48 protein-coding genes (1 of these 48 only partly in view) are annotated in these 57,468 nt (G+C 71.1%); 27 read left to right on the top strand and 21 right to left on the bottom strand.

Annotated elements, in window-relative coordinates; translation table 11 throughout:
• The 6 genes from gltB to FCN18_RS20175 all read left to right on the top strand — a co-directional run.
• Positions 1–4,530, top strand: the 3' portion of a protein-coding gene (gltB, locus tag FCN18_RS20200; RefSeq protein WP_137095851.1) for a glutamate synthase large subunit. Its footprint begins 42 nt before the window's first position; the window shows 4,530 of its 4,572 coding nt (coding positions 43–4,572); its start codon lies off the left edge, out of view; the stop codon is at positions 4,528–4,530.
• Positions 4,523–6,031 carry a glutamate synthase subunit beta gene (locus FCN18_RS20195; RefSeq protein WP_112272685.1) on the top strand — a complete coding sequence of 503 codons (1,509 nt, stop codon included), beginning with the start codon at positions 4,523–4,525 and terminating at the stop codon, positions 6,029–6,031. The genes gltB and FCN18_RS20195 overlap by 8 nt, the downstream gene beginning before the upstream one ends.
• Positions 6,032–6,256: 225 nt before the next feature.
• A complete protein-coding gene (locus FCN18_RS20190; RefSeq protein ID WP_112273210.1) occupies positions 6,257–7,195 on the top strand; it encodes a trypsin-like serine peptidase in 939 nt (312 codons plus the stop codon).
• 60 nt (positions 7,196–7,255) lie between these two features.
• Entirely contained in the window at positions 7,256–8,878 is a 1,623-nt protein-coding gene (locus tag FCN18_RS20185; protein ID WP_113641046.1) for a LuxR family transcriptional regulator, read from the top strand.
• 115 nt (positions 8,879–8,993) lie between these two features.
• Positions 8,994–10,130: a flavin-containing monooxygenase gene (locus tag FCN18_RS20180; protein ID WP_137095850.1), complete on the top strand. Its 1,137-nt coding sequence runs from the start codon at positions 8,994–8,996 to the stop codon at positions 10,128–10,130.
• The gene (locus tag FCN18_RS20175; protein ID WP_112272680.1) at positions 10,102–11,505 is read left to right on the top strand and encodes a class II 3-deoxy-7-phosphoheptulonate synthase; all 1,404 of its coding nucleotides are present in this window, start codon (positions 10,102–10,104) and stop codon (positions 11,503–11,505) included. Before FCN18_RS20180 ends, FCN18_RS20175 begins: the two co-directional genes overlap by 29 nt.
• A 6-nt stretch (positions 11,506–11,511) precedes the next feature.
• Here the strand turns inward: FCN18_RS20175 and FCN18_RS20170 are convergent, their stop codons facing one another.
• Entirely contained in the window at positions 11,512–12,831 is a 1,320-nt protein-coding gene (locus tag FCN18_RS20170; RefSeq protein ID WP_112272678.1) for a wax ester/triacylglycerol synthase family O-acyltransferase, read from the bottom strand.
• Positions 12,832–13,160: 329 nt separating this feature from the next.
• On the bottom strand, positions 13,161–15,131 hold the full coding sequence (locus FCN18_RS20165) for a Stk1 family PASTA domain-containing Ser/Thr kinase (RefSeq protein WP_137095849.1): 1,971 nt from the start codon (positions 15,129–15,131) through the stop codon (positions 13,161–13,163).
• 117 nt (positions 15,132–15,248) lie between these two features.
• Here FCN18_RS20165 and FCN18_RS39805 point away from each other — a divergent pair, with 117 nt between their 5' ends.
• On the top strand, positions 15,249–15,617 hold the full coding sequence (locus FCN18_RS39805; protein WP_112272674.1) for an Rv2175c family DNA-binding protein: 369 nt from the start codon (positions 15,249–15,251) through the stop codon (positions 15,615–15,617).
• Here FCN18_RS39805 and FCN18_RS20155 read toward each other — a convergent pair.
• Positions 15,586–16,770 carry an MFS transporter gene (locus FCN18_RS20155; protein WP_137095848.1) on the bottom strand — a complete coding sequence of 395 codons (1,185 nt, stop codon included), beginning with the start codon at positions 16,768–16,770 and terminating at the stop codon, positions 15,586–15,588. The two genes, FCN18_RS39805 and FCN18_RS20155, sit on opposite strands and share 32 nt — an antisense overlap.
• A gap of 23 nt (positions 16,771–16,793) precedes the next feature.
• Here FCN18_RS20155 and FCN18_RS20150 point away from each other — a divergent pair, with 23 nt between their 5' ends.
• Positions 16,794–17,309, top strand: coding sequence for a CGNR zinc finger domain-containing protein (locus FCN18_RS20150; protein WP_137095847.1), 516 nt, complete (start codon positions 16,794–16,796; stop codon positions 17,307–17,309).
• A 138-nt stretch (positions 17,310–17,447) separates the two neighbouring features.
• Here the strand turns inward: FCN18_RS20150 and FCN18_RS20145 are convergent, their stop codons facing one another.
• The 4 genes from FCN18_RS20145 to FCN18_RS20130 are packed head-to-tail and all read right to left on the bottom strand — an operon-like array spanning position 17,448 to position 21,741.
• A complete protein-coding gene (locus FCN18_RS20145; RefSeq protein WP_112272668.1) occupies positions 17,448–18,233 on the bottom strand; it encodes an LLM class F420-dependent oxidoreductase in 786 nt (261 codons plus the stop codon).
• The gene (locus FCN18_RS20140) at positions 18,230–19,108 is read right to left on the bottom strand and encodes a phytoene/squalene synthase family protein (protein ID WP_112272666.1); all 879 of its coding nucleotides are present in this window, start codon (positions 19,106–19,108) and stop codon (positions 18,230–18,232) included. The genes FCN18_RS20145 and FCN18_RS20140 overlap by 4 nt, the downstream gene beginning before the upstream one ends.
• Entirely contained in the window at positions 19,105–20,592 is a 1,488-nt protein-coding gene (gene crtI, locus FCN18_RS20135) for a phytoene desaturase family protein (RefSeq protein ID WP_137095846.1), read from the bottom strand. The genes FCN18_RS20140 and crtI overlap by 4 nt, the downstream gene beginning before the upstream one ends.
• A 57-nt stretch (positions 20,593–20,649) precedes the next feature.
• On the bottom strand, positions 20,650–21,741 hold the full coding sequence (locus FCN18_RS20130; protein WP_113641041.1) for a polyprenyl synthetase family protein: 1,092 nt from the start codon (positions 21,739–21,741) through the stop codon (positions 20,650–20,652).
• Positions 21,742–21,786: 45 nt separating this feature from the next.
• On the opposite strand from FCN18_RS20130, the gene FCN18_RS20125 reads away from it, so the two are divergent.
• The 3 genes from FCN18_RS20125 to FCN18_RS20115 all read left to right on the top strand — a co-directional run bounded on the left by FCN18_RS20125 (position 21,787) and on the right by FCN18_RS20115 (position 25,587).
• Complete coding sequence (locus tag FCN18_RS20125; protein ID WP_112272659.1) at positions 21,787–22,671, top strand: methylenetetrahydrofolate reductase; 885 nt, start codon at positions 21,787–21,789, stop codon at positions 22,669–22,671.
• Positions 22,672–22,689: 18 nt separating this feature from the next.
• Positions 22,690–24,357, top strand: a complete 1,668-nt coding sequence (locus FCN18_RS20120; RefSeq protein WP_113641040.1) for a DUF885 domain-containing protein — start codon at positions 22,690–22,692, stop codon at positions 24,355–24,357.
• A 327-nt stretch (positions 24,358–24,684) separates the two neighbouring features.
• The gene (locus FCN18_RS20115; RefSeq protein ID WP_112272655.1) at positions 24,685–25,587 is read left to right on the top strand and encodes a DMT family transporter; all 903 of its coding nucleotides are present in this window, start codon (positions 24,685–24,687) and stop codon (positions 25,585–25,587) included.
• Here the strand turns inward: FCN18_RS20115 and FCN18_RS20110 are convergent.
• The 3 genes from FCN18_RS20110 to FCN18_RS20100 form a co-directional block, all read right to left on the bottom strand.
• Positions 25,566–26,156, bottom strand: a complete 591-nt coding sequence (locus tag FCN18_RS20110) for an AAA family ATPase (RefSeq protein ID WP_228714054.1) — start codon at positions 26,154–26,156, stop codon at positions 25,566–25,568. The genes FCN18_RS20115 and FCN18_RS20110 overlap by 22 nt on opposite strands.
• A gap of 108 nt (positions 26,157–26,264) precedes the next feature.
• Complete coding sequence (locus tag FCN18_RS20105; RefSeq protein ID WP_112272652.1) at positions 26,265–26,831, bottom strand: GNAT family N-acetyltransferase; 567 nt, start codon at positions 26,829–26,831, stop codon at positions 26,265–26,267.
• Positions 26,828–27,355 (bottom strand): YbaK/EbsC family protein, encoded by a 528-nt coding sequence (locus tag FCN18_RS20100; protein WP_112272650.1) that lies wholly within the window; start codon positions 27,353–27,355, stop codon positions 26,828–26,830. The genes FCN18_RS20105 and FCN18_RS20100 overlap by 4 nt, the downstream gene beginning before the upstream one ends.
• A gap of 239 nt (positions 27,356–27,594) precedes the next feature.
• Here FCN18_RS20100 and FCN18_RS20095 point away from each other — a divergent pair, with 239 nt between their 5' ends.
• From FCN18_RS20095 to FCN18_RS20080, 4 genes are all read left to right on the top strand, one after another.
• A complete protein-coding gene (locus FCN18_RS20095) occupies positions 27,595–28,110 on the top strand; it encodes an SAV_6107 family HEPN domain-containing protein (protein WP_112272648.1) in 516 nt (171 codons plus the stop codon).
• Positions 28,110–28,874, top strand: coding sequence for a maleylpyruvate isomerase N-terminal domain-containing protein (locus tag FCN18_RS20090; protein WP_137095844.1), 765 nt, complete (start codon positions 28,110–28,112; stop codon positions 28,872–28,874). Before FCN18_RS20095 ends, FCN18_RS20090 begins: the two co-directional genes overlap by 1 nt.
• A gap of 54 nt (positions 28,875–28,928) precedes the next feature.
• Positions 28,929–29,612, top strand: coding sequence for a VOC family protein (locus tag FCN18_RS20085; protein WP_112272644.1), 684 nt, complete (start codon positions 28,929–28,931; stop codon positions 29,610–29,612).
• Between the two features lie 116 nt (positions 29,613–29,728).
• Positions 29,729–30,826, top strand: coding sequence for a GNAT family N-acetyltransferase (locus FCN18_RS20080; protein ID WP_112272642.1), 1,098 nt, complete (start codon positions 29,729–29,731; stop codon positions 30,824–30,826).
• 7 nt (positions 30,827–30,833) lie between these two features.
• On the opposite strand, the gene FCN18_RS20075 is transcribed toward FCN18_RS20080, so the two are convergent.
• The 3 genes from FCN18_RS20075 to FCN18_RS20065 all read right to left on the bottom strand — a co-directional run bounded on the left by FCN18_RS20075 (position 30,834) and on the right by FCN18_RS20065 (position 36,932).
• On the bottom strand, positions 30,834–31,460 hold the full coding sequence (locus tag FCN18_RS20075; protein WP_456107165.1) for a hypothetical protein: 627 nt from the start codon (positions 31,458–31,460) through the stop codon (positions 30,834–30,836).
• Between the two features lie 303 nt (positions 31,461–31,763).
• Positions 31,764–32,264: a peptide deformylase gene (gene def / locus FCN18_RS20070; RefSeq protein WP_112272638.1), complete on the bottom strand. Its 501-nt coding sequence runs from the start codon at positions 32,262–32,264 to the stop codon at positions 31,764–31,766.
• A 48-nt stretch (positions 32,265–32,312) separates the two neighbouring features.
• Positions 32,313–36,932: an ATP-dependent helicase gene (locus tag FCN18_RS20065; RefSeq protein ID WP_170200579.1), complete on the bottom strand. Its 4,620-nt coding sequence runs from the start codon at positions 36,930–36,932 to the stop codon at positions 32,313–32,315.
• 130 nt (positions 36,933–37,062) lie between these two features.
• On the opposite strand from FCN18_RS20065, the gene FCN18_RS20060 reads away from it, so the two are divergent.
• Positions 37,063–38,973 carry an Hsp70 family protein gene (locus tag FCN18_RS20060; protein ID WP_112272636.1) on the top strand — a complete coding sequence of 637 codons (1,911 nt, stop codon included), beginning with the start codon at positions 37,063–37,065 and terminating at the stop codon, positions 38,971–38,973.
• Between the two features lie 3 nt (positions 38,974–38,976).
• Here FCN18_RS20060 and FCN18_RS40580 read toward each other — a convergent pair whose 3' ends face one another.
• Complete coding sequence (locus tag FCN18_RS40580; protein ID WP_255565646.1) at positions 38,977–39,099, bottom strand: hypothetical protein; 123 nt, start codon at positions 39,097–39,099, stop codon at positions 38,977–38,979.
• Between the two features lie 59 nt (positions 39,100–39,158).
• On the opposite strand from FCN18_RS40580, the gene FCN18_RS20055 reads away from it, so the two are divergent.
• The 4 genes from FCN18_RS20055 (at position 39,159) to FCN18_RS20040 (ending at position 42,052) form a co-directional block, all read left to right on the top strand.
• Positions 39,159–39,353, top strand: coding sequence for a DUF3046 domain-containing protein (locus FCN18_RS20055; RefSeq protein ID WP_137095843.1), 195 nt, complete (start codon positions 39,159–39,161; stop codon positions 39,351–39,353).
• Between the two features lie 190 nt (positions 39,354–39,543).
• On the top strand, positions 39,544–40,584 hold the full coding sequence (recA, locus tag FCN18_RS20050; RefSeq protein ID WP_112272633.1) for a recombinase RecA: 1,041 nt from the start codon (positions 39,544–39,546) through the stop codon (positions 40,582–40,584).
• A 260-nt stretch (positions 40,585–40,844) separates the two neighbouring features.
• On the top strand, positions 40,845–41,414 hold the full coding sequence (locus FCN18_RS20045; RefSeq protein WP_137095842.1) for a regulatory protein RecX: 570 nt from the start codon (positions 40,845–40,847) through the stop codon (positions 41,412–41,414).
• A gap of 38 nt (positions 41,415–41,452) precedes the next feature.
• On the top strand, positions 41,453–42,052 hold the full coding sequence (locus FCN18_RS20040; RefSeq protein ID WP_137095841.1) for a Uma2 family endonuclease: 600 nt from the start codon (positions 41,453–41,455) through the stop codon (positions 42,050–42,052).
• On the opposite strand, the gene FCN18_RS20035 is transcribed toward FCN18_RS20040, so the two are convergent.
• The 3 genes from FCN18_RS20035 to edd are packed head-to-tail and all read right to left on the bottom strand — an operon-like array spanning position 42,049 to position 46,035.
• On the bottom strand, positions 42,049–43,500 hold the full coding sequence (locus tag FCN18_RS20035; RefSeq protein WP_137095840.1) for a lipase maturation factor family protein: 1,452 nt from the start codon (positions 43,498–43,500) through the stop codon (positions 42,049–42,051). The genes FCN18_RS20040 and FCN18_RS20035 overlap by 4 nt on opposite strands.
• A gap of 25 nt (positions 43,501–43,525) precedes the next feature.
• Complete coding sequence (gene eda / locus FCN18_RS20030) at positions 43,526–44,152, bottom strand: bifunctional 4-hydroxy-2-oxoglutarate aldolase/2-dehydro-3-deoxy-phosphogluconate aldolase (protein WP_112272625.1); 627 nt, start codon at positions 44,150–44,152, stop codon at positions 43,526–43,528.
• Positions 44,149–46,035: a phosphogluconate dehydratase gene (gene edd / locus FCN18_RS20025; protein WP_137095839.1), complete on the bottom strand. Its 1,887-nt coding sequence runs from the start codon at positions 46,033–46,035 to the stop codon at positions 44,149–44,151. Before edd ends, eda begins: the two co-directional genes overlap by 4 nt.
• A 234-nt stretch (positions 46,036–46,269) precedes the next feature.
• Between edd and FCN18_RS20020 the strand changes: the two genes are divergently transcribed.
• The 4 genes from FCN18_RS20020 to FCN18_RS20005 are packed head-to-tail and all read left to right on the top strand — an operon-like array spanning position 46,270 to position 50,065.
• Positions 46,270–46,554 (top strand): hypothetical protein, encoded by a 285-nt coding sequence (locus tag FCN18_RS20020; protein WP_112272621.1) that lies wholly within the window; start codon positions 46,270–46,272, stop codon positions 46,552–46,554.
• A 17-nt stretch (positions 46,555–46,571) separates the two neighbouring features.
• Positions 46,572–47,369 carry a hypothetical protein gene (locus FCN18_RS20015; protein WP_137095838.1) on the top strand — a complete coding sequence of 266 codons (798 nt, stop codon included), beginning with the start codon at positions 46,572–46,574 and terminating at the stop codon, positions 47,367–47,369.
• A 24-nt stretch (positions 47,370–47,393) separates the two neighbouring features.
• Positions 47,394–49,310: a fumarate reductase/succinate dehydrogenase flavoprotein subunit gene (locus FCN18_RS20010; protein ID WP_137095837.1), complete on the top strand. Its 1,917-nt coding sequence runs from the start codon at positions 47,394–47,396 to the stop codon at positions 49,308–49,310.
• On the top strand, positions 49,310–50,065 hold the full coding sequence (locus tag FCN18_RS20005) for a succinate dehydrogenase/fumarate reductase iron-sulfur subunit (RefSeq protein WP_112272615.1): 756 nt from the start codon (positions 49,310–49,312) through the stop codon (positions 50,063–50,065). The genes FCN18_RS20010 and FCN18_RS20005 overlap by 1 nt, the downstream gene beginning before the upstream one ends.
• Positions 50,066–50,133: 68 nt before the next feature.
• On the opposite strand, the gene FCN18_RS20000 is transcribed toward FCN18_RS20005, so the two are convergent.
• From FCN18_RS20000 to FCN18_RS19985, 4 genes are all read right to left on the bottom strand, one after another.
• A complete protein-coding gene (locus FCN18_RS20000; protein WP_112272613.1) occupies positions 50,134–51,021 on the bottom strand; it encodes an amino acid ABC transporter permease in 888 nt (295 codons plus the stop codon).
• Complete coding sequence (locus tag FCN18_RS19995; protein ID WP_112272611.1) at positions 51,018–51,686, bottom strand: amino acid ABC transporter permease; 669 nt, start codon at positions 51,684–51,686, stop codon at positions 51,018–51,020. The genes FCN18_RS20000 and FCN18_RS19995 overlap by 4 nt, the downstream gene beginning before the upstream one ends.
• 85 nt (positions 51,687–51,771) lie before the next feature.
• Positions 51,772–52,629 carry a glutamate ABC transporter substrate-binding protein gene (locus FCN18_RS19990; RefSeq protein ID WP_112272609.1) on the bottom strand — a complete coding sequence of 286 codons (858 nt, stop codon included), beginning with the start codon at positions 52,627–52,629 and terminating at the stop codon, positions 51,772–51,774.
• A gap of 70 nt (positions 52,630–52,699) precedes the next feature.
• On the bottom strand, positions 52,700–53,428 hold the full coding sequence (locus tag FCN18_RS19985; RefSeq protein WP_199542440.1) for an amino acid ABC transporter ATP-binding protein: 729 nt from the start codon (positions 53,426–53,428) through the stop codon (positions 52,700–52,702).
• A 270-nt stretch (positions 53,429–53,698) separates the two neighbouring features.
• Between FCN18_RS19985 and miaB the strand changes: the two genes are divergently transcribed.
• From miaB to FCN18_RS19970, 3 genes are all read left to right on the top strand, one after another.
• Entirely contained in the window at positions 53,699–55,180 is a 1,482-nt protein-coding gene (gene miaB, locus FCN18_RS19980) for a tRNA (N6-isopentenyl adenosine(37)-C2)-methylthiotransferase MiaB (protein WP_137095836.1), read from the top strand.
• Complete coding sequence (locus FCN18_RS19975; protein WP_112272603.1) at positions 55,177–55,671, top strand: Rv2732c family membrane protein; 495 nt, start codon at positions 55,177–55,179, stop codon at positions 55,669–55,671. The genes miaB and FCN18_RS19975 overlap by 4 nt, the downstream gene beginning before the upstream one ends.
• 195 nt (positions 55,672–55,866) lie before the next feature.
• The gene (locus FCN18_RS19970) at positions 55,867–57,228 is read left to right on the top strand and encodes an MFS transporter (RefSeq protein WP_228714053.1); all 1,362 of its coding nucleotides are present in this window, start codon (positions 55,867–55,869) and stop codon (positions 57,226–57,228) included.
• Positions 57,229–57,468: the final 240 nt, after the last annotated feature.

Raw genomic sequence — 57,468 nt, 5'->3', positions numbered from 1 at the left:
CCTGCGACGGAACAGGATTCCTGCGGTGTAGCCATGGTCGCGCACGTCCGTGGTGTCCGCTCCCACAGCATCGTCACCGACGGTCTCAACGCACTCACGAACCTGGACCACCGTGGCGCCGCCGGCGCCGAGCCCACCAGTGGCGACGGCGCGGGCATCCTGGTGCAGCTGCCCGACGACCTGCTGCGGGCGGAGGCGGAGTTCGAGCTGCCGAGGCCCGACGCCTTCGGTCAGCACCACTACGCCGCCGGCATCGCCTTCCTGCCCGCCGACGCCGAGCAGCGCCGCAAGGCCGTCGAGCTCGTCGAGCGGATCGCCGACGAGGAGAACCTCACCGTGCTCGGCTGGCGGGACGTGCCGGCCGACGCCGATGCCGCCGGCATCGGCCCCACGGCGCGCTCCGTGATGCCGCACTTCGCGATGCTGTGCGTCACGGGCAAGGCCGACGCCGACGGTGAGCTGCCCAGCGGCATCGAGCTCGACCGGCTCGCGTTCTGCCTGCGCAAGCGGGCCGAGCACGAGAGCGAGGCGTCCGGCTGCGGCGTGTACTTCCCTTCGCTGTCTTCGCGGACGATGGTCTACAAGGGCATGCTCACCCCCGCGCAGCTGCCGGCGTTCTTCGCCGACCTCCGGGACGAGCGGCTGGTCAGCGCCATCGCGCTGGTGCACAGCCGGTTCTCCACCAACACGTTCCCTTCCTGGCCACTGGCTCACCCTTTCCGGTTCGTGGCACACAACGGCGAGATCAACACCATCCGCGGCAACCGCAACCGCATGCGCGCCCGCGAGGCGCTGCTGGAGTCGGACCTGCTGCCCGGTGACCTGACGCGGCTGTATCCGGTGTGCTCGCCGGAGGCGTCGGACTCGGCGTCCTTCGACGAGGTGCTCGAGCTGCTGCACCTCGGCGGGCGCAGCCTGCCGCACGCCGTGCTGATGATGATCCCGGAGGCGTGGGAGAACCACGCCACCATGGACGAGCAGCGCCGCGCGTTCTACCAGTTCCACGCGAGCCTGATGGAGCCGTGGGACGGCCCGGCGTGTGTGACGTTCACCGACGGCACGCTCGTCGGCGCGGTGCTCGACCGCAACGGCCTGCGGCCCGCGCGTTGGTGGCAGACCGCCGACGACCGCGTGGTGCTGGCCAGTGAGGCCGGTGTGCTCGACGTCCCGCCGAAGGACGTCATCGCCAAGGGCAGGCTCAAGCCGGGCCGCATGTTCCTCGTGGACACCGAGGCGGGCCGCATCGTCAACGACGACGAGATCAAGGCAGGGCTCGCCGCCGAGGCGCCCTACGAGGAGTGGTTGCACGCGGGCCTGCTGACGTTGTCCGAGCTGCCCGACCGCGACCACATCACGCAGACGCACGCCTCGGTGCTGCGCCGCCAGCTGGCGTTCGGCTACACCGAGGAGGAGCTGAAGATCCTGCTCGGCCCGATGGCCGAAAAGGGCGCCGAGCCGTTGGGCTCGATGGGCACGGACACCCCGCCCGCGGTGCTGTCCAAGCGGTCCCGCTCGCTGTACGACTACTTCAAGCAGGGCTTCGCGCAGGTGACCAACCCGCCGCTGGACGCGATCCGCGAGGAACTGGTCACCTCGATGAGCCGGATCATGGGGCCCGAGCAGAACCTGCTGGAGCCGGGACCCGCCTCGTGCAGGCACATCCAGCTGGCTTCCCCGGTGATCGACAACGACGAGCTCGCCAAGCTGATCCACGTCAACGACGACGGGGACCTGCCAGGCTTCGCCTGTACCGTCCTCTCCGGACTGTACGAAGTGGACGGCGGAGGCCCGGCGCTCGCCGAGGCGATCGAGCGAGTGCGCCGCGAGGCGTCAGAGGCGATCGCCGCCGGCGCGCGCACCCTCGTGCTCTCCGACCGCGACGCCGACCACCGCATGGCGCCCATCCCGTCGCTGCTGCTGGTCTCCGCGGTGCACCACCACCTGGTGCGCACCAAGGAGCGGCTGCGCGTCGCGCTCGTCGTCGAGACGGGCGACGCCCGCGAGGTGCACCACGTCGCGCTGCTGCTCGGCTACGGCGCCGCGGCGGTCAACCCCTATCTCGCCTTCGAGACGATCGAGGACATGATCGGGCAGGGCGCGATCACCGGCATCGAGCCGGCGAAGGCGGTCCGCAACTACGTGCAGGCCCTCGTCAAGGGCGTCCTCAAGATCATGTCGAAGATGGGCATCTCGACGGTCGGCGCCTACACGGCCGCGCAGGTGTTCGAGTCGCTGGGCCTGTCGCAGGAGGTGCTCGACGAGTACTTCACCGGCACGATCTCCAAACTCGGCGGCGTGGGGCTCGACGTGCTCGCCGAGGAGGTCGCCGTGCGGCACCGGCGCGCCTACCCGGACAACCCGACCGAGCGCGTGCACCGCGGCCTGGAGACCGGCGGCGAGTACGCCTACCGCCGCGAGGGCGAGCTGCACCTGTTCACGCCCGAGACCGTGTTCCTGCTCCAGCACGCGAGCAAGACGCGCAGGGACGAGGCGTACCGCGCCTACGCCGACGAGGTGAACCGGCTCAACCGCGAGGGCGGCGTGCTGCGCGGGATGTTCGCCTTCCGCAACGAGAACCGGCAGCCGGTGCCGATCGACGAGGTCGAGTCGGTGGAGTCGATCTGCAAGCGGTTCAACACCGGCGCCATGTCGTACGGTTCCATTTCGGCAGAGGCGCACCAGACGCTCGCGATCGCGATGAACCGCATCGGCGGCCGGTCCAACACCGGTGAGGGCGGCGAGGACCCGGAGCGGCTCTACGATCCCGAGCGCCGGAGCGCGATCAAGCAGGTCGCGAGTGGACGGTTCGGGGTGACGAGCGAGTACCTCGTCAACGCCGACGACATCCAGATCAAGATGGCCCAGGGCGCGAAGCCCGGCGAGGGCGGCCAGCTTCCGCCGAACAAGGTGTACCCGTGGATCGCGCGGACCCGGCACTCGACGCCGGGCGTTGGGCTGATCTCCCCGCCGCCGCACCACGACATCTATTCGATCGAGGACCTTGCGCAGCTGATCCACGATCTGAAGAACGCCAACGAGCGGGCCCGCATCCACGTGAAGCTCGTCAGCTCGCTCGGCGTCGGCACGGTCGCGGCCGGTGTCTCGAAGGCCCACGCCGACGTGGTGCTCATCTCCGGGCACGACGGCGGCACCGGGGCCTCGCCGTTGAACTCGCTCAAGCACGCGGGAACGCCGTGGGAGATCGGGCTCGCCGAGACGCAGCAGACGCTGCTGCTCAACGGGCTACGCGACCGGATCACCGTGCAGGTGGACGGCGCCATGAAGACGGGCCGCGACGTGGTGGTCGCGGCGCTGCTGGGCGCCGAGGAGTACGGCTTCGCCACCGCTCCGCTCGTGGTCGCGGGCTGCATCATGATGCGCGTGTGTCACCTCGACACGTGCCCGGTGGGCGTCGCCACGCAGAATCCGGATCTACGCAAGCGCTACACCGGTCAGGCCGAGCACGTGGTGAACTACTTCCGCTTCGTGGCGCAGGAGGTCCGGGAACTGCTGGCGGAGCTGGGTTTCCGCACGCTCGACGAGGCGATCGGCCGCGCGGACGTGCTCGACGTCGACGAGGCCGTCGACCACTGGAAGGCGCGAGGACTCGACCTCACGCCGGTGTTCGCGGTGCCCACCGACACGCCGTACGGCGGGGCGCGGCGCAAGGTGCGCGAGCAGGACCACGGCCTCGAGCACGCGCTCGACCGCACGCTGATCCAGCTCGCGGAGGCGTCGCTGGAGGACGCGCACCCCGTGCGGCTGGAGCTGCCGGTCCGCAACGTCAACCGCACGGTCGGCACGCTGCTCGGCTCGGAGATCACGCGCCGCTACGGCAGCGCGGGCCTTCCGGACGACACGATCCACGTGCTGCTTACGGGTTCGGCGGGGCAGTCACTGGGCGCGTTCCTGCCGCCGGGCGTCACGCTGGACATGGTCGGTGACGCCAACGACTACGTCGGCAAGGGCCTGTCCGGCGGGCGGGTGATCGTCCGCCCCCATCCGGAGTCGCCGTTCGCGGCGGAGGGTCAGGTCATCGCGGGCAACACCATCGCGTACGGCGCGACGAGCGGTGAGCTGTTCATCCGCGGCCAGGTGGGCGAGCGGTTCTGCGTGCGCAACTCGGGCGCGCTGGCCGTCGCCGAGGGCGTTGGCGACCACGCGTTCGAGTACATGACCGGCGGCCGTGCCGTGGTCCTCGGCCGCACGGGCCGCAACCTCGCGGCGGGCATGTCCGGCGGCCTCGCCTACGTGCTCGACCTCGACGAGCGGCAGGTCAACCTCGGCATGGTGGAGCTGCTCACGCCCGAGGCCGATGAGCTGGCGTGGCTCAAGAAGATCGTCACGAGGCACCACGAGCTGACGCGCTCGGCGGTGGCGGCGTCGCTGCTGGGCGACTGGCCGGGCCGCTCGGCGTCGTTCACCAAGGTGATGCCGCGTGACTACAAACGAGTTCTGGAGGCCACCAAGGCCGCGCGTGCGGCGGGCCGTGACGTGGACGAGGCGATCATGGAGGCGGCTCGTGGCTGACCCGACGGGCTTTCTGAAGTACGAGCGCGCCGAGCCGCCGAAGCGGCCGAAGGACGAGCGAGTCCACGACTGGCAGGAGGTCTACGCCGACCTCGGCCAGGAGGAACGCAACCGCGCCGTGCGCACGCAGGCCAGCCGCTGCATGGACTGCGGCATCCCGTTCTGCCACTCCGGCAGCGCGGGCTGCCCGCTCGGCAACCTCATCCCCGAGTGGAACGACCTTGTGCGCCGGGGCGACTGGGCGGAGGCCAGCGAGCGGCTGCACGCCACCAACAACTTCCCGGAGTTCACCGGGAAGCTGTGCCCCGCGCCGTGCGAGGCGGGCTGCGTGCTGTCGATCTCGCCCGCGTCCGGTGGCCCGGTGGCGATCAAGCGCGTCGAGGAGACGATTTCGGCGCAGGCGTGGGAATCCGGCTACGTGCAGCCGCAGCAGGCGACGGTCTCGACCGGGCAGCGGGTGGCGGTCGTCGGGTCCGGCCCGGCCGGGCTGGCGGCGGCGCAGCAGCTCACCCGCGCCGGGCACGAGGTGACCGTGTTCGAGCGCGACGACCGGCTCGGCGGCCTGCTCCGCTACGGCATCCCCGAGTTCAAGATGGAGAAGAAGGTCCTCGACCGCAGGCTCGCGCAGCTGCGGAAGGAGGGCACCACGTTCGTCACCGGCTGCGAGGTCGGGGTCGACCTCACCGTCGAGGAGCTGCGGGAGCGCTACGACGCGGTGGTGCTCGCGGTCGGCGCGCTCCGGGGCCGGGACGACACGACCACGCCGGGGAGGGATCTCAAGGGCATCCACCTGGCGATGGAGCACCTGGTGCCCGCCAACCGGCAGTGTGAGGGCGACGGCCCGCCCGCCATCGAGGCGGCCGGCAAGCACGTCGTGATCATCGGCGGTGGCGACACGGGCGCCGACAGCTACGGCACCGCGATCCGCCAGGGCGCGCTCTCGGTGACACAGCTCGACCAGTACCCGCAGCCACCGTCCACACGCGACGACGACCGCTCGCCGTGGCCGACTTGGCCGTACATCCTGCGCACCTACCCGGTGCACGAGGAGACGGGCGAACGGCGCTTCGCCGTGGCGGTGAAGCGGTTCGTCGGCGACGAGGACGGCAACGTGCGGGCCATCGAGCTGCACAAGGTGCGCGTGGAGAAGGACCCGGAGACCGGGCGCCGCGAGGTGGTGCCCACGTCCGAGGAGGTCGAGGAGCTGCCTGCCGATCTCGTGCTCTTCGCGATCGGGTTCGAGGGCGTCGAGCACATGCGGCTGATTGACGACCTCGGCCTGAAGCTGACCAGGCGCGGCACGCTCTCGTGCGGCTCCGACTGGCAGACCGAGGCGCCGGGCGTGTTCGTGTGCGGTGACGCCCACCGCGGCGCCTCGCTCGTGGTGTGGGCGATCGCGGAGGGCCGGTCCGTGGCCAACGCGGTGGACACCTACCTCACGGGCGCCTCGGACCTCCCGAGCCCCGTCCACCCGACAGCACTGCCACTCGCGGTGGTCTGACCCGGCCGACTGCAGTGAAGGCCACCTTGCCTGCGTTCAACGCAGGCAAGGTGGCCTTCACTGCAGCTGGGCACCGCGCAGCACGCCGTTGCGTCACCCTTCACCAGACCTCTCCGGATTGGGCCAAGCGGCGGTACACACCTAGGCCCGCTCGGGCGAACCTGGCCTACGCAGCTGTGGTTGCCAATTCACGATCCGTGATGACGGAGGATGTGGGAGGGCGTCATGAGGCGAGGGCTGGCGCGGTCGGCGATGGTGGTGGCCGCGAGCGCGGTGGCGGTGGCGGCCTTCGCCACCCCGGCCGCAGCGCAGCAGACGGATGTGGCGGTACACGCGCTCGACGGCACCGCGAGCGAGGCCACCGAACACTGGACCGCCGACCGCATGCGGGCGGCGATTCCCATGGACGACCTGCTCGACAAGACGGTCTCGGCGGTCGCCGACGTCGCGCGCGGCGCGCCGACGGTGATCCGCCCGCAGGCCGCGAACAGCACCGGCGAGCCGTGGACCGGTGGCGGCGAGGTCACCGAGACCGCGGGCCGGGTCTTCTTCGACTTCAACGGCTCACCCGCGTCGTGCAGCGGGAACGCCGTCACGAGCGCCAACCGCAGCGTCGTGCTGACGGCGGGCCACTGCGTGAAGTACGAGGGCACCTGGCACACCAACTGGATCTTCGTGCCGGGCTACGACAACGGCAACGCGCCCTTCGGTGAGTGGGCCGCGAGCCAGACGCTGACCACGCCGCAGTGGGAGGCCGGCGAGGACATCAACTACGACGTGGGCGCCGCTGTCGTCGAACCCCTCGACGGCAACCACCTCACCGACGTGGTGGGGGCGCAGGGCGTCGCGTTCAACACCGAGCGCGGCCAGGACATGTACTCCTTCGGCTACCCGGCGGCCGAGCCCTACGACGGCGAGTCGCTGACCTACTGCAGCGGCGCGACGTTCACCGATCCGTTCTTCAGCGAGGACTACGGAATGCGCTGCGACATGACGGGCGGCTCCAGCGGCGGTCCGTGGTTCCTCGGCTTCGACGAGGCGACCGGGCTCGGCGTGCAGGCCTCCGTGAACAGCTTCGGCTACACGTTCCTGCCCGGCTACATGTTCGGCCCGTACTTCGGCAGCGACGCACAGTCGCTCTACGAAACAGCGCAGGTCGCGTAGCAGGGCCGGTGCCTTCCCAAGCCTCCCGCCGTGAGGTCCAATAGACGGCGGGAGGCCCCAATGGCGACGGCCACGGAACTCGGACGCGCCCGGCAGTGCTTCGAGCGGCACGACTGGCGGGACGCCTTCACGCGGCTGTCGACCGCCGATGCGGAGGAGCCCCTCGAACCCGAGGACCTGGCGCGCCTTGCGGCCGCCGCGTTCCTGCTCGGCCACGACGCCGAGAGCTACCGGGCGGGCGAGCGGGCGTTCCACGAGTACCTGCGCCTCGGCGACGCGGAGCGGGCGGCGTGGAGCGCGTTCTGGCTCGCGCTGCGACTGCTGCTGCGCGGTGAGCTGGCCCGCAGCGGCGGGTGGTTCGCGCGGGCGCAGCGGATCGTCGACGACGGCGACCTCGACTGCGTCACGCGGGGTTACCTGCTCACCGCGACCGGGATCAGGTCCGCACAGGGCGAGGACTTTCTCACGGCGTACGACCTGTTCACCGCCGCCGTCGAGATCGGAGCCCGGTTCGGCGACGCCGACCTGGTGGCGATGGCCCGGCACGGCCAGGGCCGCGCCATGATCGGCATGGGGGACGCCGTCGCCGGGCTCTCGCTGCTCGACGAGGTGATGGCGGAGGTCACCGCGGGCGAGCTGTCCGCGATACCGGCCGGGATGATCTATTGCAGTGTCATCGAGGTCTGCCAGGAGGTCGCCGACCTGCGCAGGGCGCAGGAGTGGACGGCGGCGCTCAGCGCGTGGTGCGCCGCGCAGCCCGGCCTGGTGCCGTTCCGCGGGCAGTGTCTCGTGCACCGCACCGAGGTTCTGCGCCTGCGGGGCGCGTGGGCCGAGGCGCTCGCCGAGATCGAGCGCGCGTGCCTGCGTCTCGCCGACCCGCCTGGCCAGCCCGCGCTCGGCCTCGCCCTCTACCAGCAGGCCGAGCTGCACCGGCTGCGTGGCGAGCTGCAGCTGGCCGAGCAGCGCTACGGCGAGGCGAGCGAGCGGGGCTACCCGCCGCAGCCGGGGCTCGCGCTGCTGCGGCTCGCGCAGGGCCGCACCGCCGCGGCGGTGGCCGCGATCCGGCACGCCGCCGACGGGACGCTGCCGCCTCGGCAGCGGGCCCTCACGCTCGCGGCGCGGGTCGAGATCATGCTCGCGGCGGGCGACACGGCCTCGGCGGGCACGGCCGGGAACGCGCTGGCCGGTCTGGCCGCCGTTCACGACGCGTCGTTGCTGCGCGCGCTGTCGGCACACGCCGAGGGAGCCCTCCGGCTCGCGGACGGCGATCCGGTGGCAGCGGTCGGGTCGCTGCGCGCGGCGTGCCGGCTCTGGGCCGAGGTCGACGCGCCCTACGAGGGCGCCCGTTCGCACATCCTGCTCGGCCTGGCCTTCCGCGGGCTCGGCGACGACGACACCGCGCGGTTCGAACTGGACGCCGCGCGGCGCACACTGCTCCAGCTCGGGGCCGCCCCCGGCGTCGCGGGGCTGAGGGAACCCGCTCCGGCGGCCTGCGAGCTGACCGGCCGTGAGCTGCAGGTGCTCGCACTGGTCGCGGCTGGCCGCTCCAACCGCGAGATCGCGGGGGAGCTGGTGATCAGCGAGCACACGGTGCGGCGGCACCTGCAGAACGCCTTCGCGAAGCTGGGCGTGTCGTCCCGCGCCGCCGCGACGACCTACGTGGTGCAGCACCACCTGGTGTGAGCGGGTGGCACGAACGGACCATGCCCGCACAGCCCGTTTTGGTACACGCGTGCGATGCCGTGCCGTGCTCGCCGTCCGTAGCGTCGAGCGATCCACAACGGGTGAGGAGGACATCATGACCGAGGCGAACGGCACCCGGCGCATCGAGACGGTGATCATCGGCGCGGGCCAGTCCGGGCTCTCCACCGGGTACCACCTCGCGAAGCGCGAGCGTGACTTCGTGATCCTGGACGCCAACGCGCGGGTCGGGGACAACTGGCGCTGTCACTGGGACACGCTGCGGCTCTACAGCCCGGCGCGCATGGAGGGCCTGCCCGGCATGCGGTTCCCGGCGCCGAGAATGGCCTACCCGACCAAGGACGAGATGGCCGACTACCTCGAGTCCTACGCGACGACGTTCGACCTTCCGGTGCGCACGGGCGTCACGGTGACGGGGCTGTCGCGTGTGGACGGCGAGTACGTGGTGCGGACGAACGGGCCGTCGTACGTGTGCGACAACGTCGTCGTGGCCTCGGGCACCTTCGGCAGGACGCCGTACGTGCCGGACTTCGCGGCCGGACTCGACCCGGCGATCCGGCAGCTGCACTCCAGCGAGTACAAGAACCCCTCCGGGCTGCTGCCTGGCGGAGTGCTCGTGGTCGGGGCCTCCCACTCTGGCGGCGACATCGCGTACGAGGTCGCGAAGGCGGGACATCCCACGGTGCTCAGCGGCCACATCAACGGCGAGCTGCCGTTCGACATCAACCGCAGGCCCGCGTACGCGATCGCGCCCGTGTTGTTCTTCCTCGCCCAGCACGTGCTCACCCTGCGCACGCCGATCGGGCGCAAGCTGCGCGAGGAGATCAGGCACCACGGCGGGCCGCTGATCAGGGTGAAGCGGGCCGACCTCGTGGCGGCAGGGGCGGAACTCGCCGAGGACCGCACGGTCGGCGTGCGGGACGGCAGGCCGATGCTCGCCGACGGGCGTGTGCTCGACGTCACCAACGTCGTGTGGTGCACGGGCTTCCGGCAGGACTTCTCGTGGATCGATCTGCCCGTGATCGGCGACAACGGGTGGCCGCTCGAGCAGCGGGGCGTCGTGTCCTCGGCTCCGGGGCTGTACTTCACGGGGCTGGCGTTCCAGTACGCGTTCTCGTCCATGCTGGTCGGCGGCGCGGGCCGCGACGCCAAGTACGTGGTCAGGCACATGCTGTCCCGGAAGAGGGCGCCGCTGGCCGCTTCGTATGCTGGAGGCCGTGAACTGGACAGTTGACGTCCCCATCGACACCCTGCCCTCGCTGCCGCCGCTGCCCGCGGACCTGCGCGCCCGCCTCGACGACGCGCTCGCCCGCCCGGCGGCGCAGCAGCCCGAATGGCCCGACCGCGACATCCTCGGCCGGGTCAGGGCCGTGCTCGAGAGTGTGCCGCCCATCACCGTGCCCGCCGAGATCGACCGGCTGCGCAGCCGGCTCGCGATGGTCGCGCACGGCGAGGCGTTCCTGCTCCAGGGCGGGGACTGCGCGGAGACGTTCGAGTCCAACACCGAGCCCCACATCAGGGCCAACCTGCGCACGCTGCTGCAGATGGCCGTGGTGCTGACCTACGGCGCGAGCCTGCCGGTGGTGAAGGTCGGCCGCATCGCCGGCCAGTACGCCAAGCCGAGGTCCAACTCCACCGACGCGCTTGGCCTGCCGGTGTACCGGGGGGACATCGTCAACTCGCTGGTCGCGGAGCCGGAGCTGCGGGTGCCGGACCCCGGCCGCATGATCAGGGCCTACGCCAACTCGGGCGCCGCGATGAACCTGATGCGCGCGCTGACCGGGGCGGGCATGGCCGACCTTGCGCAGGTGCACGACTGGAACAAGGACTTCGTGCGTACCTCGCCCGCCGGTGAGCGGTACGAGGCGCTGGCCTCCGAGATCGACCGCGGCCTTCGCTTCATGTCGGCGTGTGGCGTGAGCGACAGCTCGCTGCACTCCACCGAGATCTTCGCCAGCCACGAGGCCCTGCTGCTCGACTACGAGCGGGCGATGCTGCGGCTCGACAACCCCGGCTCGCCGGACGCGAAACTCTACAACCTCTCGTCCCACTTCCTCTGGATCGGGGAGCGCACGCGGCAGCTCGACGGCGCGCACATCGCCTTCGCCGAGCTGCTGGCCAACCCGATCGGGCTCAAGATCGGCCCGACCACCACGCCCGAGCAGGCCGTCGAGTACGTCGAGCGGCTCGACCCGCGCAACGAGCCCGGCAGGCTCACGCTCATCTCGCGCATGGGCAACGGCAAGGTCCGCGAGGTGCTCCCGGCGATCGTGGAGAAGGTCGAGAGCTCCGGGCACAAGGTCATCTGGCAGTGCGACCCGATGCACGGCAACACCCACGAGTCGTCCAACGGCTACAAGACCAGGCACTTCGACCGCATCGTCGACGAGGTCCAGGGCTTCTTCGAGGTGCACCACCGCCTGGGCACCTACCCCGGCGGCATCCACGTCGAGCTGACCGGCGAGGACGTCACCGAGTGTCTCGGCGGCGCGCAGGAGATCTCCGACCTCGACCTCTCCGGCCGGTACGAGACCGCGTGCGACCCCAGGCTCAACACCCAGCAGTCGCTGGAGCTGGCGTTCCTGGTCGCGGAGATGCTGCGCGCCTGAGCGGGCTCAGAGACTGCGCTGGTACAGGCCGGCCAGTGACTTGGTGACGGCGTCGGCGAGCGAGCCGACGTCGGGCACCGCCTGCCCGTTGGCCTGGAGTCCGATGTGGAGCGAGTTGCGGTAGGTGCTCAATGCGATGCCCACCGACTGGTGCGGGGCGAGCGGGACGAAGGGGTAGACCTCCCGCAGCCGGGCTCCGTTCAGTGACATGGGGATTCCGGGCAGCGGCACGTTGGTGACGACGGTGTCGAACAGCAGGGGCGCGGCCCGGCCCGCCATCTTCGTCGCGATGCGGTGCACCCCGGAGGGCACCTGGCTCGCGAGGATCGGGATCGCACCGGCCCCGCGCGCGGGCCCGGCCTGCTTGTTGCGCTCCATCGCCGCCCGGACCGCCCGCAGCCGGTCGACCGGGTCGTCCAGCTCGACCGGCAGGTCGCACAGGTAACCGGAGAGGACGTTGCCGCCCGCGTGCTCGGCCTCCCGCCCGCGCAGGCTCACCGGGATCAGCGCACGCAGGGAGCGGGCGTCGGCGCGCTGCCCACGGTTGATCATCCAGTCGCGCAGCGCGCCGGCCAGCACCGCCAGCACGACGTCGTTGTTGGTGCCCCCGTGCGCCTTGCGGATCACCCGGATGTCGGCGAGGTCGATGCGCACCAGCCCGATGCGGCGGGTCGCGGCGTTCATGGTCGCCGTGGGCGAGATCGGGTACGGGCGGGCCGCGCGCAGCACCGCGCTCGCGATGCCCGCCGACGCCTTCGCCTGGCTGATCGCCGCGGTGGCCCCGTCACGCAGCTCCCGCAGCGGCGACCTCGGCTCGGGAGCGCGCCGCCGGTGGTCGCGCTGCGCGGGCACGGACACCTCGTCGAGCAGCCCGAAGGCGAGTTCGACAGCGCCCGCGCCGTCCGTCAGCGCGTGGTGGAACTTCACGAGCAACGCGAACTCGCCGTCCGGCAGCCCGGTCACCAGTTGAAGATTCCACAATGGAGCGTCGAGGTCGAGCGGTTCGGCCATCCAGTGCGAGGCGAACTCGGCGAGCGGGTCCGGCTCGTAGAGGTCGCAGAGCTTGCTGACACCGATGTGGTTCACCGCGTCGAAACGTGGGTCGTCCTCCCACTGGGCGCCGCCGAGCAGGGGCAGGCCGGAGCGGACCCGCCTGCGCAGCCTGGGTATCCCAGCCGCCCGTTCGGCCAGCAGGGCGACGATCTTCTCCGGGTCGAGCTCCCGTCGTGGTCGGAAAGTCGCTACCGCGCCCATGTGCATGGGCGTGTTCTCACCTTCCAGGCAGAGGAAGGCGACATCGAGTGCGCTGAGCCGGTCCACTGGCATCGGCGGTCTCTCCCCGCGAGTAGATCGCTTGTCGGTTGCCGTTGAGTAGTTCACCAGTCGTACATGTCGTGGGCGTGGTCGAAGTGTTACCGACCCGCTAACCCTTCGGTGACGTCGCCTGGCGTCGCGCGCACCCCGCAACGGTCACAGAATCTACGGCGAATTTCCCCCCGATGTCGAGGGGCCGACGTGATTTCCAGCCATTACGGCAACGAATACAAACCTTCGGGGGGGCACGATCATTCAAGCGGGACAACAGGTTCCAGTATCCGGGTGCGCACGTGCGTTGCGCCCGAACGCGAATTTTCACACATATTTCAGATCGGGTATCACGGCACGATGGTGAGGTTGATCGTGGTGCCCTTCGGCACGAGGGTTCCCGGAGCGGGATCCTGCCCGATGACGAAGCTGAAGCCTCCCCGGCCCCCGTCGCTCGCCGAGAGCCCGGACTGGGACAGGATCTGCACGGCCTCCTCGCCGGAGCGGCCGAGCACCGACGGCACCTCGACGGCGTTGGAGACGTACACGCCCACGCGGTTGCCCGCCTCGATCGTCGCGCCGCCCGCCGGCTCGGTGCGGATCACGTGGCCCGCGGGCACGTCGCCGGAGAACTCCTCGCCCGCGTCGTAGGGCTGGAACCCGGCCGCGGTGAGCGTCTGGAACGCCTGGTCCCTGCTCATGCCAGCCACCGACGGCACCGGGGTCGGCGGCGGTCCCTTCGACACCACGATCGTCACGGCGTCGCCGATGTTGGCCTGGCTGCCGGGCTGTGGCGACACCGCCACCACCGCGCCCTCCGGCACCTCGGCGCTGTACTGGTCGGCGGCCTGGTCGCGTTTCGGCTCCAGCTGGACCGCCTTGATCGCCTGCTCGGCCTGCTGCACCGACGAGCCTGGCGGGATGTCCGGCACCACGGGCCTGCCGAGCGAGAGCACCACGGTCACCTCGTCGCCGAGCAGCGCCCGCGAGCCCTGCTCCGGGTCGCTGCGGATCACGGTGCCACTCGGCACGGTGTTGTGCCGTTCCTCGGTGAACCGCGGCGTGAGCTCGGCCTGGCGGAGCACCTGTTCGGCACTGGCCCTGTCCATGCCCGCGACCTTGGGCACGTCCACGTAGCGGCCACCGGTGAACCACCAGACGCCCGCGCCGATGCCGCCCGCGACGAGCAGGCCCACCAGCACCCACAGCGTCACCCACAGGCCGCGGCGCCTCGGCGGGCCGTCCTCCCGCGCGCCCGGTGACGGTGGCAGCGGCTGCTGCGTGTCGGCCTGATGAGCCATGCGGGGCAGCGCCTGTGTGCCGCGCGGGCCGCCGCCCGCCGGTGTCTGGACGGTCACGGCCTGGAACGCCGGCAGCGTCTTCTCCGCGTCCGGCACCTGCTCCTGCTCGCGTGGGGAGGACGGCACCACGACGGGCACGACGGGGATTCCCAGCTGGTTGCGGACCTCGGTCAGCTCGGCGAGGAACACACCCGCGTCCTGCGGACGGGCCTCGGGGTCACGGCGCGTGGCCCGCAGGACGAGGTCGTCGAGCGCGGGTGGCAGGTCTGCCCTTGCCAGGCTCGGCGCGGGCACGTCGTCGTTGACGTGCCGGTAGGCGACGGACAGCGCTGTGTCCGCGGTGTAGGGCACGCGGCCGGTGAGCATCTCGTACAGCAGGATCCCGGCCGAGTAGACGTCACCGCGCTCGCTCGCCGACCCGTCGGTGACCTGTTCGGGGGAGAGGTAGGCGACCGTGCCGAGGATGACGCTCGTGCTGGTGGTGCCCGCGCTGGCGACCGCGCGCACCAGGCCGAAGTCGCCGACCTTCACGACCCCGCCCGCGTTGCCGCCCTTGCCGATGAGCACGTTCTCCGGCTTGACGTCGCGGTGCACCAGCCCGGCCGCGTGCGCGGCGGCGAGCGCCGAGAGGACGTGCTCGGCGATCGTGAGGGCCAGCGGGAGGTCGAGCGCGCCGCGCTGGTCGAGCAGGTCACGCAGCGTGCCGCCGTCGACGAGCTCCATCACCAGGAACGCGCGCCGGTCCTCCGGTCCCGCGGAGGTGTCGAAGCCCTGGTCGTGCACGGCGACCACGTGCGGGTGGTGCAGCCGCGCGGCCGAGCGGGCCTCACGCTCGAACCGGTCCACGAACGTGCGGTCGTCGGCGAACCGGGAGTCCATGCTCTTGATCGCGACCGGGCGGTCCAGTCGCGTGTCGACACCCCGGTAGACCGAGGACATGCCGCCTCTGGCCAGCAGCCCGTCGACGCGGTACCGCCGATCGAGCAGCGTGCCGGTGAGGCCGGTTTCCGTGCGTGTCACAGGGCTGGATCCTACGGTCGGTGGCGTTGGCTCCGGCTACGGTGCCCCCGTTACGCCATTAGATTGGTCCTGCTCACCGAGGCTGTGTCTCTTGCCGCATGTGGCAAGGTAGTAGGCGTGAGTGCGATCCCTATCGCTGACGACGTGCTCGATGCCGAAGTGGCCGTACTCCCGGTGGCGGAGGTCGCAGGCGTGCTCGGGCTGTCGCTGAACAAGGTGCGGCAGATGTTGCGGGACGGGCAGCTGATCGCCGTCCGCAGAGATGGTGAGCTGGTCGTCCCCGCGGACTTCCTCGGCAAGGACGGCGTCATCAAGGGCCTCGCCGGAACCATCACGGTGCTTTCGGACTCCGGGTTCACCCGCACCGAGATGCTGCGGTGGCTCTTCTCGGAGGATGAGTCGCTGCCCGGCGTGACACCCATCAACGCGCTGCGCACGAGTCACGGCACCGAGGTCAAACGGCGCGCGCAGGCGATGGCTTTCTGACCGGGATGGACACATAGGTCAGCGCGGCCAGCGCCTGGAATCCCGCCGCGGTCAGCAGGCACGCCGTCGGCGACGCCGCGGCCACGGGGCCCGCGAGCGCGGAACCCGCCGCCAGACCGGTGATCTTGAGACTGGCGCCGGTGGTGAAGATCCGCGCCCGCAGGCCGTCGGGCGCCTCGCGGTGCCGGATCGCGAACAAAGCCGTGAGCTGAGGACCCTCGCCGAGCCCGGCGACCGCCGCGGCCGCGACGACGAGCACGGCCGGTCCCGGCACGGTCGCGAGCAGCATGCCCGCGCCCAGCAGCGCCGTGCTCGCGAGCACGGCGCGGTCGGGACGGGCCAGCAGGCGGGGCGCTCTGGCCAGCACGGCGTTGGCCAGCAGCGCCGTCGCGGCGAGCACGCTCAGCAGCAGAGCGCCGAGGCCCGCGTCGCCGAACCGCTGCTCGCCGAGCAGCGGGGTCGCCACCAGCAGCATGCCGAACCCGGCGAACGACACCACCGACGTCGCCGTGGCCCGCAGCAGCGACCGGCTGGCCCCGATGGCCCGTATTCCGGCGAGCAGGTCGTGGAGTAGCCGAGTGCGCGGCGCGGGCTGCTGTGACGGCAATGCCAACGCGGCCGGGATCGCCGCGGCGACGAGCACGATCGCCGCCACCAGCGCCACCGGTGCGCCGAAGGCGCTGGCCAGCACGCCTGCGAGCGCGGGCCCTGCCAGGCTCGCTCCGCCGAACGTCATGGCGTCGAGCCCGTTCGCGCGCGGCAGGGTCCGCGTGTCGACGAGCCGGGGCAGCTGCGCGGTCCAGCCGCCCGAGAGCGCGGGGTTCAGCAACCCCGCGCCGAGGGCCACCGCCACCACGAGCGGGGTCGCGACCGTGCCCACTCCGGCGAGCACGATGGCCAGCCCGCCCGCGTAGCAGCCGAGCGCCGCCGCCAGCAGCATGCCGGGGCGGCGGCTGCGGTCCAGCACCGCGCCGAGCAGCGGACCGCCCACGGCCGCCGAGATCGTCAGGCCCGTGAGCAGCGCTGATCCGGTCTCGATCGAGCCGGTCGCCGCGAGCCCGAGCACGAGCAGGGCGGGGCCGGACAGCTCGTCACCGGTTCTGGCGACCGTGGCGCCGAGCAGATATCTCGCCAGTGCGTAACGGCTCTTCACGCACAAGACGTTACACTGGTGGCATGCCGTTCGAGGGTGCGCAGCGGGCCGCCGACCTGGTGGCCGTGCTGCTTCGCGAGCCGGTCGGGACCGAGAACGTGGCGGCGGTGCTGCTCGACCACGGGGAGATGGAGCCGCTCGGGCTCGGCGACGCCGACGTGGCGGCCATGCGGAAGGTCGCGCCCGAGCTGCACGCCGTGTTCGCCGCGACCAGCGTCGAGCAGGCTGCCGGACTGCTCAACGACCTGCTCGCCCGGTACGCCCATCCGCCGAGGCTCACCACCCACGGCGGCGAGCACGAGTGGCACGTGCATGTGGACAGTCGCGACGACGCACCGTGGGCCGAGTGGCTGGTGACGTCGTCGGCGCACGCGCTGGCGCTGCTGCTGGCGCAGCGGCAGCGGCAGCCGGGCGGGCTGTGCGCGTCGGCCGCGTGCGGACGGCCCTTCGCCGACCTCGGCGGCGGCAGCCCGCGCCGGTACTGCTCGGAGCGGTGCGCTACCCGCGAACGCGTCGCCGCGCACCGCCGTAAGGGCTGAGCGGCGTGCGGCACCGCCTGGCCCGCCTTGTTCGATTCCACGCAGGCAAGGTGGCCTTCACTGCGTTGAACGCAGGCAAGGTGGCCTTCACTGCGGTGTGACCGCGGTGTGAGGCTTCGTGCGCTTCGGAGGGTGTGGTCAGCCGTTCTGTGCGTCGCGCCAGGCGATCCACTTGCGCAGCGTGCTCAGGTCGTAGTCGGGGCCGCCCGTGGCGACCGTGAACATCGTGATGCCCAGCTCGTGCAGCTTGGCGCCGGAGTCCTCCGGGTCGCCCCGCACGCCAACCGACCGCTCGATCTCGGCCGGGTCGCGGCCCACGTCGGCGCAGTGCCGGTCGAGGATCTCGAGCTTGCGCGCCGCGATCTCGACGTCGCCGAAGCCGTGCCAGATGTCGGCGTGCTTGGCCACCAGGCGCAGGGTCTTCTTCTCGCCGCCGCCACCGATCAGCACCGGAATCTCGCGGGTCGGAGCCGGGTTGAGCTTGGCGAGCCTGCTCTCGATGCGCGGCAGCGCGTCGGCGAGTTCGGCGAGCCTGCTTCCCGCGGTGCCGAACTCGTAGCCGTACTCGGTGTAGTCCTTTTCGAACCAGCCGGCGCCGATGCCGAGGATCAGCCTGCCGTCACTGATGTGGTCGACGGTGCGTGCCATGTCCGCCAGCAGCTCGGGGTTGCGGTAGCTGTTGCACGTCACGAGCGCGCCGATCTGAACGCGCGACGTGGACTCCGCCCAGGCGCCCAGCATCGTCCAGCACTCGAAGTGCTTGCCGTCGGGATCACCGGAGAGCGGGTAGAAGTGGTCCCAGTTGAAGACGATGTCGACGCCGAGCTCCTCGGCCTCGGAAGCCGCGCGCCGGATGGTGGCGTAGTCGGCGTGCTGCGGCTGGAGTTGCAGTCCGATCCGAATGGGCCTCTTGGCTGTGGTCATACCCTCACCCTAGTCAGGAGCGCGCCGCCCGCGACCGCGATCCGCCGCCACCGCGGCACCGCCACGCGACGTCTCAGCACGTCGTAACCCGCGGTGACGATCTCGTCGAGGATGCCCTCGTACAGGGTGCACGCGGTGGCGACACAGGGCCGGGACTCCTTGCGGAGCAACGCGATCCCGGGCCGGGCGCGGCGGTAGACGGCGCGGTTGCGGGCCACGAGGGCCGCCAGCGCGCGGCGGATCCGCCGGTCGGTGCCGCCCGTGCGCGCGGACCATTCGAGCAGGTGACGGTCCACATCGAACGCGGTCAGCTCGGCCAGTGGCAGGTAGATCCGGCCGCGTGCGAGGTCCTCCCCGACATCGCGCAGGAAGTTCGTGAGCTGGAACGCCTCGCCGAGCGCGGCGGCGTACGGCGCGGCCTCCTCGCGGGGCGCCACGGTGCCCAGCACGGGCAGCATCTGCAGCCCGATCACGCAGGCCGAGCCGTACATGTACTCGTGCAGCGCCTCGTACGTCGCGTACTCGCGCACGTGCAGGTCCATCCGCATCGAGCGCAGGAACGCGGCGAACAGGGACCGGTCGATGCCGTAGCGAAGCACCGTGTCGGTCAGCGCGAGCAGCACCGGGTCGGCCGGTCGCTCCCCGGCGAACGCCCGGTCCAGCCGGGCCCCGAGGTCCGCGAGGCGGGACTCCGGGTCACTGCCGCGCGACGGGTTGTCCACGATCTCGTCGGCACACCGCGCGAAGCCGTACAGCGCGTGCGTGCCCGGCCGCGCGTCCGGCGGCAGCAGCCGGGTCGCCAGGTAGTACGTGCGCCCGTGGTGGGCGTTGATCCGGCGGCACTCGGCGTACGCGCTGCGCAGCTGCGCGGTCATCGCGCGCCCTTCGGCGGCGCGATCCGCGCGGCGGCGAGCCTGCCCGAGATCAGCACCGGAGGAATGCCGACTCCCGGTGTCGTCCCGCACCCCGCGAGCACGACGTTGTCAGCGCCCCGCACCAGGTTCGCGGGCCGGAACGGGCCGGTCTGCGCGAACGTGTGCGCCAGCGAGAACGGCGTGCCCGCGGCGAGCCCGCGTTCGGCCCAGTCGGCCGGCGTGACCAGCTCGGCGATCTCCAGCTCGCCCGCGACGCCGTCGAGCCCCCGCGCGGCCAGTGTGCGCAGCAGCTCGTCGCGGTAGGCGGGGCCGAGCCGCGCCCAGTCGAGCGGTCCCGTGTGCAGGTTCGGCGCGGGCGCCAGCACGGAGATCACCTGCTCGCCGTCGGCCGCGAGTCCGGGATCCGTCGCGGTGGGCCGGGTGACGAGCAGGGACGGATCGCTCATCAGCCTGCCTTCGCGGATGATCTCGGCGAACGTCCGCTCCCACTGCTCGCCGAAGAAGATCGTGTGGTGGGCGAGTCCCGGCCAGGTGCGCCCGCTGCGTCCGTGCAGCACCACCGCCGAGGGCGAGAACCGCAGCGGCAACGCGCGGCGGGGGCGGATGCCGAGCAGGCCGTACGCGGTGGTCAGCTCCGTGGCGAGCACCACCGCGTCGCACTCGACGCGGTCGCCGTGGCCGGTCCGCACCGCGCGCACGCGGGAGCCGACGCGCTCGAGCCATGCCGCCTGCGTGCCGAACCGCACCGTCGCACCGGCCTGCTCCGCGGCCTCGGTGAGCGCCCGCCCCACCGCGCCCATGCCGCCGCGCGGGTAGTACACGCCGCCCACGGTGTCCATGTAGGAAATGACGCCGTAGGCGCCCAGCGCGCGCATCGGGTCGAGCCCGGCGTAGAGCGACTGGAACGAGAACAGCCTGCGCACGCGGTCGTCCCGCAGGAACCGCCCGATCCGTGGGCCGAGCCTGCCGAAACCGCCGAGCGCGGCCAGCTTCGCCAGCTCCGGGCGCACCAGGTCCAGCGGCGAGTCGAAGTTGCCGCCGATGAAGTGGTTCTTCTGCACCGCGTACAGCGCGGTGAGCCAGCGCCGCAGCCGCCGGTATCCCTCGGCCTCCCCGGCGCCGGCCACGGCGCGGATCTCGGCCTCCATCGCGTCGGCGTCGGTGTGCAGGTGAATGGTGCTGCCGTCGGCGAAGTGCGCGCGGTAGGCCGGCTCGAGCCGTTCGAGCGTGAGCAGGTCGGCGGTGTCGCGGCCGACGGCGGCGAACGCCTCGTCGAGCAGCTCGGGCATCGTGAGCACGCTCGCGCCGGTGTCGACGGTGTAGCCGTGGTCGCGGTGCCCGCCGGCGCGCCCGCCCGGCCGGGGGTCGCGTTCCAGCAGGGTCACCTGCCTGCCCTGGCCCAGCAGGTGCAGGGTGGCGGAGAGCCCGGAGAGCCCGGCGCCCACCACGACGACCCGGTCGGTCGGCCCGGGAACCCTCCGCACTAGTGCCCCATCAGATCTGCGTCCACGGATGACCACACCCACCTTCCCTGACGGGCTCTAGTACTTCCTCTGCGTCGCAACGGCCGTCAACTCGGTCAGCTTCGACGCCGCCGGCTCGGCGAGGTCGATGCCGCGCAGCGTGGTCAGCGCGGCGTCGGTCAGCTCGTCGATGCGGCGCTCGACCTCCGCGACCGCACCGACATCGGTCAGCGCCTGCCGCACGATGTCCACGTCGGCACGTGTGAGATCGGGGTTGCCCACCGCGGCGGTGATCGCCTTGTGCTCCTGTTCCCGCTCCTGCTCGGCCGCAAACCGCAGCCCCAGCGCGAGCAGCAGCGTCCGCTTGCCCTCGCGCAGGTCGTCGCCCGCCGGCTTGCCGGTGACGGACGGGTCCCCGAAGACGCCGAGCATGTCGTCGCGCAGCTGGAACGCGACGCCGAGGTCGCGGCCGAACGCCATCAGCGGGTCGATCAGCTCCGGCCCCGCACCGGCGAGCGCGGCGCCGAGGTGCAGCGGCCGCTGCACGGTGTAGGCCGCGGTCTTGAGCCGGTCGATCCGCAGCGCCGCCTCCACCGACGCGTCGCCGGTCGCCTGCGTGTGCACGTCGAGGTACTGGCCGGCGAGCACCTCGGTGCGCATCGCGCGCCACGCGGGCCGCGCGGCGCGCAGCACCGGTGCGGGCAGCGGCGCCTCGGCGAACATGTCGTCGGCCCACGCGAGCGCGAGGTCGCCGATGAGCACGGCGGCCGCCAGCCCGAAGCTGTCCGGTGAGCCGAGCCAGCCCTCCTCGGCGTGCCTGCCCGCGAAGGCGACGTGCACGGTCGGGGAGCCGCGGCGGGAGTCGGAGGAGTCCAGCACGTCGTCGTGGATCAGCGCGCACGCCTGGATCAGCTCGAGGCTCGCCACCACCCGCAGCACGCCCTCGGCGTGGTCACCCGTGGGATCGCCGCCCGCGCCGCGCCAGCTCCACCACGCGAACGTCGGGCGCAACCGCTTGCCCCCGCCGAGCACGAAGTCACTCAGCGCGTCCGTGGCGGGACCGAACGTGGGCTCGGTGTGCCCGATGGCCTCGCTCGCGTCCCGGAGGAAGTCGGCCAGCGCGGCGTTGACGTGCGCTGGCAGGTCTGCGTCGAAGGCGGGCTCACTCATGCCTCTATCGTCGCAGGTCGATACTCCGCCAGTAGCATGTGCGGCATGACGTCGGTGATCGAGCGACTGCGGGGCGACACTCCCGTTTTCTCAGTGGAGTTCTTCCCGCCCCGCGACGAGGCCGACGAGGCGGTGCTGTGGCGAGCGGTCCGCGAGCTGGAACAGCTCGACCCCGCCTACATGTCGATCACGTACGGCGCGGGCGGCTCGAGCCGCGACGGCACCATCCGCAGCATCGCCAGGGTCGCGACCGAGACCACCCTCGTGCCCATGGCGCACCTCACCGCCGTCAACCACTCCGTCGCCGAGCTGCGCAACGTCATCGGCTGGTACGCCGCCGTCGGCGTGCGCAACATCCTCGCCCTGCGCGGCGACCCGCCCGGCGACCCCTACGGCGAGTGGATTCCGCACCCGCAGGGGCTCAACTACGCCGAGGAGCTCGTAGAGCTCGTGCGCTCGCTCGGCGACTTCTGCGTCGGGGTGTCGGCCTTCCCCTACGGCCACCCCCGCTCGCCCGACCTCGACACCGACACCCGCTACCTGGTGCGGAAGTTCAAGGCGGGGGCGGACTTCGGCATCGCGCAGCTGTTCTTCGAGGCCGACGACTTCCTGCGGCTGCGCGACCGCGTGGCCGCCGCGGGCTGCGACAAGCTGCTCATCCCGGGCATCATGCCGCTGACCACGCCGAGGACGTTGCACAAGACCATCGAGCTGTCCGGTGTCGACGCCCCGCGCACGCTGCTCGACCGGCTCGAACCGCTCTCCGCCGACGCGAAGGCGTTCCGCGCCGAGGGCCTCGACGCCGTCACCGAGCTGTGCGAGCGGCTGCTCGCCGAAGGCGTTCCCGCGCTGCACTTCTACACGTTCAACCGCTCCAAGGCGACACGCGAGCTGGTGGGCAGGCTCGGACTGGTTCCGGCGCGCGCGTGAGGCGGTAGCGTGCCGCCCATGCGTGTGCACGAGATCTGCGACCAGTTCGTCGACGACATCGCCGCGGCCGACCCCGTCGCGGCGACGATGTTCGGCGTGGCGAGCTACGACGACCAGCTCACCGACTACTCCCCGGAGGGGCATGCCGCCCGCGCCTCGCTCGCGAAGCGGGCGCTGCGCGAGCTCGAGGCGGCGACCCCCGCCGACGACGGCGAGCGCGTGGCGAAAGCCGTGTTCCTCGAACGGATCGGCCTTGATGTGGAGGTCCACGAGGCCGGCCTGGACGTGGCGTCGCTGAACGTCATCGAGAGCCCCGTGCAGAACGTGCGGCAGGTCTTCGACCTCATGCCGAGCGAGACCACCGGGCACTGGGAGAACATCGCCGCGAGGATGGGCAAGGTTCCCGCAGCGCTCGACGGTGTCCGGGCCTCGCTGCTCGCCGCGGCCGAGGCGGGCAACGCGCCCGCGCTGCGGCAGATCGCCAAGGTCGCCGAGCAGGCCGAGGTGTGGGCGGGCCTGAGCGGGGGCTCGGGCTTCTTCGTGCCCCTCGCCGAAAGCGCCGGGGGCGTGCCGGATTCGCTGCGCGCGGAACTCGGCCGGGCCGCGCACGCCGCGCAGGAGGCCTACGCCGAGCTCGCCGGGTTCCTGCGGGCCGAGCTCGCCCCTGAGGCGCCCACGAAGGACGCCGTCGGTGAGGACGTCTACCGCCTGTGGTCGCGCTACTTCGTCGGCGCGAACCTGGACCTGCGCGCCGCCTACGACTGGGGGTGGGAGGAGTTCGCCCGCGTCGAGCGGGAGGCCAAGGAGGTGGCCGCGCGGATCGCGCCGGGCGCGTCGCTGGCCGGGGCCGCGCGGGCGCTCGACGAGGACGAACGTTACCGCGTGCGCGGGCAGCGCGGCTTCCAGGAGTGGATGCAGGGGCTCTCCGACGAGGCACTGAACTCGTTGCGAGGCAAGCACTTCGACATCCCCGACGAGCTCATGGCGCTCGACTGCCGCATCGCGCCGCCCGGCGGGGGCGTCGGCGCCTACTACAGCGGTCCCAACGAGGACTTCTCCCGGCCGGGCACCATGTGGTGGTCGGTGCCGCAGGACCGCGAGGACTTCTCCACCTGGCGCGAGGTCACCACCGTCTACCACGAGGGCGTGCCGGGGCACCACCTGCAGATCGCGACCGCCGTTCACCAGGCCGCCTCGCTGAACCGGTTCCAGCGGATGCTGGCATTCACCTCGGGCCACGCCGAGGGCTGGGCGCTGTACGCGGAACGGCTCATGCGCGACCTCGGCTACCTGGAGGACGACGGCAACCTGCTCGGCATGCTCGACGCGCACCTCTTCCGCGCCGCGCGCGTGGTGGTGGACATCGGCATGCACCTGGAGCTGGAGATCCCGGCGGGCACCGGCTTCCACGAGGGCGAGCGCTGGACGCCGGAACTGGGTCTGGAGTTCATGCTCACCAGGACCATCACCGACGCCGACCACGTGCGGGACGAGATCGACCGCTATCTCGGCTGGCCGGGCCAGGCGCCGTCGTACAAGCTCGGCGAGAAGCTGTGGCTGGACGCCCGCGACGAGGTGCGCGGGCGGCAGGGCTCCGCCTTCGACCTGCGGGACTTCCACATGCGGGCACTGCGCATGGGCGGCATGGGCCTCGACACCCTCCGCGAACAGCTCGCCCTGCTCTGACACCGTCCCCCCAAGGCCACCTTGGTTGCGCCCGCCCGTCTGCCCTCCACCGCCCAAACGGAGACGCTGACGCGCCACTGCGTCGATTCAACGCAACAAAGGTGGCCTTGGGTGCAGTCGGCGACTGTATGATCGGGCCATGATTCACCGGGTCTTCCGCAGCACCCCGCCTCCGCGCTCCTGAGCGGGGCGTAGGCACGAAGCCACGCCGTGCGGCCTTCTCGTCGCCGCACGGTTTCTTTCTGCATCCATCCGGTAGCCGTTCCGGCTCCGGAGCACGCCCCGCGTCGTCGGCCCTCCCTTTCACTTCGACGTTGGAGCGTTCTCATGTCCGTTTCCGTTGCCGTGCGCGCCCGCGCCGGCTCGGTGAGCCTGGTCGTCGCCGGGGTGCTGTGGGGAACCGGCGGCCTCGCCGGTTCCCTCCTGTCCGAGCGAGCGGGGTTGCACCCGCTGGCCGTCGCCGCGTACCGGCTGCTGCTCGGCGGCGCCTTCGCGGTGCTGTTCCTCTGGGCCACCGGCAGGCTGCGCGCGCTGCCGCGCACGCGAGCCGCCGCGGTGCGGCTGCTGCTCGCCGGTGTCCTGCTCGGCCTGTTCCAGGCGTGCTACTTCGCCGCCGTGTCGCTCACGTCCGTGAGCATCGCCACGATGACCACCATCGGCAGCGTCCCGGTGTTCGTGGCGCTCGCGACGGCGGTCGCCCGGCGGCGGGCGCCGCGGCTGCCGACCGTCCTTTCCATCGCGGGCGCGCTGCTCGGTCTCGTGCTGCTCAGGTGGTCGCCCGACGGCGCGGGCGAGGGCTGGGAGACGATCGCCGGCCTCGCCTTCGCGCTCGTGTCGGGAGCAGGGTTCGCAACGCTGACGCTCGTCACCCGCAATCCCGTCGAGGGCCTCGATCCCTTGCGCACCACCGCGTTCGGCTGCCTGCTCGGTGGCGTGGCGCTGCTGCCGGGCGCGCTGTGGTTCGGCGCGGCTGTCCCGTTGAGCGCGGACGTGCTCGCACTCGCGGTGTATCTGGGGGCCGTGCCGACGGCGCTGGCATACGCCGCGTACTTCCGTGGGCTCGAGCACTCCCATCCGGTGCTCGCCGCGCTGTCGGCGCTGCTCGAACCGCTGACGGCGGCCGTGCTGGCCGCGGTGCTGCTCGACGACCGCCTCGGCCTTGCCGGCTGGTGCGGCGCCGCGCTGCTGGTCGCCGCCATCGGGGTGAGCTACTGGCGGCCCGAGCGCTGACCGGCCGGGTGGCGCCTCCCCTGGGGGGCGTCCCCCGGCTCCGTGAGCACGAGCAGGCCCCGCCGGGTGACGGAGCGGTCGGTCACCGTCGCGCTGCGCCACCCGGCGGGCACCATGCCCGCCATCAGCCGGTCGCGCGTGCGCGGTGCGTGCCGCGCGTGCCGGGAGAACGACCAGCCGAGCAGCACGCGGCCCCGCCGGTGCTGTCCCTTCAGCGCCTCCTCGACGGTGCAGTCGATCCACAGCAGGTGCCTCGGCCGCCCTGTCAGCACGCCCAGCGCGACGAAGGCGGACCTCGCGAGCGCGCCCGTCGCGGGGTCGTGCACGACGATCGTGTTCCGCGCGCGGGCGGCCACGGCGACGAGCCGGAGCACGTGCAGGACGTGGACGAGCGGCCGGTACCAGGAGTAGGGCGTCCCGGCCGGCAGAACGCGGCGGAGCAGGGAGCGCAGCTGATCGGTGTCCAGCACGGTGACGGGCGGGACGCTCTCGATGTCGCGCAGCAGTGTGCTCTTGCCCGCACCCGGCAGGCCGGCCACCACCACCAGTGCGTGGGGCTCGACGTGCATGGGGAAACGGTCGGGTGCGGTAAGGCTCATGCTCCGCCCAACGCGCCGCGGGTGGTCCCGCGTTCCGGAGAACGCGGAAGACCACGACGATCTGGGGAAACGCACAGGCTACTCAAGGGGCAGCGTGCGTCCCAGTATCGCGAACGGGCGCGGGTCGCCCGCGAAGTGGTAGTCACGCAGCACGTCGGTGAAGCCGAGCCTGCGGTACAGCTTCCATGCCCGGCTCGTGCCCTCGGGTGTGGAGAGCAGCACGTGCCGGTGCCGCACGCCGTCGACGAGCGTGCGCAGCAGATTCTCGCCGGTGCCCCGGCCCTGGCTGCTCGGCCGGACGTGGATCTCGGTCAGCTCGAAGTAGTCACCGAGCCACGCGTCGGCGGCCTGGTCGCCCTCGCGGCCCGCCAGGCCCCTTCGCACTTGCTCGTGCCACCACTGGCCCGGCGTGCCGCGGTAGCCGTAGGCGAGCCCGACGAGGCGGTCGTCGGTGTCGAGCGCGGCGACGCAGCGCCAGCCGTCCCGCAGCGCGTGGGTTAGCCACATCGGCGCGCGTTGCTCGGCGGTGCCTTCCGGGTAGTTCATGGCGGCGACGTAGAGCGAGAGCGCCTCGGGCAGCCGGGCGCGGAACTCGTCGCCGGAGAGGTGGGCGAGCTTGGCGTAGCCGGAGGACATCGCGGTCATGCCGGCACGTCCTCCGGGGGTGGCGCCGCGACGTCGGCCGCGCGGCCGCCGGTGACGGCGAGCAGGCCGTCGAAGGTCGTGGGGTACACCGACTTGGGGTGCCCGGCCGCCGCCCACACCACGTCGTAGGCCCGCAGCGCGGTGTCGACCAGCGTGATCAGCCTGCTCGGATGCCCGACCGGCGCGACACCGCCGATGGTCTGCCCGGTGTGCTCCTTGACGAACGCGGGGTCGGCCTTGCCGACCTCGGTGGCGCCGGTCAGTGCGGCGAGCGTGCGCGGGTCGGCGCGGTGCGCGCCGGAGGTCAGCGCGAGCAGCGGGGCGTCGGGCTCGCCGTCGAACGAGGCGCGGAACACGAGGCTGTTGGCGATCGCGCCCACCTCGACGCCCAGAGCCTCGGCCGCCAGTGCCGCCGTGCGCGCGTCGGCGGGCAGGATCCGGATGCCGTCGGCGGCGGCGTCCTGACCGGCCTCGGTGAGGGCTGCCGCCACCTTGGCGACCGAGGGGTGGTCGAGGGTGCTCATACACGTATGAGATCACGGGACAGCCGTCGGATGCGACGCAGATCGCCCGTTGACCACCCCACCTGGGCTTGAGCACCCGCCACCCGCGAGCTAGTCTGGAGGTGTTCGAACATACGTTCGACACCCGGTGGAGCGCTCTCCGGTCGGTCCCCGGCGCGTGGATGGGGGAAGCATCTGCGCGCCGGGACCATTGTCCGCCGTCCGCGCTCCATCTCCGGTTCGAGAGAGGGAGGTGGGCCATGTCCGTCGCGTTCGCGTCGCGCGGTGGCCCGGGGTCGCGCAAGGGCTCCACCCAGCCCGCGCTGCCGTTCGAGGTGCGGCCGCCGGCGGTGCCCGCCGCCGTGTCGCTGCTCACGCAGGCGAAACACGGGCTGGCGGAGGCGACGCGGGAATCGGATCCGGTCAAGCGGTTCATCGCCGCCTACCTGTCGGCGCTGCGGGCCGCGGCCGCGATCCTCGCCGCGCGCGGGCGTCCGCACCGGGGCCGCGCGAAGCCGGAGAGTGTGTGGACGCTGCTGGAGGGCGCCGTGCCGGAACTGCGGCAGTGGGCCGGGTTCTTCGCGGCGCACTCCGCGAGGCAGGCGGCGGCGCAGGCGGGCGTCACGCGGCGCATCACCGCCGAATCCGCGGACGAGTTGTCCGCGCGGGCGGGCCAGTTCGTGTCGATCGCTGGCCGCGTGGTGCACGGTCACCCCGTGGAGCGGGCCGCCCACTGCGGCGCGCGCCCGCACGCGCACCGGCGCCGGAGCGGATGATGCCGGGACAGGCGCTGATCGACCACGGCAGGCTGCTGGACGCGATGGGGTACGAGGTCGATCTGCTGATCGAGGCGGCGCGCGCGGTGCCGCACGACGTGGCGGTGCCGATGAGTCCGGGTTGGACGGTCGGAGAGGTGGTCCGCCACGTGGGCAGTGTCTACCGCGTCGCGCTGGCCTGGCTGGTCGAGGGAGGCCGGCCAGGGGAGTGGCAGCGGGACCCCGCGCCGGGCCAGACCGTCGAGAGCTACCTGCGGCAGGGGTTCGTGGACCTGGACGAGGTGCTGCGCTGGCACGACCCCGGTGAGCGCGCCGCCACCTGGTGGCCCGCGGATCCCACCTACGGGTTCTGGTGCCGCCGCATGGCGCACGAGTCCACGATCCACCGGGTCGACGTGGAGGACGCGGCGCGGTTCGACCTCGGTGAGATCGCCGACGACATCGCGCTCGACGGCATCGACGAGGCGCTCGCGGTGTGGTTCAGCCACCGGCTCGGGATGCTGGGGCTCAGCGGCACCCGCCAGAGCTCGGTGGGGGTGCGCACCGGCGGGCACAGCTGGATCGCCAGGGCAGGGCCCACGGAAACGGTCGCGTGGCGCTGCTCCGATGCCGAGGCACTGCGGGCCGACGCGGTCGTCTCCGAGTCCCCGGTCACGGTCTACCTGTGGCTGTGGGGCAGGCAGCGGCTGGGAGCGGTGCACGTGGACGGTGACGACGACGCGGCAGGGCAGTTGTGGGCGCTGATGAGGCTGGCCACGAGATGACGGGTTTGTGGGGAAGCAACATCCGTTGTCGAGGTCGGTCGCTAGATTGCCCAGATGGCAACTCGTCTGGCGCATCTCGTGGTGGACGCGCGACAGCCGTCGCTGCTCGCCGGGTTCTGGTCCGGGCTCCTGGGTTGGGAGGTGGTGCCTGAGGACGGGGCGGACGTTGAGGGTGCGGTCGCGGTGCGGGCACCGGAGCCGGACGGCTGTCAGCTGTCGCTGGTCTTCGTGCCCGCACCGGGACCCAAGACGGCGAAGAACCGCGTGCACCTGGATCTGGCCAGCGCCGGTAGGGAGCGGCAACGGTCCATCGTGGACGATGCCGTCGCCCGCGGCGCCACCACAGCCGACGTCGGGCAGGGCGCTGTGCCATGGGTGGTGCTCGCCGACCCGGAGGGCAACGAGTTCTGCGTGCTCGAACCGCGTGAGGAGTACGCCGACACGGGAGCGCTGGCGGCCGTCGTCGTGGACGTACGCGAACCTGCCGCGCTCGGTGGGTTCTGGTCCTCGGTCAGCGGCTGGGACGTGGTGCGGCGCCATCCCCAGTTCACGAGCCTGCGGGAGCCCGGATGCCGGGGACCGTGGCTGGAACTGTTGCGCAACGCGGACGCCGAGCGCACGGGGACAAGGTGGCGCCTCGCCGTGGCCGTCGAGGGCGATGCGCCGGCCGGGGAGCTGCCGGGCGCGCGGCTCACCGATCCGGAGGGCAACGAGATCGCGGTCGTCACTCGCGGCTGACCTCGGGGCGTGATCACGGAGCGTGTTTCCGTTGCGTTGCGCACCCGAGGCGACGCTGACACGCGCGAAACACCTCTGCCGCCGACCAGCAACAACGGCCGGGGATCGTGGATGTCATGGACATTCGCCGTGCCCGGACCACCGCGCGTTCCGAGATCCCCCGTGCCTGGCTCGACCAGGTGCGGGAGGCCGACCGGACCTCGGTCACGTGGAGGTTGCGCGTCCGCATGGACGACCGGCCCGGCACGCTGGCCCGGGTCGCGGTCCGGCTCGCGGACCTGGAGTGCAACATCCTGGGTCTCGCCGTGCTGGCGGTGCCGGATGGGGTGCTCGACGAGATCGTCGTCCGGCCGGCCGTGGGCCTGACGCGCGCGCACCTGGTCCAGGCCATCGAGGACGAGGATTGCGAATGCCTCGGCATCACCGACGCCGACGTGCGTGAGCTGGTCGACTCGTCGGCGGCCGGCCTGGTCGCGGCGAGCCGCGTCGTCGCCGATCCGGCGAGCCTCGCCGACGCGGTGCGCGAGGTCCTCGCGGCGGATCTGGTCACTGTGGTGCCGTCCGTCGAGGCCAATCCCGGCCGAACCGAGGGCGGGCACCGCGCCGTCTTCCTCGCGGGGGAGGCCGACGCGCTCGTGGCCCGCAGGTTGTGGGCGCCGTTCCTGCAGCAGGAGCTGGCGAGGGCCGACGCGCTGCTCGGACTGCTGGCGGCCATGCGCGCCAACGTCTCCGGGCCAACGGTCGAGACCTGTACCGACGGCGCGACCGTTGTGCTGCGCGAGGCCCGGCCAGGTGACGCCGACGCGCTTTTCGCGCTGCACGGCCGATGCTCGGCGCGGACCCTGTTTCACCGCTACCACACGGGCCTGCGCATCGTGCCGCGCCGCTGGCTGCACCGGCTGCTGGTCCCGCCGCGCGGGGTCGGCGTCGTGGCCGTATGCGGGCGGGACGTGATCGCACTCGGCCAGCTGATTCCCGAGCAGGGCGGCGACGCCGCGGAGATCTCGCTGCTCGTCGAGGACGCCTGGCAGCGCAACGGGCTCGGCACCGCCCTGCTGCGCAGGCTTGCGGTGCTCGCCTCCGCGTGGGGCTGTCGCGAGCTCGTCGCGACGTGCCTGCCAGGGGAGGACGGAATCCGCAGGACAGCTCTCCGGGCAGGGCTCTCGCCTGCACCCGCCCCCGATGAGAGAGGTGTCCTGCGGATCGTCCTCTGAGCTGCTGTCAGCAGGTGACAGACACGTCGGCGCTCTCCTCGAAGGAGACGTGCACGTGGTCGTAGTGGTTCGCGGTCGCGCTGCCGCGGTCCTCCATCGTCGACCAGCCGCTGCCGTCGTTGTACTGCTGTTCCCAGATCACGTAGGTCACCCCGAACTCCGCCTGGTGAGCCAGGACGTAGTCGGCGATCTGGTCACCTGTGGACGAGTCGACCATGAAGTCCAGCGCCAGTCCGGAGGGGTGGTCGCTCGCGCCGGAACGGCTGCCGACGCCGCCGACGGAATCGACGTCGAACTTGGTGAGAACGTGGTTGCCCACCTGCGCGACGTGAGGCTGCGTTCCCTCGAGTTCGGTCGAGCACGACTCGGGCGGGGGCGGCGGTGGTGGTGGCGGAGGAGGCGGTGGCGGAGGCTCTTCGCTGGAGCTCTCCGTGGTGGTGGTCGTGGTCGGGGAGGGGGAGGGCGGGGGTGTGGTTGTCGTGCTGGTCGGGACCGGCTTCCGGCTCGTGGTGGGGGATGGTTTCACGAGCCGGTGCTGTTCGGTCGGTCCCGCTGAGGCGGCGAGCGCGGCGCCACTGTTCTCGGTGTCGTTGCCCCACAGTCCGCTGGTGAACCAGACTGTGAACGCGAGCATGCTCGCTGCGGCTACGCCCAGCGCGGTCGGTTTTGCCCAGGAGGGCGATCTTTTCGCACGATGTCGGCCGGCCATTTCTGTCCTCGAAAAATCGATTACGGCAAGAGCTCGGCCAGATTACGAACTGACAACGGCGAAGTCACGAACGAGTGGTGATGGCCACAGGGCAGGCGAAGCAACCTGGGTTCTTGACCAGGTGAGTTAGGCCGTTCGGCGGTATAACCGGCAGATCACGGCGCACTCAAACGGCACGCCGGTTGCCCAGGGTCAGATCAATATTCCGTTGCGTTGCGGAGCAATTTGTCAACGGGACCAGAACCAGTCGCGCTGGCGCGCTTCGCGCAGGGCCTGCCGGCGCTGGTCTTTGTCGAGCCGGTCGAGATAGAGCTTGCCGTCGAGGTGATCGGTCTCATGCTGAAGACACTGTGCCATGAGCCCGCTGCCCTCCACGGTCACCGGCTCGTTGCGCACGTCGACGCCGCGGACGACCGCGTACCGCGCCCGGACGGTGGTGAACCACAGTTCGGGCACGGAGAGGCAGCCCTCGGTGACCTCCTGCGTTTCCTCGGAGAGCTCCACGATCTCCGGGTTCAGCACGTACCCGAGCTCGCCCTTCACGTTGTAGCTGAACGCCCGCAGGCTCACGCCGATCTGCGGCGCGGCGAGTCCCGCCCTGCCGGGCAGGTCGACGGTCTGGAGGAGGTCGTCGACCAGTGCCTTCACCGAGGCGTCGAACCGGGTCACCGGGTCCGCCACGGTCTTCAGCACCGGGTCACCGAAGTAGCGCAGGTCGCGCACGGCCATCGTCGGGATCCTTTCCACACGTCGCCGTGCAGCTTAGGAGGTGGGCGCTCAGGCCCGGAGCCGCAGCCCCTTCGGAGTAGCCCGGAAACCGGCCTCCCGCAGGACATCCGCGAGCTCGGAGGTCAGCGCCTCCTCACCATCCGCCCGCTGAACCTGCAGCTGGCCGAGCCACCCCTCTCTGACCGCCGTCGACAGCGCGTGAGCCGCCGTGCGCAACACCGGCCCGTCCTCCGTGAACGACAGCAGCGACCGTCCGCCCCGCTCCACGTAGAGCGCGGGCACACCGTCGACCAGCACCGTCAGCGCCCCCGCCTTGCGGGCGGGCCGGTGCTTCGTGGCCCCCAGCGGAACCGGCCAGGGCAGCGCGGCGCCGTACGGCTGTGCCGGATCGGCGGCCGCCAGCACCACGGCACCCTGCGGCGCACGTGGGCCGCCGGCGTCGGACAGAGCGCGCAGCCGGTCGACCGCGCCGCGCGCCGCGAACTGCGCCGCGCCGAGCCCCTCCACGACGTACCCGCGGATGACCTGACCCGAGTCCTCCATGCCGCGCAGCACCTTGTAGATCCCGGAGAAGCCGCCCGTGACCCGCTCGGTGTCCAGTGCGCCCCGGGTGAGCACCCCGTGCCGTTCCAGGAACGACTCCGTCCGCGCGTGGGTCCGCCGCGTCGGGTCGGCCTCCCGGTCCGGGGTCAGCCCCCAACGCCCCGCGACCGTCGGCGGCCCGGTGCGCGACGGCATCGCGGGCCTGCCCGCCCGCAGCCGCGCGTAGCGGCCCCTCGGTGGCGAGCGGCGCGGCTTGTGCGCCGCCCCCTTCCCGGAGACCTGCGCCCGCAACGGGCCGAGCGTGTCGCCCGTGACCATTCCCGCCCACACGAGGTCCCACAGCGCGGCCACCACGTCCCCGTCGTCGGGCGCCTTGTCGACCAACGGCGTCACGCGGTCGACGAGCTGCCGGAAGAACAGCGCGCCGTGCTCCAAAGTGGACACGATCGCGGAGTGCAGCGGGCCCTCCGGCATGGCCTCCTCGACATCGGGCAGCAGCAGATCGGCCACATCGGACGGTGCCAGCGCGACCCAGCCGTCCCCTCCGGACAGTGAGCCGCAGCCACACCACGTCACCTCGCCCGCCGTGGTCAGCTCGTCCAGCAGTGCCGGGTAGTAGCCGGGCAGCCTGCTCGGCAGGATCAGCGACTCCAGCGCGCTCGCCGGCAACGGAGCACCCGCCAGCTGCTCGACCACGGACAGCACGTCGTCCGCCGTCGGCGCCGAGCGCACGCGCCCGCCGATGCCGTGCCACCCTGGCAGGAACCGGCCCAGCGCGGCCGGTTCGACCGGCTCGACCTCCGCCCGCAGCCGCGCCAGCGACGCGCGCCGGAGCCTGCGCAGCACCGCGGCGTCGCAGTACTCGACACCGCCCGGCTCGTACGGCTGCGGCCGCAGCTCACCCCTGACGAGCCTGCCCTCCGTCGTCAGCCGGTCGAGGATCCCGGTGACCACCGCGGGGCCGAGCCCGAACCGCCGCGCCGCCTGCGCCGCCGCGAACGGCCCCCGGCTGCGGGCGTAGCGGATCAGCAGGTCGCCCAGCGGGTCGGCCACCGGCTCCGTGAACACCTCGGGCACGCCGATCGGCAGCGCGACGCCGAGCGCGTCCCGTACCCGACCGGCGTCCTCGATCGCGAGATAGCGCTCCTCGCCGCCGATGCGCACCTGGATCGCCCGCCGCTCGGCGACCAGCTCGGTGAGCCAGTCAGGGCGCACCCCGCGTTCGGCGGCCTCCTCAACGGTCAGGTCACCGAGGAAGCGCAGCAAATCCGCCGCGTCCTCGACGCCGCGGGCGTGCCGATCCTCGTCGAGTCGTTGCAGCGAGCGCTCCACCGAAGCCACCACGTCGGCGTCGAGCAGTTCCCGGATCGCCTCGGTTCCGAGCAGCTCGGCGAGCAGCGCCGAGTCGAGAGACAGCGCCGCGGCCCGCCGTTCGGCGAGTGGCGCGTCCGTCTCGTACAGGAACATGCCGACGTAGCCGAAGAGCAGGCTCCGCGCGAACGGCGACGCCGACGGCGTCTCCACCTCGACGACCTTCACCCTGCGCGCCCGGACGTCGGCCATCAGCTCGCGCAGCCCGCCCACGTCGTAGACGTCCTGCAGGCATTCCCGCATGGCCTCCAGCACCACCGGGAACCGCTCGTACTTGGCGGCCACCCCGAGCAGCTGCGCGGCCCGCTGCCGTTGCTGCCACAACGGTGTGCGCCGGCGGGGATCCCGGCGCGGCAGCAGCAGCGAGCGCGCCGCGCACTCCCGGAACCGGGCCGCGAACAACGCCGAGCCGCCGACCTCGGTGACGATCAGCGACTCGACCTCGTCCGGGTCGACGAGCACGTCCTCGGCGGTCAGCATGATCTCCCTGCCGTCCGCGTCGAGCGCCTCCGGCAGCCGCAGCACGATGCCGTCGTCGGAGTGCGCCACCTGCGCGTCCACGCCGCGCGTCTCCCGCAGCCGCGCCGCGATCGCCAGCGCCCACGGAGCGTTCACCTGCGCGCCGAAGGGCGAGTGCACCACGACGCGCCAGTCGCCGAGCTCGTCGCGGAACCGCTCCAGCAGCATCGTCCGGTCACTCGGCACGTGCCGGGTCGCCTCGCGCTGCTCACCGAGATAGGTCAGGAGGTTCGTGCTCGCCCGTTCGTCGAGTCCCGCGGCGGTGGCCCGCTGCCGGGCGGTCTCATCGTCTGCTGTGGACACCTCGCGCAGGAACCGGCCGAGCGCCCTGCCGAGCTCGAGCGGCCTGCCGGGCGCGTCGCCCTTCCAGAACGGCATCCGCGCGGGCTCGCCGGGCGCGGGCACCACGATCACCCGGTCGTGCGTGATGTCGGTGATCCGCCATGACGAGGTGCCCAGCAGGATCGTGTCCCCGACCCTGGACTCGTAGACCATCTCCTCGTCCAGCTCGCCCACACGCGAGCCCGGCCGCTCGCCGTCGCCCGGCGTCATCACCGTGAACAGGCCGCGGTCGGGAATCGTGCCGCCCGAGGTGACGGCGAGCCGCTGCGCCCCCGGCCTGCCGCGCAGCTCGCCGGTCACCCGGTCCCACGTGATGCGGGCCCGCAGCTCACCGAACTCCTCGCTGGGGTAGCGCCCGGCGAGCATGTCGAGCACCGCGTGCAGCGCGTCGTCCGGCAGCGCCGCGAACGGAGCCGCCTTGCGCACCGTCGTGGCGATCTCCTCCACCGTCCTCGGTTCGAGCGCCACCATGGCGACGACCTGCTGCGCCAGCACGTCGAGTGGGTTGCGGGGATACCGGATCGCCTCGATGGCGCCGTTCGTCATCCGCTCGGCCACGACCGCGCACGACACCAGGTCGCCCCGGAACTTCGGGAACATCACGCCGCTCGACACCGCGCCGACGTGGTGGCCCGCCCTGCCGACCCGCTGCAGGCCGGACGCGACCGTGGGCGGCGCCTCGATCTGCACCACCAGGTCGACCGCGCCCATGTCGATGCCGAGTTCCAGCGAGGACGTGGCGACCACGCACGGCAGCCGTCCCGACTTCAGCTCCTCTTCCACGCGGGTGCGCTGCTCGCGGGACATCGAGCCGTGGTGGGCCTTCGCGACCGTCGCCTCGGCTCCCACCGTCAGCCCGGACTCGCCGATCGCCTCCGCCGGGTAGCGCTGGCCCGGCTCCAGCTCGGTACGCTCGGCCACGAGCTCGTTGAGCCGCGCCGTGAGCCGCTCGGCGAGCCGTCGCGAGTTCGCGAACACGATGGTGGACCGGTGCTGCCGGATCAGCTCCAGCACGCGTTCCTCGACGGCGGGCCAGATCGACGGCCTGCGCACGCCGCCACCCGAGATCTCCTCCTGCGTGCCGATCCCGCCCTCCGAGGGCAAGGGCAGCGGTTCGGCGGGAGGGCTCGCCGGAGCGTCCAGCTCGCCCATGTCCTCGACCGGCACCTCGACGCTGACCTCGATCGTCTTGGCGAGCTTGGGCTGCACCACGCGCACCGGCCTGCCGCCCGCGAGGAACGAGCTGACCTCGTCGACGGGCCGGACCGTTGCCGAGAGCCCGATGCGTTGGGCGGGCCGCCGCAGCAGGTCGTCCAGCCGCTCAAGTGAGAGCGCCAGGTGCGCGCCGCGCTTGCCGCCCGCGACGGCGTGCACCTCGTCCACGATCACGGTCTCGACACCACGCAACGACTCCCGTGCCGACGAGGTCAGGATCAAGAACAGCGACTCGGGCGTGGTCACCAGCACGTCGGGCGGCGTGCGCGAGAACGAGCGGCGCTCTGCCGCCGTGGTGTCGCCGGTGCGCATGCCGACCGTGATGTCCGGCACCGGCAGACCCAGCCGGTGCGACGCCTGCGAGATCCCCGCCAGCGGTGCCCTCAGGTTGCGCTGGACGTCCACCGCGAGCGCCTTCAACGGCGAGACGTAGAGGACCCGGCAGCGGTTCTTCGGCGTGTCCGGCGCGCCCTCGACCGCCAGCCGGTCCAGCGCCCACAGGAACGCGGCCAGCGTCTTGCCCGAGCCCGTCGGCGCCACCACCAGGGCGTGCTCGCCCGCGTGCGCGGCGCGCCAGGCCCCCTCCTGCGCGCGCGTGGGCTCGGCGAACGCCCCCGCGAACCAGTCCCTGGTCGCGGGGGAGAAGAGGTCCAGAACATCCGTGCCCACGTTCCCCATGATGCTCCCGGCCACCGACAGTTTCCGGCCGTACCCGTCCTGAGCAGGGAAATCGCCGGGTCCGTCCACGCCGTGAGCGCGGACATGGGAGCATCACCGCGAGCTTCGCGACATCAACAAGGGGAGAACTGTGCGGATTCTGTCCGTGGATCTCGGTACGTCCAACACCGTCGCCGTCCTGTCCGCACACGGTCGCCCGCCCCGCGTCGTCGAGGTCGACGGTTCCGCGACGATGCCCTCCGCGGTCTTCGCGGAGGAGGACGGCACCCTCGTCGTGGGCAGGGACGCCGAGCGGCGCGCGCGGCTCGACCCCACCCGGTTCGAACCCAACCCCAAGCGCAGGGTCGACGAGCAGACCCTGTTGCTCGGCACCGATGTCGTCCCGGTGAACGAGGCGCTGGCCGCGGTCCTGCGGCGTGTGCTCGACGAGACCTCCCGACAGCTGGGCGGCGAGCAGCCGGACGAGATCCGGCTGACCCATCCCGCGCAGTGGGGTCCCGTCCGCCGCAACGTCCTGCTCTCGGCCGCGCGGCTCGCCGGCATGACCGGCTCCGTCTCGCTGGTGCCCGAGCCCGTGGCGGCCGCCGCGCACTTCGCGTCGTTCCCCGGCAAGGCGCTCGGCGCCGGGCAGACGCTCGCCGTCTACGACCTCGGCGCCGGCACGTTCGACGTCGCCGTCGTCGGCGCGACGCAGAACGGTTACACGGTGCTGGCCGAGGACGGCCTTCCCGATCTGGGCGGTCTCGACGTCGACCAGGCGCTGCTCGTGCACGTCGGGCGCGAGGTCTCCCACCGCGACCCGCAGCACTGGCAGCGGCTGCTGCGCCCGGAGTCCACGGCCGACCGGCGCACCCGGCGCACGCTGCAGGAGGACGTCAAGGCCGCCAAGGAGGCACTGTCGCGGCTGCCGCAGACCGAGGTGCCGATGCCGGAGCCGTTCACCGACGTGCTCGTCACCAGGGCCGAGCTGGAGGCGCTCGTCCGGCCCGCCATGCTGCGCAGTGTCGAGTTGCTCGCCAGGACGGTCCGGGCGGCGGGACTGAGCCCCGACCGGCTCGCCGGCATCTACCTGGTCGGTGGATCGAGCAGGCTGCCGCTGGTCGGCACGCTCCTCGCGGAGAAGCTCGGTGTCGTGCCCTCCAGCCTCGACCAGCCCGAGACCGCCGTGGCGCTCGGCGCTCACCACGTGGCCTCAGACGGCATCAGCATGCGCACCCAGAACGTCGAGGGCCAGGTCGCCTCGGCGGGCGTCGCACCGCCGCAGCAGGCGCCCGGCGCCACCGGCCCGCACCCCCCGCCGCAGGTCGCCGCCGTGCCCGGATACGCCCCACCCGCTGCCTACCAGCAGCAGCCCGCGTACCCGAACAGCGGCCCGCAGCCTGCGCTGGCCACCCAGCACGCACCGGGGGCGAACTTCCCCTCGTACCCGGCGGCGCCGGACGGCAAGGGCGAGAAGAACCGCAAGAAGCTGCTCATCGGGGCCGCGATCGCGGCCGTGGTGCTGATCGCGGCGAGCACGGCGTTCTTCCTGTGGCCCTCGTCGTCGGCCACGACCTACACGGCGGAGGAGTGCCGCGAACCGGGACAGACCGACCAGCAGGGCTTCACGGGCTGCCTGCGGCAGCTCGCTGGTGACCTGGCCGACACCAGCCAGTGCGGGCCGGGCACCGGGACCGGCCCTGCCGCGGCGGCGAACGAGGAAGAGCTGGGGGTCACCGTGACCTGCTCCGCGCCGGGGCTCGCGGGCGCCCAGGTCACCTACCTGCACGGCTCGTCGCGCGACGTGCTGAAGCAGTACACCGACGGGCTGCTGAACCGCACGGGCGGCGGCGACCGGGTGGAGGCCGACTGGGGCGGCAACGCGCTCGAGGGCAGTTACTCGGCCTCGGCGGGGCGCAACTCGTCAGTGCTCGTCTTCACGGTCGATGACCGCCCGCTGTCCGGCTTCATCTACCAGGTCAACGCCACGGGAGAGGGCGAGTCGGCCAAGCCGGGCGCGCTGGCCGACTACTTCGAGCAGAACGTGCAGCCGGGCGAGTAGCCGTCATTTCCGCCGATTGCGGCGGTAGTTGATCAGCAGGACGACCAGCGTCGCGCTCACGGCCGCGATCGAGGCGAGCGCCAGGGCCGTTGACTCGAACCCGGAGAAGGTCTGTGCGAGCTGCATGTCCCCACGGTACGGCCTCGGCGCGGGAACACGCCGGTCCCGTGGTTAGCCTTGTCCCGATGCGAATCACGGTTTTTCGACGGCTGATGGCGGAAGAGTTCGGCGCGGCGCGCTCGGAGACGCTGGCCAAGGACCACGTGCTCAGCGGTCTCGGCGGGCGCACGGTTGACGAGGCGCTCGAGGCCGGGGTGCCCGCGAAGGAGATCTGGCAGCAGGTCTGCGCCGAGTTCGAGGTTCCCGCCGAACGCCGCTGACCGCTCGGCGAGCCGAGAAATCCTACTGGAGGGGTGTGTCACCTTCGACCTCGAACAGGTGTTCGTCTATCGTGTTGTTCACGCCGGGGTCGTCTGTCCACAGATTTCCGCCGAGCCCGGAACTGTCGGACCCCGCCCGTAACGTCGAGCCCAACAGATCACAACCGCGACAGCCAATGAGGTGGATTCCATGCCAGCAGCACCGGACAAGGGCAAGGCGCTCGATCTAGCCCTTGCCCAGATCGACAAGCAGTTCGGCAAGGGGTCGGTGATGCGGCTCGGTGAGGACACCCGCCCTCCGATCGAGGTCATTCCCACCGGCGCCATCGCGCTCGACATCGCGCTGGGCATCGGCGGCCTGCCGCGTGGCCGCATCGTCGAGGTCTACGGCCCCGAGTCCTCGGGTAAGACCACCGTCGCGCTGCACGCCGTGGCCAACGCGCAGAAGGCGGGCGGCATCGCCGCGTTCATCGACGCGGAGCATGCGCTCGACCCGGAGTACGCCAAGGTGCTGGGCGTCGACACCGACGCGCTGCTGGTCTCTCAGCCGGACACCGGTGAGCAGGCGCTGGAGATCGCCGACATGCTGATCCGCTCCGGTGCGCTCGACATCCTGGTGATCGACTCGGTCGCCGCGCTCGTGCCGCGCGCCGAGATCGAGGGCGAGATGGGTGACTCCCACGTCGGCCTGCAGGCACGCCTGATGAGCCAGGCGCTGCGCAAGATCACCGGTGCGCTGCACAACTCCGGCACCACCGCGATCTTCATCAACCAGCTGCGCGAGAAGGTCGGGGTGATGTTCGGCTCTCCCGAGACCACCACCGGTGGTAAGGCGCTGAAGTTCTACGCCTCGGTCCGCCTCGACGTCCGCCGCATCGAGACGCTCAAGGACGGCGGCGAAGCCGTCGGCAACCGCACCCGCGTGAAGGTCGTCAAGAACAAGGTGGCGCCGCCCTTCAAGCAGGCCGAGTTCGACATCCTCTACGGACACGGCGTCTCTCGCGAGGGCTCGCTCATCGACATGGGTGTCGACCAGGGCATCCTGCGCAAGTCCGGGGCCTGGTACACGTACGAGGGCGACCAGCTCGGCCAGGGCAAGGAGAACGCCCGGAAGTTCCTGCGCGACAACCCCGACATCGCCAACGAGGTCGAGAAGCGCATCAAGGAGAAGCTCGGTATCGGCGCCCAGCTCGACGCCGACGAAACCGCTCCGGCGCCGGTCGACTTCTAGGGAGGGTGTTTCAAGTGGGGGTTTGCGTGGCGGTGCGGGTGGCGGAACCTCAGCCGCCCACCCGCCGGCCCGGCCACCGCCCCCATCGATGCGCTTCACGCCACAGTGTCCTCGGCTCCGGGATCGCCTCCTCATGAATGCCAATCCACCACGTCGTCGCTGTCCTCTCGAGGAGGCGGCTGAGAACCCGCTGCGGTGCCGGTTGTCGGCCACCCCAAGCGGCGTGGCCGCTTCTGATGCGCGCTCTGGAGGCCCGGCCGATGAGTGAGCCGAGCTCCGGCGGGGCACGGCGGTCGCGAGCACGCCCGGTGTCCGAGCTGACCCCCGAGGAGGCGAGGAAGAAGGCCAAGGAGGTCTGCTTGGATCTCCTGGCCGCCCGGCCGCGCACGAAGGACGAGCTGCGCAAGACGCTGCGCCGTAAGGGGTTCGACGACGAGCTCAGCGAGACGCTGCTGGGCAAGCTCGACCATGCGGGGCTCGTGGACGACGCCGCGTTCGCGGAGATGTGGGTGCGGTCCCGTCACGCCTATCAGGGGTTGGCGAAGCGTGCGCTCGTGGCCGAGCTGAGGCGCAAGGGCGTCGACAGCGAGGTCGCGGCCGAGGCGGCTGGCGAGATCGACCGTGACGCCGAGGAGGACCGAGCGAGGCAGCTCGTGCGCAAGAAGCTGCGCACCATGAGCGAGGTGGACGAGCAGACCGCGACCCGGCGGCTGCTCGGCATGCTCGCCCGTAAGGGTTACCCCCAGGGTCTGTCCTACGCTGTGGTCCGCGAGGAACTCCGAGACGCGGGCGCCGAGTCCACGATGCTCGACGACGTCACCCTGGAATAGCTTCCGTGAGACACTCGGCCAGGACGTGAGGAGCCGCTGTGACAGCCCTGCCAGAGCATCCCGCATCGCGACTGCCCGGCGTGGATCACCTGCTGACCATCGCCGAGTATCTCGAACTGGGGGAGACGGAGCCCGGGTACACCGAGCTCATCGGGGGCCGTCTGTTGATGTCGCCAAGTCCGAGACCGGGCCACAACATTGCCTCGTTCAGCCTCCTGGAGCAACTGAAACCACAGTTGCCCGGGGGTCGTCGTGGGGTGCAGGACATCGATGTCGATCTGGAGCTCACGTCACCGGACCAGCCAGGCTACTCGCGGAGACCTGATCTCGTCGTGGCCGACGGCGATGCCGTCGCACGAGTGGACCGGGAAGGGGGCATGCTGCGCGCGTCCGACCTGCTGCTCGTCGTGGAGATCGTGTCTCCGGGATCGAAGCGCATCGACACCGTCGACAAGCGCGGTGAGTACGCCGATGCCGGTATTCCGCACTACTGGATCGTCGACATCACCGAGCCCGTCTCGCTCGTGGCCTGTCACCTGGCGGGCGACTTCGGCTACCAGGACGACGGCGCCGTGACGGGGACGTTCACCGCCACCGAGCCGTTTCCCGTGCGCATCGACCTCGCCGCCCTGCACTAGTCGGGATACCCCACCGGCACGACCGTGCCGTCCTCGGCGAGCCGGCACGTGCGGATCACCGTGCCCACCGGCTCGCGGACCCACCACGCGCCCGTCTCGCGGCGTTCCTGGCGGGTGGTGTATCGGTAGTGGAACAGGCGAGCCCGGACGAACTTGGGCGCCGAGCCGGGGAAGGGGTTGCGGCGGAACAGCTTCAGGGTGCGCCGGTCCGCGATCAGGAGCTTCGTTGCCAGCTCGGGCAGCCACCGGGTGCCGTAGCGCGACGACAACGACACGAACCACAGCTGCCAGTCCAGCCGGAGGTGGTAGGGCGCGATCTGCGGCGGGCGGCGCCGTGGATCGCCCGGTTTGCCCTTGAGCTCGTACTCGCGCCACCTCGTCTCCGGCGTCACGGCCGGCTCATCGGTGCCCTCGATGACCACCTCGTGCCGGTCGCGGGTGATCGTGCCGAACGCGCCGTAGGTGTTCACCAGGTGCAGGCGGTTGAAGCTGTAGTTCATGATCTGCCCGCGCCCCAGGAGGTTCCGGATCGGCCAGTAGCTCAGCACGACCGTGGCCGCGGTCAGCCCGAGCACCACGGCCCGGTACCAGAGCGGCGTCTCACCGGGCTGGGGCGGTGTCAGCGGGAACAGGCCACCGTCCACAGCGGACACGGCGAGCGTGATGGTGATGACGTTGAGCCACGCGAAGTTCCCGCTCAGCACCAGCCAGCCCTGCGTGACGATGACGACTCCGGCGGCGACCGTCGCCACGGGCTGCGGCGCGAACAGCAGAAAGGGCACCACCAGCTGCGCCACGTGGTTCGCCGCGACCTCCACTTTGTGCAGTGGTCTCGGCAGGTGGTGGAAGTACCAGCTGAGCGGCCCTGGCATCGGCTGCGTCTCGTGGTGGTAGTACAGGCACGTCAGGTCGCGCCAGCACCGGTCGCCGCGCAGCTTGATCATCCCGGCGCCGAACTCCACCCGGAACAGCAGCCACAGCAGCAGCCACAGCACCAGCACCGGCGGCTCCACGTGGGCAGGGCCGAGGAAGATCGCCAGGAAGCCCGTTTCGAGCAGCAGTGACTCCCAGCCGAACGAGTACCACACCTGGCCGACGTTGACGATCGACAGGTACAGCACCCACGGCACCGCCCACAGCAGCATGTGCGCCCAGACCGGCAGGCCGTCGGCGAGCCCGGACACGAGCACCGCCGACACGAGTGCGCCCGTGCCGGCGACCGCGACGAAGAACCGGTCCGAGTAGTGGGCGTGGAACAGGCTCGGCGACTCGCGAAACGGCGTCCTGCTCAGAAAACGCGGAACGGGCAGCAGCCCGCGTTCTCCGAGCAACGCCCGGAACTGGTTGAGCGCCACCAGAAACGCCAGCAGGTAGATCGCCGCGAGCATCCGCTGGAACACCAGGCGCGAGGCCCAGTAGTCCTGGTCGCCGAACCAATCCCAGCTCACCGCGAGTGTGTCTCCTGACGAAACCTCACCGCTCGAGCGCGGACGCCTCCTTCGCCAGTGCCTCGATCCGCGCGTAGTCCCGAGCGGCCAGCGCATCCTTGGGGGTCAACCATGTGCCACCCACACAGCCTACGTTCGGCAGTGAGAGATAGCGCGGCGCGCTCGCGACCGTGATGCCTCCCGTGGGGCAGAACCGCAGGTCCGGCAGCGGGCCGGCGATCGCGCTCAGCGCCGGCGCGCCGCCGCTGGCCTCGGCGGGGAAGAACTTGAGGGTGTCCAGGCCCCGTTCGGCCAGGCGCATCGCCTCCGACACCGTGGCCGCGCCAGGCAGCAACGGCAGCCCGGTCGCGAACGCGCCGTCCAGCACGGAGTCGGTCGCGCCCGGGGTCACGAGGAACGCGGCCCCCGCGTCGGCCGCCTGCCGCGCGTGCTCGGGCCGCGTGACCGTGCCCGCGCCCACCACGATGTCCGGCACGCCCGACGCCACCCGCGTGATCGCGTCGAGTGCGACCGGGGTGCGCAGCGTCAGCTCGATCGCCCGGATGCCGCCCGCCAGCAGCGCCTCCGCCACCGGGACGGCGTCCTCGGCGCGGTCGAGCACCACCACCGGCAGCACCGGCGACAGGTCGAGCAGTTCACGTCCGGTCGTCACCTCGTACCTCCCACACCGACCTCTGTCACAGCACCGAAGTGCCCCGGCGTCACCGGGCCGAACACGCTCGCGCCCGCCTCCGCGGGGCCGACCGAGCGCCGGAGAGCCGCGAACAGTTCCCTGCCGGTGCCGGTCCAGGCCGCGTCGTCGGGCGGGCCGTCCGAAGGTGTCCGCCCGGCCAGCTCGGCCGGGTCCACCAGCACGTCCAGCTCCCCGGCTTCGGCGTCCAGCCTAACGAGGTCACCGTCGGCGACCTTGGCCAGCGGGCCGCCCGCCGCGGCCTCCGGCGACACGTGGATCACCGCCGGGATCTTGCCCGACGCGCCGGACATCCGGCCGTCGGTGACGAGCGCGATCCGGTGGCCCCGGTCCATGAGCACGCCAAGCGCCGGCGTGAGGCCGTGCAGCTCCGGCATCCCGTTGGCTCGGGGGCCCTGGTTGCGGATGACCACGACGATGTCCCGGTCGAGTTCCCCGGCGCGGAAGGCGCGGTCGAACTCGGCCTGCGTGCTGAACACGCGTGCGGGCGCACGCACTACGCGGTGCTCCGGTGCAACGGCCGACACCTTGATGACCGCCCGCCCCAGGTTGCCCGACACCATGCGCAGCCCGCCGTCCTTGGCGAACGGCCGGTCGGCGGGCCGGAGCACGGCCTCGTCGAGGCTGTGGGCGGGAACTTCGCGCCACTTCAGGGCGCCGCCGTCCAGGACGGGCTCCCGCCGGTAGTGGTGCAGGCCCGTTCCGGCTGCCGTGCGGACGTCCTCGTGAAGCAGCCCGGCCTCGAGCAGCGTGCCGACGAGGACCTGCACGCCACCCGCGGCGTGAAAGTGGTTGATGTCGGCGCTGCCGTTCGGATACACGTTCGCCAGCAGCGGCACGACGGCGGAGAGATCGGCGAAGTCGTCCCACGTCAGCTGGATGCCCGCCGCGGCGGCGATCGCGACCAGGTGCAGCGTGTGGTTGGTCGAGCCACCGGTGGCCAGCAGCGCGACGAGCCCGTTCACGACGGACCGTTCGTCGATCACCTCGGCGACCGGTGTGTAGTCCTCGCCCCGCGAGATGGCGACCACGCGCCGAGCGGCCTCCTCCGTCAGCGCCCGGCGCAGCGGCGTGCCGGGGTGCACGAAGCTCGCCCCGGGCAGGTGCAGGCCCATCACCTCGACCACGAGCTGGTTGGAGTTGGCGGTGCCGTAGAAGGTGCAGGTGCCGGGTGAGTGGTAGGACGCGGCCTCGGCGTCGAGCAGGTCCTCGCGTGTCGCCCTGCCCTCGGCGTAGAGCTGGCGCACGCGCACCTTCTCCTTGTTGGGCAGGCCCGAGGTCATGGGCCCGGCCGGCACGAGGATCGCGGGCAGGTGCCCGAAGGAGAGCGCGCCGATCAGCAGTCCGGGCACGATCTTGTCGCACACGCCGAGCAGCAGGGCGCCGTCGAACATCTCGTGAGAGAGCGCGACGCCGGTGGCCATGGCGATCACGTCGCGGCTGAACAGGGACAGCTCCATGCCGGGGCGGCCCTGCGTGATGCCGTCGCACATCGCGGGAACGCCTCCCGCGAACTGGGCGACGCCGCCCGCCTCGCGGGCGGCGTCCTTGATCCAGGCGGGGAACTCGTCCAGCGGCTGGTGGGCGGAGAGCAGGTCGTTGTAGGCGGAGACGATCGCGATGCCCGGCTTGCGCAGCCCGCGGATGGCGAGCTTGTCGGATGGCGAGCACGCGGCGAAGCCGTGGGCGAGGTTGCCGCAGCCGAGCCCGCTCCGCGCGGGGCCCTCGGTCGCGGCCGCGGCGACGCGGGACAGGTAGGCGGCCCTGGTCCGCGCGCTGCGTTCGGTGATCCGGGCGGTGACGTCGGCGAGGACGGGATGGACGGTGTTTGATCTCACGAGCATCTCCGGTCGCTGCACTGGTATTGGGAGGCGGCGGACGACGGCGCTGACGTCTCGGCCGGGCGTGGGCAACTGACACGATACAGATGAGCGCAGCAGGGACCAAAATCGATTAAGAAGATCACGATTAGTGACCCCGATCACGTCCGAAACTACCGGTGTGCTACTTGTCACACTCAACGCTGAAAGGCAGAGTCGGCCATAAGCCCGACCGGACTGATTCGGAGGTCACGGAAGATGTCCACCACAGAGTTGAGCGAACTCCGCAGGACCATAGGGCAGCTGAGGCAGTGCGTCGGTGCGCTGCGAGCGCGCTACGGAGAGGCCCCCGCGGTCCGCAGGCTCGTCAACGACGTCGAGCGGCTCGACATCGATGCCATCGACCTCGACCAGATGGCACCCGTGCCCACGCAGGCCCGGCCCGTGGACGTCGTGCCGGTGCCCGACACCCCGTACGACCCCGCCCTGTGGGAGGGCGCGGACGACGAGGGCGTCGGCGGCTACCAGCGCGACCAGCGCTGAAGGCGGCGGCTGGCAACGTGGCAAGTCCCGCCGAAACCCGCACTTCTGGCCGCTCGCGCGCGAGCATCGCCGCCCGAACCCTGCGCACCGACCGCTGGTGGATACCACCACTGCTCACCACGATCGGGCTCGCGACGTTCGTCATCTACGCCGGTGTCCGCTCGTTCATGCGCACGGGCTACTGGGACGCCGAGCACCACTACCTGACGCCGTTCTACTCGCCCTGCCTGAGCGACTCGTGCCTGCCGGGTTCGGCGCACTTCGGCACACCGATCGGAGAGCTGCCGGGGTTCATCCCGCTCGCCTTCCTGTCGCTGCCGTTCCTGCTCGGCTTCCGGCTCACCTGCTACTACTACCGCAAGGCGTACTACCGCTCGATCTGGTTCTCGCCGCCCGCGTGCGCGGTGGCGGAGCCACACACCAAGTACACCGGCGAGACGCGGCTGCCGCTCATCGTGCAGAACGCCCACCGGTACTTCTTCTACGTCGCGTTCCTGATCACGCTGATCAACACCTACGACGCCATAGTCGCCTTCCAGGGTGGCTTCGGGCTCGGGAACCTGATCCTGCTCGGCAACGTGGTCCTGCTCTGGTGCTACACGCTCTCGTGTCACTCGTGCAGACACGTCACCGGCGGCAGGCTCAAGCACTTCTCGAAGAACCCGGTGCGCTACTGGATCTGGACACAGGTCAGCAGGCTCAACACGCGGCACATGCAGTTCGCCTGGCTGACGCTGGGCACGCTGGTGCTCACCGACCTCTACGTCTGGCTCGTGTCCACCGACGTGATCTCCGATCTGCGTTTCATCAACTGAACAGTTTTCCGAGGTGGCAATTTCATGACCGAGGTCGAACGGCACAGCTACGACGTCGTGGTGATCGGTGCCGGCGGCGCGGGCCTGCGCGCGGTGATCGAAGCGCGGCAGCGGGGCCTGAGTGTCGCGGTGGTGTGCAAGTCGTTGTTCGGCAAGGCGCACACCGTGATGGCCGAGGGCGGGTGCGCGGCGTCCATGGGCAACGCGAACCCCAACGACAACTGGCAGGTGCACTTCCGCGACACCATGCGTGGCGGCAAGTTCCTCAACAACTGGCGCATGGCAGAGCTGCACGCGAAGGAAGCGCCCGACCGCGTGTGGGAGCTGGAGACCTACGGCGCGCTCTTCGACCGCACCAAGGACGGCCGGATCAGCCAGCGCAACTTCGGCGGGCACACCTACCCCCGCCTCGCGCACGTCGGCGACCGCACCGGTCTCGAGCTGATCCGCACCATGCAGCAGAAGATCGTGTCGCTGCAGCAGGAGGACTACAAGCAGTACGGCGACTACGAGGCGAGGGTCAAGGTCTTCGCCGAGTGCACGATCACCGAGCTGCTCAAGGACGACGGCCGTATCTCCGGCGCGTTCGGCTACTGGCGTGAGTCCGGGCGCTTCGTGCTCTTCGAGACGCCCGCCGTGGTGCTCGCGACGGGCGGCATCGGCAAGTCGTTCAAGGTCACGTCAAACTCGTGGGAGTACACCGGCGACGGCCACGCGCTCGCGCTGCGGGCGGGGGCGAGCCTGATCAACATGGAGTTCGTCCAGTTCCACCCCACCGGGATGGTCTGGCCGCCCAGCGTCAAGGGCATCCTCGTCACCGAGGGCGTGCGCGGTGACGGCGGCGTGCTGAAGAACTCCCAGGGCGAGCGGTTCATGTTCCGCTACATTCCGGACGTCTTCAAGGGACAGTACGCGGACAGCGAGGACGAGGCCGACCGCTGGTACGACGACGCGGACAACAACCGCAGGACGCCGGACCTGCTGCCGCGCGACGAGGTGGCCCGTGCCATCAACGCCGAGGTCAAGGAGGGCCGGGGCTCGCCGCACGGCGGGGTGTTCCTCGACATCGCGAGCCGGCTGCCAGCCGAGGAGATCAAGCGCAGGCTCCCGTCGATGTACCACCAGTTCAAGGAACTGGCCGATGTGGACATCACCAAGGAGCCCATGGAGGTGGGGCCCACCTGCCACTACGTGATGGGTGGCATCGAGGTCGACCCGGACACCGCCTCGTCCAGCGTGCCGGGTCTGTTCGCGGCGGGCGAGTGCTCCGGCGGCATGCACGGCTCCAACCGGCTCGGCGGCAACTCGCTGTCGGACCTGCTCGTGTTCGGCCGCAGGGCGGGCCTCGGGGCGGCGTCCTACGTGGAGTCTCTGACGCGGCGGCCCGCCGTGGCCGACGCCGACGTCACGGCCGCCGCGAAGCTCGCGCTGGCGCCGTTCGACCCGCCTGCCGACGGTGTCGCCGAGGAGAACCCGTACACGCTGCACACCGAGCTGCAGCAGAGCATGAACGACCTCGTCGGCATCATCCGCAAGGCAGACGAGATCGCCAAGGCGATCGACAAGCTCGCCGAGATCCGCCAGCGCATCCGCGGTGTCACCGTCGAGGGCCACCGGCAGTACAACCCCGGCTGGCATCTCGCGCTGGACCTGCGGAACATGCTCGTGGTCAGTGAGTGCGTGGCTCAGGCGGCGTTGCGGCGCACCGAAAGCAGGGGCGGGCACACGCGCGACGACCACCCGCAGATGGACGCGCAGTGGCGCAACACCCTCCTCGTCTGCACCTCGCCGGGCGGTGACCCGCTGGCACCGGACGTCTCCGTCGAGGCGAAGCCGCAGGAACCGATGCGGCAGGACCTGCTGGAGCTGTTCGAGCTGTCCGAGCTGGAGAAGTACTACACCGAGGACGAGCTCGCCGACCACCCGGAAAGGACGGCCTGATGGGCTACGACGCGAAACTCCGGGTCTGGCGCGGCGACGACGGCTCGGGGCAGCTGCAGGACTTCACGGTGGAGGCCAACGAGGGTGAGGTGGTGCTCGACCTGATTCACCGCCTGCAGGCCACGCAGGCGCCCGACCTCGCCGTGCGGTGGAACTGCAAGGCTGGCAAGTGCGGTTCGTGCTCGGCCGAGGTCAACGGCAGGCCGCGGTTGCTGTGCATGACGCGGATGTCGGTGTTCGCCGAGGACGAGGTGATCACCGTGACGCCGATGCGCACGTTCCCCGTGATCCGGGACCTGGTGACCGACGTGTCGTACAACTACACCAAGGCGCGCGAGGTCCCCTCGTTCACGCCGCCGCCGGGGCTGGCGCCGGGTGAGTACCGGATGCAGCAGGTGGACGTGGAACGCTCGCAGGAGTTCCGCAAGTGCATCGAGTGCTTCCTGTGCCAGAACACGTGCCACGTCGTGCGGGACCACGAGGAGAACAAGCCCGCGTTCTCCGGGCCCCGGTTCCTCATGCGCATCGCCGAGCTGGAGATGCACCCGCTGGACGTGGCCGACCGGCGTGACGAGGCACAGAGCGACCACGGGCTCGGCTACTGCAACATCACCAAGTGCTGTACCGAGGTGTGCCCGGAGAACATCCACATCACCGACAACGCACTGATCCCGATGAAGGAGCGCGTCGCCGACCGCCGCTACGACCCGATCGTCTGGCTAGGCAACAAGCTGTTCCGCCGCGGCGAGAACTGAGCAGGGCACGAAGAAGGCCACCTCCCCCGGACGGGGAAGGTGGCCTTCGTCGCGGAACGGGGTGGGTGTCAGACGGCCTGGCCGGTGGCCACGTCGTCGACGGCGCCGGGTGCGACCACGGCTCCCGTGCCCTTCTTGCGCTGCCTGTTCCACTTCTCCAGCCAGCTCGCGGCGGAGGTGATGATGAAGTTGAGCACGATGAAGATCACCGCGACGATCACGAGCGTCGCGATCATGTTCTGACCGTAGTTGTTCGAGATCGGCCGGATCCGGCTGAGCAGCTCGGCGAACCCGAGCGCCGCGCCACCGAGCGCGGTGTCCTTCACGATCACCACGATCTGGCTCACGATCGCGGGCAGCATCGCCGTGACCGCCTGCGGCAGGAGGACGTTCGTCATCGTCTGCGTCTTGCGCAGGCCGAGCGCCTGCGCCGCCTCGGTCTGGCCCTTCGGCAGCGACAGAATGCCGGCGCGGACCACCTCGGCGAGCACCGAGCCGTTGTAGAGCACGAGCCCGGTCACCACCGCGTAGAGCGGCCGCTGATCGGATGCGATGTCGGTGAAGTTGAAGTAGAACTCGTTGGCGAAGAACATCAGGATCAGCACCGGCACGGCGCGGAAGAACTCGACGACCGTCGCCGATGGCCAGCGGACCCAGACGTGGTCCGACAGCCGCAGGATCCCGAACAGCGCGCCGATCGGCAGGGCGATCAGGATGGAGAGGCCCGCGGCGATCAGGGTGTTCTGCACGCCCGGCAGGATGAACGTCGTCCAGATCCTGCCGTCGGTGACGAACGGACTCCATTTCTCGCCGTCGAGCTGGCCCTTCTCGGCCATCGTCGCCAGCACCCACCAGATCACCGCGGCCAGCGCCACGAGGAACGCGATGGTGTAGCCGACGTTGCGGGCCTTGGCCTTCGGCCCCGGTGCGTCGTAGAGGACAGAGGGAGCGCTCATCGCTTCACCGCCGCTTTCTTGGCGACCCAGCCGAGCAGCAGGCCGGTGGGCAGGGTCAGGATCACGAAGCCGAGCGCGAAGATCGCGAAGACGAGGAAGATCTTGTCGCTCTCGTTCTCGATCATCTCGCTCATCAGCAGCGACGCCTCGGCGACGCCGATCGTGCTGGCGATCGTGGTGTTCTTGGTAAGGGCGATCAGCACGCTGGCGAGCGGGCCGACCACGGACCGGAAGGCCTGCGGGAGCACCACGATGCCCAGCACCTGGGTGAACCCGAGGCCCAGCGCGCGGGCCGCCTCTGCCTGGCCCACCGGCACGGTGTTGATGCCGGAGCGGATGGACTCGCAGACGAACGTGGCGGTGTAGGCGACGAAACCGAGAATGGCCAGCCGGTAGTTCTGCTGCTCGAAGTTCTGGCCCGCGAGCGTCATGCCCAGCGTCTGGTTCAGGCCCAGCGAGCATGCCAGGATGATCAGCGTCAGCGGGGTGTTCCGCATCAGGTTGATGTACGACGCGGCGAACCCCCGCATGAGTGGCACGGGGCTCACCCGCATCCCGGCGAGGATCGTGCCCCAGATGAGCGAGCCGATGGCGGAGAAGAATGTGAGCTGTACGGTCACCCAGAACGCGCCGAGCACGTCGTACTCGCTCAGGAAATCGAACACTGTCTGTGCTCCTCAGGCTGCCCGAACGACCTGGGCCGGCCGGTAACGGCCGGCCCAGGACTAGTTCGGCGTTGCTGTTACTGGATCACTGCTCGATGGCAGGGGGCTCGCCGACCTGGTAGCCGGACGGACCGAACCACTTCTCGGCCGACTTCTTCCACTCGCCCGAGTCCTGCATCTTCTTGATGGCGTTGTTGATCGCGGTGCGACCCTCGGTGTCGCCCTTCTTCAGGCCGACGCCGTAGTTCTCGTCGCTCAGGTTGGCGCCCACCAGCTTGAACTTGCCGGGGTTCTGGGCGGCGTAGCCCGCGAGGATCGTGTCGTCGGTGGTCAGCGCGTCGACGGCGCCGTTCTCGAGACCAGTGAGGCACTCGGAGTAACCGGCGTACTCCTGGAGGTCGGCGTCCTTGGCGAAGTCCTCCTTGACGTTCTGCGCGGAGGTGGAGCCCCTCACCGAGCAGAGCTTCTTGCCGTTGAGGTCCTCTGCGCCCTGGATCGAGTTGTCGTCGGCGCGGACGAGCAGGTCCTGGTGCGCGAGGAAGTACGGCCCCGCGAAGTCCACCTTCTGCTTGCGCTCGTCGGTGATGGAGTACGAGGCGACGATGAAGTCGACGTCGCCCTTCTCGATCATGTTCTCGCGCTGGGCCGACGGCGTCTCGACGAACTCGATGTCGCCCTCCTCGACGCCGAGCTCCTTGGCGATGTACTTGGCGACGTCGACATCGAAGCCCTCGTAGCCGCCGTCCGGCGTCTGGAGGCCGAGGCCGGGCTGGTCGATCTTGATGCCGACAGTCAGCCTGCCGGACTCGGCGCGCGACACCAGCGACTCGTTGCCGCCCTCGTCGCCACCGCCACCGCCGCCGTTCCCGCCACCGCAGGCGGCGAGGGCAAGGCTCGTGGCCGCCACGACGGCGCCAACACGTAATACTCGGCTGAACCGCATTTGTCTTGTGTTCCTTCCATCTGTATCGCCCCGCTCGTGTCGGGGTGCCCGACAGGCCACGGGCGGGGGACTAGTGGGTCAGAATCTTGCCAAGGAAGTCCTTGGCTCGCTCGGATTTGGGTGCGGTGAAGAAATCGTCCGGCGTCGAATCCTCGACGATCTCACCGTCCGACATGAACACGACACGGTGCGCTGCCCGCCGGGCGAAACCCATCTCGTGGGTGACCACGAGCATGGTCATGCCCTCGTCGGCGAGCGACGTCATGGTGTCGAGCACCTCCTGGACCATCTCGGGGTCCAGCGCCGAGGTGGGCTCATCGAACAACATCACCTTGGGCCGCATGGCCAGTGCCCTGGCGATCGCCGCGCGCTGCTGCTGGCCACCCGAGAGCTGAGCGGGGTACTTCTGCGCCTGGTTGGCGATACCCACCCGCTCCAGCAGCTCCATCGCCGTCTTGCGCGCGTCGCCGGCGGAGACCTTGCGGACCTTCTGCGGTGCGAGCGTCACGTTGTCGAGGATGGTCTTGTGCGCGAACAGGTTGAACTGCTGGAACACCATGCCCACGTCCGCCCGCAGCGCGGCCAGCGCCTTTCCCTCCGCCGGCAGCGGCTTGCCGTCCACCTGGATCTCGCCCGAGTTGATCGGCTCCAGGCGGTTGATGGCCCGGCAGAGGGTCGACTTGCCGGAGCCCGACGGCCCCAGCACGACAACGACCTGGCCCGCCGGAACCTCGAAGTCGATCTCCTTCAGGACGTGCAGGTCGCCGAAGAACTTGTTCACCCCGCTCGCCTTGATCATGGGCGGCGCGGATGTCGCGGTGCTCATCTATCCTCCATCACGGCGAGCTGTTCGGGTCCCGGACAACCGGATTCAACACCGTTGGGGCAATCCCGGCATGACATTCGGACCAAAACGCAACCTTATGTGTCCGACCGCCCTGGGCGGCGAACCAACGGCACACTGTTTCCGAACCTTAGCCACTCTGCGTTCAACAGGCTTCGTGAGGTGTTCACACCCGGTTGACCTACCCTGATGGGTGCAGTACCACCAGCGTGAGCAGGAGATCGGGTGAGCAGGACCTATCACATCCGCACCTTCGGCTGCCAGATGAACGTGCACGACTCCGAGCGCCTCGCGGGGCAGCTGGAGAGCGCGGGCTACGTGGCGGCCGAGGACGGGAGCGCCGCCGACCTCGTCGTGCTCAACACCTGTGCGGTGCGCGAGAACGCGGACAACAAGCTGTACGGCCACCTCGGCCACCTGCGGCCCCGCAAGAAGGACCGCCCGGGGATGCAGATCGCCGTCGGCGGCTGTCTCGCGCAGAAGGATCGTGGCGAAATCGTTAGGCGGGCGCCGTGGGTGGACGTCGTCTTCGGCACCCACAACATCGGCTCACTGCCCACCCTGCTGGAGCGCGCCCGGCACAACGCCGAGGCCCAGGTGGAGATCCTGGAGTCGCTCGAGACGTTCCCCTCCACGCTGCCCGCGCGGCGGGAGTCGGCCTACTCGGGCTGGGTGTCGGTGTCGGTCGGCTGCAACAACACGTGCACCTTCTGCATCGTGCCCTCGCTGCGCGGCAAGGAGCGCGACCGCAGGCCGGGCGAGGTGCTCGCCGAGGTCGAGGCGCTGGTCGCTGAGGGCGTGCTGGAGGTGACGCTGCTCGGCCAGAACGTCAACTCCTACGGTGTCGAGTTCGGCGACCGGCTGGCGTTCGGCAAGCTGCTGCGTTCGTGCGGCTCGATCGACGGGCTCGAGCGCGTGCGGTTCACCTCGCCGCACCCGGCGGCTTTCACCGACGACGTCATCGACGCGATGGCGGAGACGCCCAACGTCTGTCACCAGCTGCACATGCCGTTGCAGTCGGGCTCCGACCGAGTGCTCAAGGACATGCGCCGCTCGTACCGCTCCTCGCGGTTCCTGTCCATCCTGGACAAGGTACGCGCCGCGATGCCGGACGCCGCGATCACCACCGACATCATCGTCGGCTTCCCGGGCGAGACCGAGGAGGACTTCGAGGCGACGCTGGAGGTCGTGCGGCAGGCCCGCTTCTCCAGCGCGTTCACCTTCCAGTACTCGAAGCGGCCCGGCACCCCGGCCGCCGAGATGGAGGGCCAGGTGCCCAAGGAGGTCGTGCAGGAGCGCTACGACCGGCTGGTCGCGTTGCAGGACGACATCGCCTGGCAGGAGAACAAGAAGCTCGTCGGGCGGAAGGTCGAGCTGCTCGTCGCCGCGGGCGAGGGCCGCAAGGACGCCGAGACCCACCGGATGAGCGGCAGGGCCAGGGACGGCAGGCTCGTGCACTTCACACCGGATGGCTCCGCCGTGGACCGCGAGGTGCGGGCCGGTGACGTCGTCGAGACCACCGTGACCTACGCGGCGCCCCACCATCTGGTGGCCGACGGCGACCTGCTCTCGCACCGCCGCACGAGGGCGGGCGACAACGCCGAGGCGGGCCTGCGGCCCACGACCAACGGCGTGAGCCTCGGGCTGCCCTCGTTCGGAGCCCCGCCGCCGGCCCCGGCCGCCGCTCAGGGAGGGTGCTCGCTGTGACCGACAAGGACCCCGACGAGCGGCGCGAGGGCAACGGCGCCGACATCGAGGAGCTCGGCGCGGACGTGGACGCGGCCGTCAGCAAGGCGGTCAAGACCGTCGAGCTCGGCAGGCGCGGTTTCACGATCGCCGTCGCCGTGTTCGGTCTCGTGGTGGGGCTCGTGCTGCCGTGGGTCGGCGACCACTTCGGCTGGGAGGTGCTGGCAGGCGAGGGCGGTGCCATCCCCCGGCTGTTCGCGACGACGTCGACGGTGTTCGGTGTCGCGGCCTCGGCTCTGGCACTTGCGACGCGGCGGTGGTGGCTCACGTGGGTCTGTGCCATCGGCAGCTGGATCGCCGCCGTCGACGGGCTGCTGGCGATCTGGTCGCAGCAATCGTCCACGGCCAGCGGCGCACCGGGCGAGGGCCCCGGCGTCGGCATGATCATCGCGGTCGTCTGCATGGTGGTGCTCGGCGTGCAGTGGGTCCGTGTCGCCTGGTCGCGGAACTGAGTACCGCGAGAAAGAGGCTCCGTCCCCCAGTGGCGCCGTCGATGACACCGTGAGCCGCAGCGTCTCTTCTGCGGCGCGTTGATCGCGACCGAGGTGCCCTTGGGTGCGCAGGATGTTATCGACATCACACCCAGAGGCTGCCATACTGGCTACTACATACTGTATGCACAATGGCGGGTGGGGTGTATGTCCGGCGTGTCTTTCGTTCCCAAGGTGAAGGAGATCCGCGACTTCTACGGCCGGCGGTATCGCGTCGGTGAAACCGACCGTGACCTGCTGGGCCGTTCTCGTCGGTGGATGCTGTGGGCGGCTTGGACGGCCATGCTGGTCGCGAGCGTCGGCCAGTACGGCTTCGGCGCGCTCATGCCCGTACTCGGCACCACCCACGGCTGGACGCTCGCGCAGGGCGGCTGGGTGCTCGCGGTGTGGATCCTCTGCCAGAGCGGCACCGTCTACCCCGCGGCACGGCTGCGCAGCAGGCTCGGGCTCGCGCCCGCCGCCACGATGCTCGTCGGCGCCGCGCTGTGCGCTGCCGGCCTGGTGACGCTCGGCGGTTCGACGAGCTTCGTCGTCGTCCTGCTCAACCACGGCGTGCTCGGAGGGATCGGCGCAGGGCTCGTCTACGGCACGTGCCTCGGCGTGGTCGCCAAGTGGTACCCCGAGCGGCCCGCCCGCACGGCGTTCGTCAGCGGCGCGTTCGCGTACGGCTCGATCCCGTTCGTGGTGCTGGCCGGTCAGTTCGCGCGCCCGGGGTCCATGGAGGCGTTCCTCGGCGTGGCGGGCCTCGCCGTGGTGCTGCTCGTGGGGGCCGCCGCGCTGATCCTGCGCGACCCGCCGCGGTACTGGTGGCCCGCGCACGTGGACCCGAGGGCCTGGGCACTGGACAAGTCCGTGAACCCCGGGCTGCGCAACAACCGCCCGCCCATCCGGCGGTACTCGGCCGCCGAGATGGTCCGCTGCCCCGAGTCGGGGCTGCTGTACCTCGCGGTGACGTGCCTGGCCGCGGTGATCCTGTTCGACATCGCCTACCTCGCGGTGTTCGCGACGGCCAGCGGCTGGAGCGCGGAGTTCGGCGCCGCCGCGCTCGCCGTGCTCGCCGCGGCCAGCGGTGCGACGCGCACCGCGGAGGGCTGGGCAGGCGACCGCTTCGGACGGCGTCGCGTGGTGCGCGTGGCGTTGTACGCGGGGGGAGTGGCGCAGTTGTTGCTGCTTTTCTCCGGGCAGCAGGGGAACGCCCCGCTGCTGTTGCTCGGCGCCGCGCTCGCCGGAGGGGCGGCGGGCGCCTGCTACGGGCTGCTGCCGGGTCTCGTCGAGGGGCACTTCGGTGAGCAGCCCGGCCTGCCGAACTTCGGGATCTTCTACGGGGCCAAGTCGGTCGGCGGGCTGATCGGTGTCGCGCTCGCGGGTTACGCCGTGAGCAGCGACGGCTACCCGGTGATGTTCGTGGTGGCGGCGGTGCTGAGTCTGACCGGTGCGGGCCTGGTGCGGTTCCTGCGCCAGCCCGGCCGCCCGAGGCTGCCGCTGCCCGGTCTGGCGGAGCCGCTGCTCACCCGCTGAGGCGATCCCAGCTCCGCAGTGAAGGCCACCTTGCCTGCGTTCAACGCAGTGAAGGTGGCCTTCACTGCGGTTACTGCGGTCACTGCGGCCGCAAAAGAAAGGTGCCGGAAGCCTCATGGCTTCCGGCACCGTCCACTGTGGTGGGTCAGCGCAGGATCTCCTTGCGCGCGAGCTCGGCGGTTTCGGTGGGGGTTTTGCCGACCTTGACGCCTGCGGCTTCGAGGGCTTCCTTTTTGGCTT

Source organism: Prauserella endophytica, from assembly GCF_005146945.1.
Taxonomy (GTDB): domain Bacteria; phylum Actinomycetota; class Actinomycetes; order Mycobacteriales; family Pseudonocardiaceae; genus Prauserella_A; species Prauserella_A endophytica.
This window is presented reverse-complemented; position numbering and strand designations above follow the sequence as displayed.

Bases quoted from the DNA above. Each gene is read 5' to 3' on its own strand.
- FCN18_RS20105 (WP_112272652.1), bottom strand. From the start codon at position 26,831: ATGACCGCGATGTCCTCCGGCTACGCCAAGCTCGCCCACCTCTCCGGC.
- FCN18_RS20005 (WP_112272615.1), top strand. From the start codon at position 49,310: ATGGGCTACGACGCGAAACTCCGGGTCTGGCGCGGCGACGACGGCTCG.
- FCN18_RS20145 (WP_112272668.1), bottom strand. From the start codon at position 18,233: ATGACCACAGCCAAGAGGCCCATTCGGATCGGACTGCAACTCCAGCCG.
- FCN18_RS19985 (WP_199542440.1), bottom strand. From the start codon at position 53,428: ATGATCAAGGCGAGCGGGGTGAACAAGTTCTTCGGCGACCTGCACGTC.
- FCN18_RS20125 (WP_112272659.1), top strand. From the start codon at position 21,787: ATGACGTCGGTGATCGAGCGACTGCGGGGCGACACTCCCGTTTTCTCA.
- FCN18_RS20080 (WP_112272642.1), top strand. From the start codon at position 29,729: ATGGACATTCGCCGTGCCCGGACCACCGCGCGTTCCGAGATCCCCCGT.
- FCN18_RS20180 (WP_137095850.1), top strand. From the start codon at position 8,994: ATGACCGAGGCGAACGGCACCCGGCGCATCGAGACGGTGATCATCGGC.
- def (WP_112272638.1), bottom strand. From the start codon at position 32,264: ATGGCCGTGCGCGACCTGCGCTACTTCGGTGACCCGGTGCTGAAGACC.
- FCN18_RS20010 (WP_137095837.1), top strand. From the start codon at position 47,394: ATGACCGAGGTCGAACGGCACAGCTACGACGTCGTGGTGATCGGTGCC.
- FCN18_RS20045 (WP_137095842.1), top strand. From the start codon at position 40,845: ATGAGTGAGCCGAGCTCCGGCGGGGCACGGCGGTCGCGAGCACGCCCG.
- FCN18_RS20115 (WP_112272655.1), top strand. From the start codon at position 24,685: ATGTCCGTTTCCGTTGCCGTGCGCGCCCGCGCCGGCTCGGTGAGCCTG.
- FCN18_RS20140 (WP_112272666.1), bottom strand. From the start codon at position 19,108: ATGACCGCGCAGCTGCGCAGCGCGTACGCCGAGTGCCGCCGGATCAAC.
- FCN18_RS20190 (WP_112273210.1), top strand. From the start codon at position 6,257: ATGAGGCGAGGGCTGGCGCGGTCGGCGATGGTGGTGGCCGCGAGCGCG.
- FCN18_RS20095 (WP_112272648.1), top strand. From the start codon at position 27,595: ATGTCCGTCGCGTTCGCGTCGCGCGGTGGCCCGGGGTCGCGCAAGGGC.
- FCN18_RS20000 (WP_112272613.1), bottom strand. From the start codon at position 51,021: ATGAGCGCTCCCTCTGTCCTCTACGACGCACCGGGGCCGAAGGCCAAG.
- FCN18_RS20090 (WP_137095844.1), top strand. From the start codon at position 28,110: ATGCCGGGACAGGCGCTGATCGACCACGGCAGGCTGCTGGACGCGATG.
- recA (WP_112272633.1), top strand. From the start codon at position 39,544: ATGCCAGCAGCACCGGACAAGGGCAAGGCGCTCGATCTAGCCCTTGCC.
- FCN18_RS20170 (WP_112272678.1), bottom strand. From the start codon at position 12,831: ATGCCAGTGGACCGGCTCAGCGCACTCGATGTCGCCTTCCTCTGCCTG.
- FCN18_RS20075 (WP_456107165.1), bottom strand. From the start codon at position 31,460: ATGCTCGCGTTCACAGTCTGGTTCACCAGCGGACTGTGGGGCAACGAC.
- FCN18_RS20085 (WP_112272644.1), top strand. From the start codon at position 28,929: ATGGCAACTCGTCTGGCGCATCTCGTGGTGGACGCGCGACAGCCGTCG.
- FCN18_RS20120 (WP_113641040.1), top strand. From the start codon at position 22,690: ATGCGTGTGCACGAGATCTGCGACCAGTTCGTCGACGACATCGCCGCG.
- edd (WP_137095839.1), bottom strand. From the start codon at position 46,035: ATGCTCGTGAGATCAAACACCGTCCATCCCGTCCTCGCCGACGTCACC.
- FCN18_RS20150 (WP_137095847.1), top strand. From the start codon at position 16,794: ATGCCGTTCGAGGGTGCGCAGCGGGCCGCCGACCTGGTGGCCGTGCTG.
- FCN18_RS20130 (WP_113641041.1), bottom strand. From the start codon at position 21,741: ATGAGTGAGCCCGCCTTCGACGCAGACCTGCCAGCGCACGTCAACGCC.
- FCN18_RS20055 (WP_137095843.1), top strand. From the start codon at position 39,159: ATGCGAATCACGGTTTTTCGACGGCTGATGGCGGAAGAGTTCGGCGCG.
- FCN18_RS20100 (WP_112272650.1), bottom strand. From the start codon at position 27,355: ATGAGCACCCTCGACCACCCCTCGGTCGCCAAGGTGGCGGCAGCCCTC.
- FCN18_RS19990 (WP_112272609.1), bottom strand. From the start codon at position 52,629: ATGCGGTTCAGCCGAGTATTACGTGTTGGCGCCGTCGTGGCGGCCACG.
- FCN18_RS20020 (WP_112272621.1), top strand. From the start codon at position 46,270: ATGTCCACCACAGAGTTGAGCGAACTCCGCAGGACCATAGGGCAGCTG.
- FCN18_RS20110 (WP_228714054.1), bottom strand. From the start codon at position 26,156: ATGCACGTCGAGCCCCACGCACTGGTGGTGGTGGCCGGCCTGCCGGGT.
- FCN18_RS20065 (WP_170200579.1), bottom strand. From the start codon at position 36,932: ATGGGGAACGTGGGCACGGATGTTCTGGACCTCTTCTCCCCCGCGACC.
- FCN18_RS20175 (WP_112272680.1), top strand. From the start codon at position 10,102: ATGCTGGAGGCCGTGAACTGGACAGTTGACGTCCCCATCGACACCCTG.
- FCN18_RS40580 (WP_255565646.1), bottom strand. From the start codon at position 39,099: ATGCAGCTCGCACAGACCTTCTCCGGGTTCGAGTCAACGGCCCTGGCG.
- FCN18_RS20185 (WP_113641046.1), top strand. From the start codon at position 7,256: ATGGCGACGGCCACGGAACTCGGACGCGCCCGGCAGTGCTTCGAGCGG.